The organism is Helicobacter rodentium ATCC 700285 (genome assembly GCF_000687535.1).
Lineage (GTDB): Bacteria > Campylobacterota > Campylobacteria > Campylobacterales > Helicobacteraceae > Helicobacter_D > Helicobacter_D rodentium.
Map to the genome: position 1 here is coordinate 1 of NZ_JHWC01000004.1, position 57,671 is coordinate 57,671.

A 57,671-nucleotide genomic window follows, 5' to 3' on the forward strand; every position below is an offset into this window, starting at 1 on the left:
TAAAATCTCCAAAGCTAACTCCTCAAGTAGCTCCAGCTCCAAATCCTCTCCAAGAACGCATCACTCATCTTGAATCTATCCTCTTTGGCACAGCAACAACAAGAATCCAAAATCATCTTAACTACCAACTAGGACAAATCCTTATCCAAGATTCTAAATCTCTTTTTGGAATCTCTAAACTTCCTTTTAAGATTCTACTTACGATTCTAAAACACAAAAACAAAAAAAATCAAAAACCATTTCTCTTATAAACTAGGAGAAGCCTTCCTTACTTCTATCTCTGCGGGGGGGGGGGATTCTTGCCTTTATACGCAAAGCGCGTAAGTTAAAAGAGGAATATAAGAGATAGAGTTAAGATTCCATTGCAAAATCTAAAGTATGCTACATTATAGATTGCTATGACTTCTTATAGATAGAATCACAAGGACGAAGTGGGTGGCTTATGTTGAAGCAGGTGAGTTTGCATACTAAAGTGTAGCAAAGAAACAAAATTAGATAAATATAAAAAGATTAAGTAATCTTGTAGTAAAATTAATTGAATTTCATTGTTGCTATGCATGAGAAAGGGGTTAATAATGTTGCCATCTTGGAGCAAAGAAATTAGTGTGCATAATGAAAAAATTGATGCTCAACATAAGAAGTTATTTGAAATTGCGGGTCGTGCGTATATGATGACGGAAAAAAAATCTAGCAAAGAGGAAGTGATTGGGGTTTTGCGTGAGTTGCTAGAATACACAAAAGAGCATTTTAAAGATGAGGAGGAATATATGCAATCCATTTCATTTCCTCGTTTGGAAGCTCATAGGGTGAGACATCAAGAAATCATTAAGGATATGGTAAGCGCAGTAATGCAGGTGCAGAACCTCAATGGCTTAAAAGATGAAATTGCAAAAATTGCAAAAAACTGGCTTTTGGAGCATATCATTAAAGAGGATATGCAAATTGAAAAATTCCGTCGCAACACTTGTCCGCTTCCTCAAGCAAAACCAGTAGAATCAAAAAATACAGAAATACCTACGAATTTAGGGGATAGAAAAATTGAATACACCTGCAGTTGCCCCAACAAAGTGCATTATGTGCCAGTAGAAGTGGATCAAAAGATTCGTGCGGGTGGAGTGTTTAATTGCAAGGTTTGCAAACAAGCCATTCAACCAAAACAATAAGGAATACAAGAATGTTAGATAAAGATGAGCTAAATGAATATGTGTTAATGGCAAATGCTTTGCGTTTTCTTTGCGCAGATATGGTGCAAAATGCCAATAGCGGACACCCCGGAGCTCCTATGGGGTTAGCAGATATTGCGGTGGTGCTTGGGCTACATATCAAGTTGAATCCGAAAAATCCACAATGGATTAATCGGGATAGATTAGTCTTCAGCGGAGGACACGCAAGTGCGCTTGTGTATTCTCTACTGCATTTGTGGGGATTTGAAATAACTTTAGAGGATTTAAAAGATTTTCGCAAATTAAATTCTAAAACTCCCGGACACCCAGAATATAAGCATACTCCCGGAGTTGAAATTACGACAGGACCTCTTGGACAGGGAGTTGCTAATGCAGTAGGTTTTGCGATGGCGGGAAAATTAGCGCAAAATATGCTTGGGGAGGAGTTGATTAATCATAAAGTATATTGTCTATGTGGTGATGGCGATTTGGAGGAGGGAATCTCGTATGAAGCTGCTTCGCTTGCTGGGCATCATTGTTTGAATAATTTAATTTTAATTTATGATTCCAACAACATTACGATTGAGGGGGATTGTTGTGTTGCAATGAGTGAAAATGTCAAAGCGCGATTTGAAGCACAAAATTGGGAAGTATTAAGCATAGATGGGCATAATTTTATAGAAATTGATACTGCATTAGAAAAAGCAAAAAATGCGACTAAACCTGTGTTGATTATTGCAAGGACACAAATTGCCAAAGGTTCTCAAAGTCTTTGTGGTTCGCATAAAGCACACGGAGCACCTCTAGGGGTAGAGGAAATTTGCATATCCAAGGAATCTTTAGGGTTTAATCCAAAAGAGCAGTTTTTTATTCCGCCTTCTTCTAGGATTCGTTTTAAAAATACTGCTGAATCGGGAGAGTTAGCAAATCTTGAGTGGAATAAGGCATTTGCAAAGAGTAGCAAAAAGTCTCTTTTGGAGGAAATGTTAAAGCCAGATTTTAGCAAAATTATTTATCCTAGCTTTGAAGAACAAAAAAAGCAGGGCAAAACAATCGCAACACGCGCAAGTAATGGAATGATTCTTAATGCGATCGCACAAGCTTTACCCGGATTTGTTGGCGGAAGTGCAGATTTAGCACCATCTAATAATACAGAATTAAAAGGTAAGGGTGATTTTCCAAGGGGAAATAATTTTCATTTTGGAATCCGAGAACACGCAATGGGAGCAATCAGTAACGCAATTTCTAACTATGGTTTATTTTTGCCATTTTGTGCAACTTTTTTTGTTTTTAGCGATTATTTAGCACCAAGCGTAAGGGTGGCGAGTTTAATGCAAAGCAAGGTTTTTTATATTTGGACGCACGATTCTATTGGTGTTGGAGAAGATGGGGCGACACATGAGCCTATTGAGCAGTTAAGTCATTTTCGTTCTATGCCAAATCTAAATGTATTCCGTCCTTGCGATGCCTTTGAAAATATTGCTTGTTGGCAAGTGGCTTTTGCAATAGAGGGTCCTTGTGCCTTTGTTTTGAGTCGTCAAAATTTACCAATTTTGGAGAGTGTCAGTCAAGAAAATGTTAGCAAAGGAGCATATTTAAAATGCTCCTCTAAGCTAGACGCACAGAATCCAAAGATTACACTTTTAGCAAGTGGTAGCGAAGTGGAGTTAGCATTGAAAAGTGCGGATAAATTGGAGGAAGAGGAGATTGCTACACAAGTTGTGAGCGCACCAAGTTATGATTTATTTCTAAAAACAAGCAAGGAATATCAAGATTCTTTGTTGAAAGGCAAAGTGATAGCCATTGAGGCAAGTCGTGCTTTGGAATGGTTTGTTTTTGCTAATGAGGTGATTGGAATGTCTGGCTTTGGCGCAAGTGGCAAAGGAGAGGAGTTATTTAAGCATTTTGGCTTTAGTGTGGAAAATGTTGTTCGCATTGCGAAGTATCGTTTGGGGTAGAGAAGGTTGGGGAGTCTTCATCTTTTTTCAAATACCCGTGCAATGAAGCATTTTTTTGCGCAAAATTATACTGATAATTTTTTGCCTACTACAAAGAGTATTGCGGAGTTTTTGGATTTTGTTTTAAGGGTGGATAAAAAGCGGAAGATTCCGCCTTTTTTGCGCAATTTTTATCTATATCAAGCTATCCAAGAAAATTATCAAGATACACAAAAGTTGGGTAGTTTTGCTAAGAATTTCACACAATTTTTACTCAATTCCACTTTTTTTCTAAAATTTTATGATGAGTTAGTCGCAGAATGCGTATCTATAGATTCTTTGGAAAAGCTGGATATTTATGCCTTTTATGATGACCATTTAAGTGTTTTAAAGAGGGTTTTTGGAAGCTATCAGAAAAACTTAAATGAGAATCGTTTTTTTGATAAATATTTCTTAGAGGATTATAAAATCACTTTTGAATTATTAAGTGAATTTAGTGGGATTATTCTTCATTTAGAGGGATTCTTAAGCCGATTTGAAATGCGGGTATTTCGTGAGATTTCTAAACATTTGCCCATTACTTTTAGGATTACTTTGGATTCCTTTAATCGGGAATATTATGAAAAACTTTTTTGTCTATCTTTAGGGTTGGGCTTTTATGAAATCGTGCTATTTTGTGATGAATTTAGTTTGGATAATACAAAATTTCCTCTTATTCAAGAGAGGCAATCGCAGATTCAAGTGTTAGAGTTTAGAGATAAAATAGCAGAAGTAGGGGGAATTTTTGCTCAAATTGATTCTTGGTTGAGGCAGGGGGTGATGCCAGAACAAATTTGTATCATTTTGCCTAATGAAGAGTTTGCTAAATATTTACAACTTTTTGATAAAATGCGTAATTTCAACTACGCAATGGGAAATACTTTAAAAGATTCTACATTATATCGGAATCTCAAGGAATCTTTAAAGAATCAAATAAAGAAAAATTCGGCTTTGGATAAGAATGATGAGGAAGTTTATTCTTTGGTGTCTATTCCGAAATTTGAGAATTTTGATTCTTTTAAAGAATTTTTGCGAACATTAGAGGTAAATTCTAAGGAATTACAAGAGGTTCATACAAAGTTTTTAGAGGCTTTAGAGCAGTTTGATTTTGCGTTACAATACTTAACGCCCTTAAATACGCAGGAGAAAATTTTAGCCTTTTTGGAGATGATAGAGGAAGTTCAGCTTGATGACATTGGCGGTGGGCGCATTAATGTAATGGGAATTTTAGAGACACGTGGTGTTTGCCTTGATTATGTCATTATTCCAGAGTTTAATGCTGAAAATGTGCCAAATTTCAATCATAAAGATTTATTTTTAAATACTGCGATTCGGGAAAAAGTAGGTTTGCCTACCCCCAAGAATCGTGAGGATTTGCAAAAGCATTATTATGCGCAAATTTTACAAAAAAGTCGCGAAGTGTGGATTATGTGTGTGAATAATGAAGAAACCAAGCCTTCGCGTTTTTTGCTAGAGGATTCTATCTTTAAAAACATATCTACTTTGAAAGCAAGTTTGCAATATAGTGAATATTTTTTAAGCGGCAAGGCATTAGCTTATCAAGAGCGTGAAATCATCGCTCCTTTACGAGCAAGTTCTTTTAGTGCAACGAGTTTGCAATGCCTTTTGAGTTGTAAGCGCAAATATTATTATCGTTATGTCTTGGGATTTCAAGGCGCAGAAACAAGCAAAGTCAATATCGGTAGCAAAATCCACCAAATATTAAATGAAGTGTATAGAGAATCTCAAGAGTATTCAATAGATTCTATGTATAATGAAGTTTGCAAAAAGCTTAGAAAAAGTGATACCGCTCAAGAATCTTTTGAGAGTGCCTTAGCTGAAAAATATTTAAAGAATTTCTTTGAATACGAAAAAGTCCGTTTAGAATCTGGCTGGATTCCTTTTGCTTTTGAGCAAGATTTTTGCTTTGAGTTTGCAGGATTCGCACTTAAAGGGCGTATAGATAGGATAGATAGAAAAGACGATGAGGTTTGCGTATTGGATTATAAATACAAGCGTAATTTAAAGGCGGAATCCAAAAATTATGAAAAAGCCATAGACTTTCAATTGCCTCTTTATGTTTTGGCGATTCAAAAAGGTGCAATAGAGTCATTAGCTAATTCTAAGGAGGTTTTTGCAGGATTTTATGATTTGTATAATGCAAAAATTCTGTGTGAATACGATTTAAAAGCCAAGATAGAAGTTTTGCAAGAAAAGCTAGAGGCGATTAAAGAGGAATCCAAAGAGATGAATTTCACTTTAACACCAAAACGCGATGTGTGCCGATATTGTGATTTTATCTATCTTTGTAACCGCTATTAATTGCGCCTAAAACTCTTATAATAAAGAGTAGGCATAGACTTGCCATTAGAGCTTTGAATACATAGACTGATTGCTTGTGCATACTATCAAAAGCCACATTCGCGATTCCCTCTTCACCTAAACTCTGTGCTTGTAAGATGTAAGGAGTGTAGTAAAGCGTAAAAAGGAAAATCAAAACAATACTGATTAAGCCAAGAAAAGGTGCAATTCTAGCTCCACTTACGCGAAAAGATAAAATTTCATAGAAAAGAATAAAAACTGCTACAAGATTCAAGATGATATTCAATTTTACAAAAATGCTTGTCATTAGGATTCCTGATTGAAAAAGTGTCATTTCCAAACCCGGCACAATAGCAGAAGCGCGAAAAATAGAGGGCGCACTCAAAGCCCCACAAGCAATTAACGCACCAAGCGTAACGCCTAGAAAAAGCAGATAGAAGGCTAAAAAATAGGGTTGCAATCTAAAAAATCCTTGCATAAAAATCCTTTAATTTTTGTTGAATTATAACCAAAAGATTTTTAATTTGCCCAAGAATTTTTTATGGATTTGCAAAGATGTCCAAATGGGATTCGTAGAGGTTTTCTTGCATTTGAACCTCAAAGAATCCAAGCAAAGTGCTAAAAAGATTGTCGTGGGAATACTCTTTGGAATGCCTTTGTTTTGCAAGGTTGTTTAGTTTTTCATTATTGCTCCAAAAGATAAAAGGAATGTGTGTTTGTTCCTTAGGTGCTATAAAATAGGGCATTCCGTGCAGGTAGATTCCATTTTCGCCCAAGCTTTCCCCGTGGTCTGAAAGATACAAAAGGGCGACTTTGTGCGAGGATTGGAGGTTGTTTAATGTGTGAATGAGGCTTTGCAACAGAAAATCTGTGTAAAGAAGCGTGTTGTCATAGGTATTGAATATGGAATCTTGGGAGCATTGCGAGAGGTTGTTTGTCTTGCAAGTGGGGAGGAATCTCTCAAACTCCTTTGGGTATCTTTTGAAATAAGAAGGTCCGTGAGAACCTTGCAAATGAAGAATTAGTAGGAGATTTGGATTTTGGTTTTTTAGCATTTCTTTTGCCTTGTCTATTAACAATCCATCGTAATTTTCTGCAAAAAGATAACGCTCTTGCAATCTATCACACACGCCTTTGCAGCCGCCTGAATTGTTGCTAAGCCAAGTGATATAAACTCCTGCTTTTTGGAGAATATCCAAGATATTTTCTGTAAATTCGTTTGTTTTAAACTGGGTTCGCTTAGAATAAGAAAACATACAAGGCAAGGAAATTGCCGTGGAAGTTCCACAGGCATAGAAGTTTGGAAAAAACACGAGATTTGGAATTGACTGCGTGTAGAGGTTTGTAGGATTCTTTAGGTAACCTCCAAAAGAGTAGTTTTGCGCCCTTGCAGTTTCGCCCACTACGAGAATAAGCAGTTTTTTATCCTTTGGATTCTTTAAACTCGCGCTTGTGGTTAGAATCCTAAAATCTTTGTGAGTAAAATACCGCCCTTTGATGAGTTTTACGAGGCTGTAACCTTGATAAAAAGGTGTGTTGAAAAATCGTATTTGCTGATGAGTGCGTAAAAATGGAATAAGCCAAGCGTTTGAGAGTGAGAAGATTATTGCTGCGATTGTAAGAGAGGTTAGAAATGTGGTAAGTTGTAACATTAGCTGCTTTTTTGGATTCTTAAACTCAATTTGGATTTTATAAATACAAGAAAGAGGAAGCACTATCACAATAAAAACAAAGAGCAAAAATTTAAAAGACAAAAGTTCTTGAATTTTTTTTGTGTCTGTTTGCAGGACATTTTCCAGCATTGAAGTATCAATAATTACTCCAAAATTGTGTATAAAATACACGCAAAAGGCAGTGGGTAGGATTAAAAGAGTGAGGAGGATTTTTCCGAGATAAGGTAGAAAAAGAAGTGCGAAACTCGCAACCAAAAGAAAAAAATAAAGAAAAGAAAAGAGGAGAAAGTTTTGGAGATTTTCTCCTGCGTTAAAAACATAGGAAAAGAGAGGGAAATTCAAACAAGTAATGAAAAGACTTGCGAGAATCACAAAGGAAAGCTACGAGATTTTTAAGGGTTGCTTGGGATTTAAAAAAGAGAAAAAGTGAGAAAATGCGCTATGAAATGTTATCCTTGTCGGGGGGGGGGAGGATTTTTGTAAAGCATTTTTGGTCCTTAATGTTTATCTTAAAGGCGGAATTATAATACATTTTGCCAACAAAATCCAAAAGGGATTTTCTTTTTTGAAAATCTAGGTTATAATAATTAAAATTAGGAGTAAAAATGAATCAAGAAAAGAGCATAAAATGTCCAAATTGCGGAGAACGAATTGATGTGCAAGAGATTGTATATCATCAAATTGAGCAAAAAATTTATCAAGAAAATTTAGAATCCAAAAAGCAATTTGAAACAGAAATTGCACAAAAAAGAAAAGAATACCAACAAGCCTTTGAGGCATTACAAGTAGAGAAAGAATCCTTGCAAGAAAAAGTTCAACAAGCTACCAAAGAATCCCTAAAGCAAGAGAAGCAAAAACTTCAAGAATCTTTAAAGAAAGAAATGTTGCAAGAATATCAAGAATCCTTAAATGCGTTGCAAAAGGAATTAGAGGAAAAATCCAATCAAGTCAAGGATTTAAATTTAAGTAAAATAGAAATTGAGAAGTTAAAAAGAGAAAAAGAGGAGATAGAATCCACAATCAAAGCCCAAGCCCAAGAGCGTTTGAGCCAAGAAATGGCAGCTTTTAAAGAAAAAATCTCTAAGGAAATGGAATCGCAAAATGAGCTAAGATTCCGCGAAAAGGAACAGCAGTTAGAGGGGCTTAAAAAACAGCTCCAAGAAGCGCAGCGAAAAGCAGAGCTTGGTTCGCAGCAACTACAAGGAGAGGTTCAAGAGTTAGCAATAGAGGAATATTTGCAGACACAATTTCCTTTAGATGATATTACAGAGATTAAAAAAGGAGCTTATGGAGGGGATTGTGTGCAGGTTGTGCATACAAGAGAGATTCCAAATTGTGGCAAGATTTATTATGAAAGTAAGCGCACAAAAGATTTTCAACACGCTTGGATTGAAAAATTTAAAGCCGATATGCGCAAGAAAAATGTAGATATAGGGGTGATTGTGAGTGAAACAATGCCAAAGGAGCTAGAGCGAATGGGATTATTGGAGGGGGTGTGGATTTGCACTTTTGAGGAGTTTAAGGCTCTTTGTGTAGTGCTAAGGGAGGGTGTTATAAGAGTGAAAATTGTGCAAAAATCCCAAGAAAATAAGCAGGATAAAATGAGCTTACTTTATCAATATCTCACAAGTTCCGAATTTAAAATGCAAATTGAGGCGATTGTGGAGGGATTTACGCAAATGCAAAGTGATTTGGAATCCGAAAAACGCGCAATGCAAAAGTTGTGGAAACAACGCGAGAAACAAATCCAAAAAGTGCTTGAAAATACGATTGATTTTTATGGCTCTGTCAAAGGAATTGCAGGAAATGCGATAGGAAATGTCAGAGTGTTAGAGATTCCTTTTAAAGAGGAGGATTGAGATTCCAATTAATTGGGCTTTTGCTAAGTTGCGTCAAAATCGCATTGGTTTTTGAAAAATGCCGACAGCCTAAAAATCCGCTCCGCGCTAAGGGTGAGGGGTGTGCGGCTTCAAGGATAAAGTGTTTGGTGGGGTCAATCAAAGTCTTTTTGGCTTTTGCATAATTTCCCCAAAGTAAAAAGATGATTCCATTGCATTGTGTGCTAATGGTTGCAATCACAGCATCGGTAAATTGTTGCCAACCAAAATGTTGGTGAGAGGTGGGCTTACCTGCTTCCACGCTTAAAATGCTGTTTAAAAGCAGCACTCCCTCTTTAGCCCACGCGGTTAAATCCCCACTTTTTGCCTGTGGAATCCCTAAATCCGCTTCCAATTCCTTGTAAATGTTTTGCAGTGAGGGCGGAATCCTAACGCCTTGTGGCACGGAGAAAGATAGCCCCATTGCTTGATTGGGTTGATGATAAGGGTCTTGTCCTAGAAGCACGACTTTTAGTTGATGAAAAGGCGTGAGATTAAAGGCGTTAAAAGTGAGTTTAGCGGGAGGATAAATCACCGCACCGCTTGTTTTTGCTTCCAAATAATGTGCCTTAATCTCTGCAAAATAAGGCGATAGAAATTCATTTTTCAAGACTTCTTTCCAACCTTGTTCTATTTGGATATTTTCAAGTTTAATCTGCGATTCCAATGGATTCCCTTTAGTCTAGCTTCTGCGATTATCGCGCATAATGACATTAAAACGTTGCAATAAAATAGGATTGCTTGAGATGTCAAAATTCCCAACAATACGCGCAACATCGCGTTCATCTAGCACGCTTAATGCCTCTTTAAGCACCATAGCAAAAGCCAATTCATCTTCACTTAAAATCACATCTCCAATTTTTTTGGTATATTGTTTAATGAGGGCTTTTTCCTCTTTCTCCCTATTGCGGTCTTCAAGCAATACGCGTTCAATGTGGGATAAGACTTGGAATTTTTTAGCTTTTAAAACCGGTCGTGTATAGGCTTTCGTTAATGCCATAATGCGCTCAATAATATCGTTTTTCTCTTCCTCGTTCTCATAAAATTCTTCATAATTTTCATACATAGAATCGGGAAAATAATCGCGAATAATGTCGTATTTGGTGAGGGCAATTTTACTTAAACGTTCTTGATTGTTTTGAGCATTCATATTTGCAATACTTTCGCGTAGAAAATTGACATCCTCTCGCCTATCTCCATAGAATTTAAGTTGCTCAAATCGTTCTTCAGCTGGATAAAATTCACATAATTTTTCAATTCTATCCAAAAGGGTTTCTTGGTAAGCGCGATAAGCTACCTCTGTAATTTGCGTCATTTGTTTGTATTGTTTATCGCTAGATTGAGATAAAACAAGCTCTATTGTTTCATTTAAATCATATTTTTCAAAAATTTTTTCTATCGCATCATAAAGAATCGCAAAATTGATTTCTTCTACTGAAATGGCGTGATAGACTAATTCCATTGCGCTTTTAATGTAGTTTGTATCATCTTCTGCAATGATTTCGTGTTCTTTATCTGCTTGCAATGCGTTCATATAATCCATTATCCTATCTTTGCTAGTTTTCTTGAATAGTTTAGCTAAGTCTGACATCGTCATACTTTCTAATTTTTCTTTTGAGTGTCCATATTGGCTTAATTGCCAAATAATTTCGCGTCTATTCATTGGGCTACCTTATTTTTGGATTGTTGAATCCGCATTTTGAATGCTTTGCCACACTTTTAAGGCTTGGATATGTTCTTTAGTGTCGTGGCAGCGGATAATACTCGCACCATTTTTTAGGGATTCTAAATGAATGGCTAGAGTCCCGCTTAACCTCTCCTCTGTACTACAAGGCGTGATTTTATCAATGAGGCTTTTGCGACTTGCTCCCACCAAAAGCGGATAACCAAAATGTAAAAAATGCCCCAAATGCTTAAGGAGCGTTAAGTTGTGTGCCAAAGTTTTGCCAAATCCGATTCCAACATCAAGAATGATTTTTTGAATCCCACATTCCTTTAATGCCGCAATGCGGCTTTCAAAAAAGCTATCCACCTCTAAAAAAAGATTCTCATAATATGGATTGATTTGCATTTCTTTTGGATTGCCTTGCATATGCATTACCACACATTCGCAATCATAGCCTCGCACGGCTTCAAGCATAGCAGTATTGCGGAATCCTGTAATATCATTAATAATTTGAAAGCCATTATCTAGGCATTCTCTTGCGATATTTGGTGTGTAGGTGTCAATGCTTAGTGTGATTTTCTCATAGATTTTTTCTTGTCTAATAAATTCTAAAATGCCTTTTAAACGCGCCCGTTCCTCTTCCTCGCTCACCCACGCACTTCCCGGTCGTGTGCTTGCTGCGCCAATGTCTATAATCTCCACTCCCTCTTTAATCATTTCTAGGATTCTTGTGTTCGCCTCCTTGCCGCTTTTCCTAGAATCGCCATAAAAACTATCGGGAGTTGTGTTGATAATACCCATAATTTTGGGCGTTAATGTATGAAAATGCAAATGCGATTCTAAAGTCTGCGCAACTTGTTTTAGCCCAAAGGGTTGCATTTTTAGTTTTTTTAGCAATGCCTTGCTTTGGGAGCGCGTTAGCATTAAGATTCCATTGTAAAACTCTTTTTTATAAAGAATCGCGTCCCTTGGTAAGGCAAAATCTGCGCCAACCGCTAAGGCTTCTTGTTTTAAAATATTTGCCGCGGGGGCTTTTAAATCTTGGATTAAAAAGTGAAAGATTCTATCTTTATTGCGTAGAATCGCATACCCTAAAGCATCGCAGTTTAAACGCTTTAGTTCCAATTCTGAATTTTCTAAGTATTGCACGAAAGCCATTTGAATCCTTTAGGGAGTTTAGAAATTTTGGTTTGCAAATTGTTGCCTTTTCTTGCGTAAGATAAGCAAGAGCAAAACCAAAAGGATATTGTGAGGTTTTTCGCGTTGTTTTTCCCATTTAAGTGCGCTTTCAAAAGTCATTGTTTCTTTTAAGTCAAAATGCAATCCACTTTTAAGAGCATCTAAATATAAGCTTTGAATCTCTATTTTTAGATTTGTATCGTTTATTTCCTTTTGCTTTTCCTTTAGAAATGAATAGATTTTTTCCAAATTTAATGTGCGAATATCTAAGGTAAAATGAGGCAATTTTTGTTTTGTTGTATGATTTAAAATGGGCAATCTTGAGCGAATTGTGGGCAGAAGGAGAGATTTCATTTTGGCATATAAAACAAATACTACACCACTTGGAGGTTCTTCTAATATCTTTAAAAGTGCATTTTGTGCATAAATATTAAAAGAATTTGCCGCAATTAAAATTGTTTTTACTCCCTCATTTGCAATGTAGCTTTCATCAATAATTGCGCGTGAAATGTCTATATTTAACTCTTCTGCACAAAATAATTTATAATTTTGAGGATTTTGAAGATCATAACATCTGTTTGCTTCTTCAATAGGATTGTTCACAAGCAAAATATGTCCAATTTGAGATTTTGTCTGTGGGGTGGCTTGGGTAAAATCTACACTAGAATTTTGCATAAAAGTCCCAATTTAACCCAAATTTACGCGCCCAAACATCGCAGCTTCTAAGGTTAGATTAAAGATTCTATACATTTGCATTAATTTAATATCCACTAAGGAATCCGTAGATTGCAAGGTGAAGCTATTTTGTAATTGTGTATCAAAAATCCATAAAAAACAATCCTCGTGGCTTAACGCAAGTTTTGCCCTTGTAGTATCATTATGACCCACATACCAAAAAAAATATTTTTGAGAAAAGATATTATCTAAATAGTCATTAATGAGGGCAATATCGGTTTCGTTTTTGCGTGTCTTGTCTAGTTGTGGAAAGAAAGAATGAATGCTTACTATTGGCACATAGGGGCGATTGCTGGAGCGGTTTATAGACTGCATAACATAGTGCATAAACCATTCTCTATCGTTATCTGTGATTAAGATGAGACTATCGCCATTAAAGATTCTTTGTAAGGCACGTTTTGCTAATGGAATCCACTCAAATTTACGCTCCTCAAGCCAAGTAGGGTGGCTTGCATCATAACGCAAAGCCTGTAATGTCCAACTAGATAAATCTTGCATAAAATGATCGCTATTTTTCTAGTTCGTATGTGCTATGCAAAGTGCGAATCGCTAGTTCAGCGTATTTTAGGCGGATTATCATAGAAATTTTAATTTCACTTGTACTAATCATCATAATGTTGATATTATCCTCTGCAAGGGCTTGGAAAGCTTTTGCCGCAACACCACTATGGGATTTCATACCTACGCCTACAATAGAAACTTTTGCAATATCACTATCGTAATCAATGCTTTCTACATTGCTTTCAAATGCTTTTAGAACGCGTTTTGTGTTCTCTAGCTCTACTTCTGGAATCGTGAAGTCTAAATCTGTCTTGCCATCGCGCCCGATTGTCTGCACAATCATATCTACATTAATGTTTGCCTCACTCAATGCACCAAAAATTTCTGCTGCGATTCCGGGTCTGTCCTCTACATTGCAAATACTTACTCTTGCTTGGTTTTTATCTAATGCGATTCCGCTTACGATTGGGTGTTCCATAATTTCTTCTTCCTTTGTGATTAATGTTCCTTCGTTGTGATTGAAGCTATTTCTTGTAACTAAATTAACGTTGAGTTTTTTTGCCATTTCAACCGAGCGATTGAGCAGCACTTTTGCGCCCATAGAAGCGAGTTCTAGCATTTCATCATAGCTAACTTTATCAATTTTTTTAGCCTTAGGTTCAATGCGCGGGTCGGTTGTATAAACGCCATCTACATCGGTGTAGATTTCACACAAATCGGCTTGCAATGCCCCTGCAAGTGCTACCGCAGATAAATCGCTTCCACCGCGTCCAAGTGTTGTAACCTCTCCCTTCTCTGTAACGCCTTGAAATCCTGCAACCACGACAATATAATCTTTTGCAAGTAAATCATTTAATCGCGTTGTGTCAATGGATTCTATTCTTGCTTTTGTGTGCGAAGAATCTGTAATCATTCCAGCCCCTCTACCACTTAGAGAGATTGCCTTGTAGCCTAGCTCTTCTAGCGCAATAGCAAGTAATGCGCTTGTAACGCGCTCTCCAGCACTTAGCACCATATCCACTTCACGCGTATTGGGAAGCCTTGAGAAAAACTTTGTATAGCCTAGTAGCTTATCTGTCTCCCCGCTCATCGCAGATACAACGACTACCAAGCCATTACCTGCTTTTTTGGATTCAATTACGCGTTTTGCAACATTTTGGATTCTTTCACAATCTCCAACACTTGTTCCGCCATATTTTTGAACAATCAACATTATAAATAACCCTTTCTTTTAAAATATTCCAAAACCTGTTTATACACAGGACGTTTAAAATAAGTGATATGATTAAACAAATCTCCTAGTTGGACAAATTTATATGCGTCAAATTCCGGTTTTTCTGTATCAATGTCAATTTTTCCTTGTTTTTGTAGTCGCACCAAAAAGTATTTTTGGATTTGTCCATCATAGGGATACATTTTTTCAACAACCTGTGGTGGAAAATCATAACTAATCCATTCAGGGTATTCCGCAACAATATCAACCTTATCCGTTCCTATCTCTTCTTTTAATTCGCGAAACAATGCTTCTTTTGGGCTTTCAGATTTATCAATTCCGCCTTGAGGGAATTGCCACGCATTTTTAATATCTGTGCGACTCGCGATAAAAAGCTCACACACTAGCGGATATTTAGGGGAAAGGATAATAGCAGCGACATTGGGTCTATAAGTTTTGGTTTCTTTTTTCACTCGCCACTCCTTTTAAAAATCATCTCGGGAATAATAATTTAAAAGTTTTTAAATGTAGTTGATATTAAGTTCTTTTTTTATAAAATTATCGCAATTTTTTAATTTTGGCTAAAATTTATGATAACTTTTGAATGATGATTACGAAGATAATCTTAAAAAAGTAAAAAGACAAAATTAATCCTTTAAATAAAAAATCCCAAGAGGGAAATTTATCTATATCAAAAGAAAGAGTAATGCAAAAGATTCAGCAACGACAAGAGGAGATTTTAAAAATTGCGAGTGAGTTGTTTTTAAAATATGGTTATAAAAAGACAAGTTTGCAAATGATTATTGAGAGGACAGGAGGTTCGTTTGCAACAATTTATAAGTTTTTTAATAATAAAGAGGATTTGTTCCAAAAAGTTATAGAATCCAACCATAAAAATTTTATTGAGACACTAAAAGAAATTTTTGTTCAAAATGTGGATTCCCATTTGAATGTGGAAAAGTATTTCTATAATATCGGCTTGTGTTTGATTGAGGAAATGTTAAAAAAAAATAATATTGCTCTTATGCGATTAACCATAATAGAAGCTCATAAAAGTCCGAATCTCATAAAAGCTTTTCATCAATCCGCAGCCGATGTTAATTATTTTTTTTCTAAGGGAATTGAATATTATAATGACAAATACCATTTAGATATCAAAAAGAATGAGATTGAAGAATATGCTAGATTGTTGGTTCGGTTGATTGTTGAGCCTTATTTTCTCTATCCCTTGCTAGACCCCGACTATAAACCACCCAAAAAACAAGAAATTAAATCTAGCCTAAAGAGTGCCATTGAGATTTTTATGCTGTATCTTAAAAACAACAAGGAGACGAAATGACAATAGATGTTGCTTTATTGAATCGCCTAACAAAACTAGGTGGAATCACATTAGAAGAAGAGAAATTAGAGGAGACAAAGAGCCATTTAAGCGAGATTGTGGATTTTGTAGAAAATATTAATAAACTAGACTTAGATGGGATTCCTGCTTCTTTTAATCCGCTAGATTCTAAATTGCCTATGCGCGAAGATATTATAGAATCCAAACCGCAAATCGCAAAAGATGTTCTTAAAAATGCCCCAAGCGCAGAGGATAATTTCTTTATCGTGCCAAAGATTATTGAGTAATAAAGGCTGTGTAAAGCACCACTGAATTTAGCAGCGGTTTTTATTGTTCCACTAGAATCTGCATTTTGGAATCTTTTAGCTCAACATAAAGTTCTTTTTTGCCGTGGAAATTGTAGCTTGGTGCTTTATAGTCTTCAAAAAATGAGATTCTAAATAAATTTTTATTTGCTTCATTGGGATAGGGCGAGATATTGATTTTAGAAAACGCAATGTGTTTGGATTCTTTTTTTGCAAAGATTCTTTGCTTGTTTTGTGCAAAGTCATTATATCTCATTCCATCAAAGCGGATAAAATCAGGGCTGTAAAATTCTAAATATTTTTCCACATTATTGACTTTCCAAGCTTCTTTCCAAGTATAGAGACTTGCTAGGAGTATGCTTAAGTCCGCTTTGCTTACTTCTTTGGGTGTGTTTTCATAGGTGATAAGCAGAGAATCTCTGTAATGAATAATGGAATCCACAAAAGAGAGTTGATTGTTTTCTATTGCAATGCAACCACGTGTATTTAACTCTTCGCGGTTGCCATTGAGAGGCATTCCGTGAATCCAAATGCCGTATCCCGTGCGTTTTTGAAGTCTATCAAATAGATTAGGGTAGCTTGTGCTAAATGCGAGGGGTCCATAATATTGGTCTAAATTTGTCAAACGCGCATTAAGCGTATAAACGCCAATCGGTGTGGCTAAATCCCCTTCTTTTTCTTTGTGTCCCCCTTTGGAGCCTACCAAACTTTTGGTGTTTAGTTTTTCCTCCCACTTGTTTTTCTCTAACACATAGAGTTTTAATGTGGGTGAATTTTTACTAGCAACAAACAAATATTGCAAATCTTCATAGTAGCCAAAACGCGTATCTTGTGATTTCAAAGCCTCTTCCCAATATGCACGATTTTGAATCACGGATTCTATCTTGCGTTCTAATGCTTTGATTCCGCCCTCATTATAGAGCTTTACCCATTCAAAATCACTTGCTTGAGCCACCGAAATTGCTAAAAATAATCCAAAGATTTTACAAACTTTCATAAAGATTCCCGTAATTTTATAATTAATCCTCAAAATTATACCCCATTTTTTTAAGATTTTCACGCTCTTTACACCAACTTGGAACGACTTTTACAAAAATTTCCAAAAAAACCTTTTGTTGTATGAAAGATTCTAGTTTTAAACGCGCTTTTTGTCCGATGCGTTTAAGTGTCGCACCGCCTTTGCCAATTACCATACCTTTTTGGCTTTCTTTATGCACAATAATTGTAGCTTTGATGTGATGAAGGTGTGGCTTTTCTTTATAGAGTGTGATTTGTACATCGCTTTCATAAGGCAATTCATCGCTAAGATTGTCAAATACAACCTCTCTAATCATTTCTTTTGCGATTTCTTTTGTTGTATTTGGGCTTAATATTTCGGGGTCATAGTAATAAGGATTTATGGGCATAAGATTTGCAACTACTTCTGCTACTCGCTTTAAACTACCCAAATCTTTAATGGAAATAGGAATGAGGGCTTGATATTCTTTTTGATATTTTTCATAAGTTTTAATTGCTTCAAAAAGTGCTTCTTTGGAGACGGAATCTATTTTGGTTAGCAATAGAATATGGGGTTTTTTTGCGTGTTTTAAAAAATCCTCGTAGTAGCTGATTTTATCTGTAACGGGGGCTAAAAACAATAAAATATCGCAATCGCTCATTGCTCGCATTGCTTCTTTGAGCATATATTGATTGAGTAGCTTTTCTTGGTTGTGGATTCCGGGTGTATCTACAAAAACAATTTGGGTTGCACCCTCCATAAAAATTAAGTGCATTCGTTTGCGTGTAGCATTTGCTTTATGAGAAACAAGTGCTAACTTTTCTCCCAAAATCGCATTTAAAAAGCTACTTTTGCCGGCATTTGGTCGTCCAAGCACTGCTACAAATCCAGCCCTTGTGGAATCGGATTTATAGGGTGGTTGTTGTGTGTTTGAGGAGTGATTTTTGAGTTTTTCCAATGGTAGATTCCAAAAACCTATAAAATATAACGCGCAACATCAGAATCTGCCACAAGGGATTCTAGTTTTTCTGTTACAAGCGATTCGGTAATTTCTACTTCCTGTCCTTTGTAGTTTTCTGCTTCAAAGCTAATTTCCTCTATCACTTGTTCTACCACCGTGTGTAGGCGTCTTGCCCCAATATCCTCTGTTTTTTCGTTTGCTACTTGGGAATAATGCGCTAAAGCCCGAATTGCAGAATCGTTGAATTTCAAAGTTACGCCCTCTACACCCAAGAGTGCTTCATATTGTCGTAAGATGGAATTTTTTGTTTGAGTTAGAATCTTGTAAAGTGCTTCTTCGTCTAAACTATCTAATTCTACGCGTAATGGAAATCGTCCTTGTAATTCAGCAATCAAATCGCTTGGTTTGCTTAGACTAAAAGCACCTGCTGCAATGAATAAAATATGGTCTGTTTTAATGCTGCCATATTTGGTATTTACAACACTGCCTTCTACAATCGGCAGTAAGTCGCGTTGCACACCCTCTTTGCTTGGGTCTTGACGACTTTGCCCATTGCCACTTACTGCAACTTTATCAATCTCATCAATAAAGATAATTCCGCTATTTTCCGCACGTTTAAGCCCTTCGTGCTTGATAGCCTCCAAATCAAGCAAGGCTTCACTCGCCTCAACTTTAAGCAATTCTTTTGCCTCTTGAATCGTTACTTCTTTTTTGGGATTCTCTTTGGGGGAGGCGATAAAGACTTTTGCGATTGTTTCTTGCACTTTTGCAAACTCTGCTGGCATATTGCTATCTTCAATCTCAAAGGCTCTTTTAGGGATTTCAATTTCAATTTTTAGATGGTCCATTTCCCCATTTTGCACTTTGGTGCGCATTTTATTGCTTGCATTTTCGTATTCTTCAATTTTTTGCTCACTTGCTCCTTTGGGGAGAGGAGGGATTAGCTTTTCAATGATTTTATCCAATACATATTTTTCAATATCTTTTGTGTTTTTGTGGCGGTGTTCCTCTTTAACTAGATTAATGGAAGCAACCACCAAATCACGCACCATAGATTCTACATCACGTCCAACAAAACCCACTTCTGTATATTTACTAGCCTCTACTTTAATAAAGGGCAATCCCATCATTTTTGCCATTCTTCTTGCGATTTCTGTTTTACCAACCCCTGTAGAGCCTATCATAAGAATGTTTTTTGGCATAATTTCCTCTTGAATCTCTTTAGGAAGTTGTAGTCGGCGGTAACGATTCCTAAGTGCGATACTCACGATTTTTTTAGCTTCTTTTTGTCCGATAATGTATTCGTCTAAATATTCTACTATGGCTTTGGGTGTCATTGCTGTTACATTTTTCACGATAATTCCTAGAGTTCTAAAATTTTAATATTTGTATTGGTATAAATACAAAGCTCACCTGCAATTTTAAGGGATTCTAATACAATCTCCTTTGGCGTTAAAGCATTGGTGAATCTATCTAATGCGCGTGCGGCACTTAAGGCATAGTTTCCACCGCTACCAATGGCTGCGATTTTGCCATCTTCTGGTTCCACAACATCTCCTGTGCCACTTAAGATAAAAATATGTTCTTTATCTAGCACAATCATCATTGCTTCTAAGCGTCTTAAATATTTATCCTTACGCCATTCTTTGGAAAATTCCATTACAGATTTGAGTAAATCACCCTTTTTATTCTCTAAGATTCGCTCAAACATATCAAAAAGCGTAAAAGCATCTGCAGTGCTTCCGGCAAAACCACTTAGAATCTTGCCTCCATAGAGAGTGCGAATCTTTGTCGCATTTCCTTTTAAAACGCAATTTCCAAAAGTTACTTGCCCATCACCGCCAATCACTGCCCCCTTGTCGCTTTTATAAGCTAGAATCGTTGTTGCCTCAAACATTATTGCGCCTCTACATCAACTTTTAAAGTTGCGTGGATTCCGTGTCCAAGCTTAATTTCTACTTCATAAATTCCTGTGGATTTAATGGGGCTTTTTAGTTCAATCGTTTTTTTGTCTATTTCAATGCGATGCTCTTTTGCAAGTGCTTCTGCAATATCCTCCTTGGTGATTGCACCATAAAGTGAGCCATTTGCCCCTACTTTTTGAATGATTTTTACTACAATTTCAGAGATTTTTTTTGCAGTCATTTCCATTAAAGATTTTTCCTCTGCTGCCATTTCCGCCGCTTTTTTTTGTGTCGCTTTGTAGCGATTAATCACTTCATTTGTGGCAAAATCTGCCAATCCTTTGCCAACTAAAAAATTTCTTCCATAACCATCTTTGACTTCACAAATATCACCTTTTTTACCTAAACCTTTAACATCTTGCAATAATAAAACTTTCATTTCATTCCTTTTGGCATTGTATTGTATGGGTAGTATTGTAGCAGATTTTTGCTAAGTTTTAAATGCTCCAACTTTATGACAGACAAAACTTGTTTTTAAGCAAGGGTTTTGGTTAGAATGTCTGCTTATCCATATATAAAGGATAAATAAAAATAAACACCAAGGAAAAGCAATGTATGACATTAATAAGATAAGAGTTTGTATATTTTTTTCTTTATTATTATTGTTTTTTTAAATAAGTTGGAGTTGCAGTATGACAAAAAATTATTTTATTGATGGGGTAAAAGATTCGTCTATTTTTGGCGTTTCTTTTATTTTTCTCTATCTTTCCATTGGCGCAAATGCGTTTGAAAACAACTTAAGTTTTTTTGAGAGTCTCTCCACGACACTTTTTGTTTTTTCAACGCCCTTGCAATTTTTGCTTGTGCAGAGTTATTATGATGGCTATGTTTTGATTCCTTTGATTTTGGCGATGAATGCGCGATTTTTGCTAATGTCTGCCACACTTGCTCCCTATTTAAAGCGCACAAATCTTTTTTGGCTCTCACTTTCTAGCATTTTAATTTGTCCCTCTGTGTTTAGTGGCTGTGTTTCTAAGTTTAAACAAATGAGTGAGTCGCCTTTTGCTTATTTTTTAGGGCTTGGTTTGCCAATATGGATTGTTTCGCTCATTTGCACAGGTATAGGGTATAGCACAGGAGCGGCTCTTAGTTCGCCCGAGCTTAAACAAATTATCTCTCTTGTGCTACCTCTGCAATTTACGGGACTTGCGGCGAAGCATTATCCAAACATTAAAGAGGTGGGAAGCTATTTTTGGGGCTTCATTCTCGCACCCTTGATGATAGCTTTTAGCCCAAAATTTTATCTGCTGATTCTACCTTTTGTGATAGGGTTTGCAATGTTGGTCTATGATGAAGCGCAGAGAAAACGCGCAACAAGGGGGTAAAGATGAGTTTGTTTTGGATTTTGCTAATCTTTTCGGCAGTTAGTATTTTTATTTGCAGAATCACACCGTTTTTCTTTGCAAATCACTCCATACTTGGCAATCAAGATGGCAGATTTTATCGCTTTTTAACTTACAGCACACAGGCAATGCTTGGGGCGATTGTGTATGCGACTGCATTTTTTACGCGTGATATTACGCAGCTATTGAGTGAGTTTGCACTCATTGATGCTGTGAAAGTTGCTTTGTTGCTGCTTGTGTTTTTTGGCACACTTTGGACAAATCGCCTTTTAAGTGCGTTTTTGTTAGCGTTAGTGATTTTTGTAGGCTTTGTGCTTGGGGTTTCTTAAGTATCTAGTGTGTTCTTTAAGTGCGCATAAATGGATTCTACAAACGGAATCTTTAAAACAATCCAACTGCAACCTTGTCATTGCGAGGAATGAACAAAGTGAATGCCGAAGCAATCCATAATCTAGCATAAAGAAAAACTTTACAATAGAAGCTTTACAAATGAGATTTCGCATTATGGATTGCCACGACTTCTTACGAAGTCTCGCAATGACGAAACCAAAGCATCTGCTACTCCGTCATTGCGAGGCAAAGCCGAAGCAATCCATAATCAAGCACACAGAAATCTTAACGATGGAATCCAAAAAGGCGAGATTCCACATTGTAGATTGCCACGAATCGCGTTGCGATTCTCGCAATGACGCGGAGGGTTTTGCGATCGTTCCTCACAAGGACACAACCTGTCGCAACCTTGTGGTATAATTTTATTCCAAACAAGTGTTAATTCATATTCTATATAAGGCTTATTAATGACGAAAAATTATTCTATCGTTTTGCTAGGTGGTAGTAATTCTGTAATGGTAAATGGTTTGCAAAAAGGTTTGAGAGGAGAGAATGTAAAGCTGACAAATTTGGCTTTAGGTTCTTCTATTTCTCTGCAAAATCTTTATGAATTAAAAAGGGAGAGAAACCAAGAATCCTTACAAGAAGCGGATTTAATCATTACAGAAAGCAATATCAATGAGATTGCAAATCATCACGGATATAGTTTTGTTCCTCTTTCAACCATTCTTGCTAGTATCCATTGGCTCTATGAGGAATTGTATCGCTTAAAGAAAAAGGTACTCATTTTGCTTTTGCCCTATAATCCAAGCCTCTATGGGTATGCAACAGCAATTGACAATGCCCATAGGTCTTGCGCAAATCAATATGGCTTTAATTGTATAGATATGCAAGGACATTATGTTAAAGAAAATATGTTTGGATTCTATGGGGGTTTTGGAGCGCACCAAATGGCGAGATTAATGAGCTTTTTTGGGCAAAAGATTGTTCAAAACCTTAATGAATTTAAAGCCCCCAAAGAAAAAATCCCTTGCAACACGAGTCCAGAATTTAGAATCTTAACACCTAGAGAAATGCAGACTTCTGCGGGGGGGGGGGCATTTGACCTTATTAATTTGCAAAATTCTGCATTTTGTGAGGAGGCTTATCCCTTACGAAAAGGCATAAGGCTTCAATTCCCCAAAAATTGTGCGGGTTGGACGCTACTTGGAATCCACGCGTGGAATAGCGAGAAACCCAAAAATCAATGCAGTATTTATAATGCTTATTCTAGCATTCGCGTGATGACGCAAAATCATCAAATTTCTAAAAGTAGTTCGTCGATTCGTTTGTTTAACACTCTTAATACCCAGTTGCTTTTAGATGATAAAAGTTGTTGTGCATTTGATGAGACAAATTGCTACACAGAAAAAAGTGAGGCTGTGATTTTAACTCCTCATTCTTATACGATTCCTTATTTTAATTTGATTGATTTTTTCTTAGCTAAAGGTGGCAAGTGGGATTATGAGATTCCATTTAATCACGCAAATATCATTGTAGAATCAGAATATAATTTTGATTTTCTTGTTCCTGATGTGAAAGCTATCAAAGAAATGATTGAGGAATATTGCTTGAAAATGCAATTGACAAAGTCTCCACCTCCTAAAGAAGTCATCAAAGAAAAAGTCATTGTTAAAGAAAAATCAACCCCTAGCATTTACCTCGTAGCTAAAGATAGAATCCACAACCACCTAGCTTACAAACTAGGTTCTGCAATGATATTAAACTCTAAAAGCTTTTTAGGATATATAAGAATGCCTTATGTCTTATCTTATATTAAAGAAGCACATAAAAAAGAGATTGCAGACTATGAAGCAAAAGTTGCAAAGAATCCTAAATTAAAACTTCCTAAATTAGAATCCTATGCAGATTACAAAGAAGCTTTAAAAGAAAAAGAATGCTTTACTTATAAATTAGGACTTGCTTTAATGGAAGCAGATAAAACTTGGTATAAAGGAGGATATTTGAGATTCTTTTTTCAAGAGATACCCAAACTAAGGAGAGTATTAAAAGAGAAAAGAAAATGAGATTCCATTGTGTGCAACATTATAGATTTGCGCTAAAGTGGGTGAATTTGCTTACGCAAATGCACGCCAAGAAGTCTTACGATTTCTCGCAATGACGAAAAACCAAAGCATCTGCTACTCCGTCATTGCGAGGCAAAGCCGAAGCAATCCATAATCAAGCACACAGAAATCTTAACGATGGAATCCAAAAAGGCGAGATTCCACATTGTAGATTGCCACGACTTCTTACGAAGTCTCGCAATGACGAGATAGCAAATTTTCTGTCATTGCAAACGCAGTGAAACAATCCATAATCTTGCAAGTCAAAGATTCTACCACTTTTGTCATTGCGAGGCAAAGCCGAAGCAATCCATAATCAAGCACACAGAAATCTTAACGATGGAATCCAAAAAGGCGAGATTCCACATTATAGATTGCCACGAATCGCGTTGCGATTCTCGCAATGACGCAATCCAAAGGGCAAACAACTAAATATCAAACAAATCTTGTGTTTGTTTGCTGCTTTCAAGGAGGCTACTAAAATGCAAGATTCTACAAGTATTTTCTAAAAGCGCAAAAAGTTTAGAAAGAGCTTGTAAATCACGATGATAGGCATAAACCCCATAACCACGAATCACCATAATTTTTTTATCGTTTTCCTTGAAATATCTATTAATCTCCACATCGGCGCGTTCATACCAATTATCAAAATCCTTAGGATCATATATATTTAGTGTGCCTAGCATTTTATATCCAAAATAATCTTTAGGTACAATTTTATTATGCGTTAGCGTATAGGAAGTGGTAAAGGGTGGCATTCCATAGGCAATATATTTTGCATTAGGGATATTTTGATAAATTAAAGAATGGATAAAAGCGTCCATACTTGCATCATTCCACCGATAATCCCTTTTATGGTAGAGCATAATAAACGATTCCTCATCTAAATCATCAAATATTGCATCTTTTTTATTAATCAAAAAATGCCCTTCTTCTAGTTTTGTAGAAATTGAGCCGTGAAAGATTCCAAAGAAATTTTTGCGAAACATTGATAAAGAAATAGTTTTTAGATTTTTAAAAATCTCTGGATCAATACTATAATCCATATTATTCCTTTGTGATTCTTAATTACTTGCAAATAACGCATTCACTTGCGTGATAAAGTCTAGCGGATCCACTTGTGCGCCCCTAACTAGAATCCCAAAATGCAAATGCGGTCCGCTCACGCGTCCTGTTGCTCCACTTAGCGCAATCAAATCTCCCTTTTCAATTATATCGCCAACTTTCACTCTGATTTCACTGCAATGGTAATACATACTAAAGATTCCCTCTCCGTGGTCTAGCACCACAGAACCACCCGCTAAAAAGCGATTCTTTGCGATGACGACTTTACCGCGATTACTTGCGCGAATCTCTGTGCCAATTTGCGCACGAAAATCCGTCCCACTATGGTAGCTTTTCACCTCTTCATTAAAGACGCGCGCATTCCCGTATGTGCTAGTGATTTTACTATCCATTGGCAAAATAAATGCGGAATCCCAAAGCCGCTTTTGACTATAATTGCTATAAATCTTGTTTGCCTCCTCCCGTTCTTTTTTGATTCTTTCTTGATTCTTGGGGTTTGGTTTAGCTTTGCTTGGGCTAACTTGGATTTTTTCGCGTTTATAGTTTCCTTGCACAACCTCTACACTCGCGCCATTTTCTAATACAATAGAATTGGGTTTTGTATGGTAAGGAATCGATAGAATCGCGATTTTCTTACCTGCTTCGCTTGGGTGCGGAATCCAAGCATAAGTTTTTTTATTAATGACAATGGGTTTTGGATTCGTAAGCTGCGTAGATAAAATGATTGTTTTTCCATTTTCTACTTGAAACTTTGGCGAATCCACATTTCCAAGAGCATTTAAACTCCAAAAGAACATTATAAAAAATACAAAAATACTTTGCATAGCTTTACGCATTTGCGATTCCTTTAAAACTTTGAATTGTTAAAAGTGAAGCATAACAGAGTTTTACTTAAAAGTTAAATTTTGCTATAAAAATACCCATTTTTGACAAAATTTAATCGTAATTTTTAAGAAAGTTTAGTTTATTTTAGTAATTTAACTTGACAATATAAGACTAAAGTTATATAATTTCGCTTGAAATTTGAAAGAATAATTGCTAAAATTCAATTTTTAAGTTATTTAACATCAAAATTTAAGGAGCGAAAGTGCAAGAAGAGCAAAATAAAAATCAAGCTTTTGACGATTCGCAAGAGATGAGCGCATTACAAGAGGAAACGACAGAGGAAGAAACAGAATCCAAAGAAGCATTGCAAGCACAGATTGCAGAGTTAAAAGAACAATATGTGCGTGCTTATGCGGATTTTGAGAATACCAAAAAGCGTTTAATCCGCGATAAGGATCAAGCCTTAGAATATGCGTATGAGAAAATCGCTAAAGATTTGCTTCCAAGTCTTGATACGCTTGAGATTGCATTAAAAAGCATTCAAGATTCTAAAGTTAAAGGCGAGAACCAAGAGGAGATTTTAGACAAAATCCAAGAGGGCATTGCACTCACTTTGGATAATTTGCTAAAAACTCTAGCAAAACACGGGATTGAACCCATTTTAACCGAAGGTGGGTTTGACCCAAATTTTCACGATGCGATTATGCAAGTACAAAGCGAAGAGCACGAATCGGGTGAAATCGTTGCAGAAATGCAAAAAGGCTATAAATACAAAGAAAGGGTTTTGCGTCCCTCTATGGTTAGCATTGCCAAATAGGAATCGCAAAAGAATTTAATTTAAGAAAGGATAAAAAATGGGAAAAGTATTAGGAATTGATTTAGGAACAACAAACTCTGCAATGGCAGTATTTGAGGGTAATGAGGCAAAAATTATTGCAAACAAAGAGGGCAAAAACACAACCCCTTCTATTGTTGCATTTACCGATAAAGGCGAGGTTTTAGTCGGAGACCCTGCAAAGCGTCAGGCAATCACGAATCCAGAAAAAACGATTTATTCCATTAAAAGAATTATGGGATTAATGTTTAACGAGGACAAGGCGCAAGAAGCCAAAAAAAGACTTCCTTATAAAGTGGTGGATAGAAATGGTGCGTGTGCGATTGAGATTGCAGGTAAAGTTTATACACCACAAGAAATTTCAGCAAAAATTTTGATGAAATTAAAAGCAGACGCAGAAAGTTATTTGGGCGAGGAAGTTACAGAGGCTGTTATTACCGTTCCAGCGTATTTCAATGACGCACAAAGAAAGGCGACAAAAGAAGCAGGAACGATCGCGGGATTAAATGTTTTAAGGATTATTAACGAGCCAACAAGTGCGGCATTAGCGTATGGTTTGGATAAAAAGCATTCCGAAAATATTGTTGTTTATGACTTGGGCGGTGGAACCTTTGATGTAACCGTGCTTGAAACCGGCGATAATGTTGTAGAAGTAAAAGCCACAGGCGGAGACGCATTTTTGGGCGGTGATGACTTTGATAATGCCATCATTGATTGGGCAGCAGCAGAGTTTGAAAGCGAAAATGGAATCAATCTTAAAAATGATGTAATGGCACTCCAAAGATTAAAAGAAGCAGCAGAAAATGCGAAAAAAGAGTTAAGTAGTGCGCAAGAGACAGAAATTAACTTACCTTTCATTACTGCAGATTCTAGCGGTCCAAAACACTTAGTGAAAAAGCTTACCCGCGCGAAATTTGAAAGCCTCATTGAGCAATACATTAATCAAACCATTGATAAAATCGCAAGTGTTATTAAAGACGCAGATTTAGGTAAAAATGAGATTAATGAAGTTGTAATGGTGGGTGGTTCTACAAGGATTCCAAAGGTGCAAGAGCGCGTGAAAGACTTTATTGGGAAAGAATTGAACAAATCTGTGAATCCTGATGAAGTGGTTTCAATGGGTGCAGCGATTCAAGGCGGTGTCTTAAAGGGCGATGTGAAAGATGTGTTATTGCTTGATGTTACTCCACTCTCTTTGGGAATTGAAACACTAGGTGGCGTGATGACAAGAATCATTGAGCGCGGAACTACGATTCCAACAAAGAAAAATCAAGTTTTCTCTACCGCAGAGGACAATCAACCAGCGGTTACGATTCAGGTTTTACAAGGTGAGCGTGAGTTAGCGCGGGATAACAAAATGCTAGGAAACTTTGAGCTAAGCGGAATCCCAGCGGCTCCTCGTGGTGTGCCACAAATTGAAGTTACTTTTGACATTGACGCAAACGGAATCCTAACCGTAAGTGCAAAAGATAAGGCGACAGGCAAGGAACAAGAGATTAAAATCACAGGTTCTAGCGGATTGTCCGATTCTGAAATTGACAAAATGGTCAAAGACGCCGAGCTAAACAAAGAAGAGGATAAAAAGAAAAAAGAAATCATTGAAGTGCGCAACCAAGCCGATAGCCTCGTGTATCAAAGCCAAAAAAGCCTAGATGAGATGAAAGATAAAATTGACGCGAGTGAGGCGGAGAAAATCCAAAGCGCAATCACTGCATTGCAAGAGACATTAAAGAATGAAAATGCGACAAAAGAGGAGATTGAGGCAAAAGTAAAAGCTTTGACAGAAGCGAGTCATAAACTTGCAGAAGCAATGTATAAAAAAGATGAAAACGCACAGGGTGGTGGCGCACAAAACAAAAAAGACGATGATGTCATTGATGCAGAAGTAGAATAATTTAAAACAATAAAGATTGCGCCCTTTGGGGGCGTAATTGCTTTTATCCCGCTTACCATTTCGTCATTGCGAGATTCTGCGTTGGCGGAATCGTGGCAGTCTATAACCTTAAAAGATTCTATTGTAAAGATTTCTTTATGCGTAATTATGGATTGCTTCACTTCGTTCGCAATGACAAGTTTGGTAGCTTTGCGTCATTGCGAGGAATGAGCAAAGCAAATGACGAAGCAATCCACACTTAAAGCAGTCTTTAGATTTTCCATTTTGTTATTGCAAACGCTAGTATTGCAATCTATAATCTTGCATACTTTATGCTTTGCTACTTGCGTCATTGCGAGAAAATTTGAAAAATTTTCGTGGCAATCTATAATGTAGCATACTTTAAATTTTGCAATGGAATCTTTAAAAGTCTGAAGTTGAAAGTGATAGGCGAGATTCTATGTTATGGATTGCTTCGGCTTCACCTCGCAATGACAGCGGAGATAATACGTACAATAAAAAGCATACTACTCTGCGTCATTGCGGGATTCTGCGTTAGTGGAATCGTGGTGTGCGTTGCGTAAGCAACTCACCCGCTTTAGCGCAAATCTATAACTTAAATCACTTAAAAGATTCCATTGTGAAATATTTTTCAACCTCCCAAAATTCTTAAGAAAATGTAAAATTAAAATTTTAATTATGGAAATGCGTCATTAATATGCTACAATTCAGACTTTACTAGCTTTTTAAAGGATAATTATGCTTAGCGTTCCTATTGTGGATTTATCCCTTCTAAAGGGTGATGAGGCGCAAAGAGAGAAATTGTTTGAAGATTTGCGTTATGCCGCCCATACCATTGGATTCTTTTATCTTGTGGGACACGATGTGGATTGGAATCTATGTCAAAAACTCTTTGCATTAAGCAAAAAATTCTTTGCCTTGCCCCTAGAGGAAAAGTTAAAAATTAGCATTGACAATTCGCCGCATTTTAGAGGATATACGCAGGTGGGCGGGGAATATACGCTTGGTTCAAAAGATTGGAGAGAGGAGGTTGATCTAGGCTTTGAGGGAGAGGCTAGGGATTCTAATTTACCCGCGTATATGCGCCTACATGGACCAAACCAGTGGCTTCCCTCACAAAAAGAACTCCAAGAAACATTCTATTTGTGGCAGGAGCAAACAACCAAGATGGGCTTAACACTCTTAAAGGCTTTTTCTTTGGCACTCTATGGCAAGGAAGATGTTTTTGATGCACTTTTTAAAGAGGATATTTATCAGCACATTAAGTTAATCCATTATCCCGGAATCGCGCAAGAAGGAGAGGGGTATAGTCAAGCCACACAGGGCGTTGGAGCGCATAAAGACGATGGATTTTTAACGCTTTTGATGATTGATGAAGTGGGTGGATTGCAAGTGCAGTTGGATTCTAAAGAATGGATTGATGTGGGGCATAAAGACAAGGCGTTTGTGATTAATATCGGGGAGTTTTTGGAGTTAGCGACTAATGGTTATTTAAAAGCAACAATGCACCGCGTGAAGTCTCCCCTCAAAGGACAGGATAGAATCTCTATTCCAATGTTTTTAGGGGCGCAATTAGACAAAAGGATTCCGATATTCAAGCTTCCAAAGCATTTACAAGAGGAAATGCGCGGCATTGAAAACGACCCGACAAATCCACTAATTCCAGAGATTGGTTGGAATTACCTGAAGCACAGATTGCGCTCTCACAAAGAGGTTGCAAAAAGATTTTATAGCGACATTTACAACCCAAGCAATCCCGCAAATCCCATAAAAATCTCTGCCTTGCAATAGCCTCAAGGTTGCCTTGCAAATAAAATTCTATAGCAAAGAATAGAATTGCTATTAAGTTTTTGCCCATTTTTACGATATTATTGCATAGCAAATTCCAAGAGGAGGAATCAAGATGGCAGTTTCTTTTCAAAATAATCTTTTTAACAATCTTTTTGGCACGAATGCGTTTAACAACCTCAAGCCTCAAATAAAACACGAGGAAAAGCCTAAAACCGATGAAAAGGCAGAAAACGGGGATAAAGTCGCCTCTACGGATAAAAGCAATCGCGATTCTACCGCGATGAACCCAATAGAATCGCTACAATCTAGCATTGCAAGTAAGCTTATGCAGGCTTTAACAAGCTTTAGCACACAAAGAATGGCAAACCAATCTAATCTCTCCCAAGTCTTTGAAAATATCGCAAACAAGGCAAATAGCGCAAACGACATTGTCCAAAAGACGAGAGAGGAAATGGGAATGGACAAGGTGGAATCCCAAGACAAACCCAAAGGCACGATTGGCGAAATGGTAAGTGGTTCTTTTGTCGCTTATGAGAGTATTACCTACTCGCTAAGTTATGATAGTGCAAGTGGGCAGTTTTCCCATAGTTTATCGTATTCTGCGGGATTTGTGGCGAATTTCAACACCGCATTAACAGACAAAAACGGCAATCAAATCACAACACAAAGCAAACTAGCACTCGGAGAAAACTTCACAAATCAAATCACAGGCGGACTAGAATCCCTCACGGAGGATTTGAAAAAGCTTTTTGAAGGGCAAACTTTTGAAATTGACTTTGATGGAGATTTTAGCGACTTTGGCGAGGAATTGCAAAATAGCCTTAACGATATGCTATTCTTGTTTGAAAGCAAGGACGATTCTATTTCTAAAGCCCTACAAAATCCGCAAAATAATGCTTTGACAAGTAACAAAGAATCACAGCTTAATTCTATGGCAGAAATCTTTGAGAGTCTTAAAAATGCCCTACAATCTAGCCTTGAAATGTTTGTGGGGATTCCTAAAAACGAGCAAACCCCTCCCGCCCTTGCAGATTGGATTAAAAACCAAAATAATCTAACTATCACCGCAACTTACGAGCAATACAATGCGCAGTGGGTAGGCAGACAGCTAGACGATTCTAGTTTATTCTTTGGCTCTTTGAATGCGATGAATGCTTCGTTTAAGTGGGAGGCGTAGGGGTTTCTTGTATTTAGGACTTTTCATTATACTTGGATTCTTCAATGGAATCTTTACAGGCGAGACTTGATGTTATGGATTTGCGCAGTGGTGCGTATTGTGAATGTAACCAATCCATATTAGAGAAAGTTTAAGCGGAATGTTTAGTCTCCATAGCCCTAAAAGGGCTTTCGCGGGAGATAATAATGAAATCTAAACAGGAAATACACGGATTGTAGGGTCTAAGGATTCTTGCAATACAGATTCAATCGCAAAGAGTGTGCCTGTTGCTCCACTTGCGCAACCACTACAAGCACCCAAATAACGTATATAAACATCTGTGTAGCCATCACTTGCGTTTTTTAAGTCAATAATCTCCATATTTCCGCCGTCCATCATTAACATCGGGCGGATTTTTTCATCAATCACGCTTTCAATCGCCTTGCTTTTTTGAATAATCGTCATATTTGCGAAGTCCAAATTTCCCTGTGATTCTAAATCCGCTTTGTTTTTGAGGGCTTCCTCCTCCATTTCTGCACGTACATCACGCAAAATATCCACTAAATAATATTCTCTCTCCTCGTGTCCTCCGGGCTTAATGCAGCTTTTACAAAAAGCACCTGCTTTGGTGTATTCTGTGATTTCCTCAATGGTTTTAAGATTGTTAAGTTTAATCACTTCTTTGAGTGTGCCAAGACTAACCCTCGCGCACTCGCACACGATGATTTCATCTTCAAAATCCTCTGGATTCTTGCCTAAATAAAGCGCGGCTGCTTTTTTAATCACATCATAAGCCATTACGGAGCAGTGCATTTTTTGTCCCGGAACTGCTGGAGTGTCTGGCTCATCACGCAAGGCTTTTTCTACATCAATGTTTGTGATTTTTACTGCTTCTTGCACCTTTTTGCCAAGGCAGAGTTCCACCATCATATCGCTACTTGCAATCGCGGTTCCACAGCCAAAACTCTTAAATTTCGCATCTACAATCGTATCATTGCTATCAATGAGCCAATAAAGGCGCACCGCATCACCACAAGCCTCCGCACCATAATCTGCCACAATGAGTTTCAATCCTCTTTTGTCTGCTTCTTCTTGAGTGATGACGCCTAAATGAGTTGGGTTGTCCATTCTTTCGCTAACTTTTTTACTATATGCGTCCCACAACGCACCACCTAATAATTCATTTTTTGCCATATTTCTTTCCTTTTAATAACTGCTTGAAATAGAGCGCAAACGCGCAATAGATTTTTTAAAAATTTCAATCGTATAATCAATTTCCTCTTGTGTTGTGAAGCGACTAAGTGAGATTCTAATCGCGGTATGTGCTAATTCTTTATCCGCACCAATCGCGCTCATTACAGGATTTGCTTCTAAATCCTCACTCGCACACGCACTTCCGGTAGAACAAGCGATTCCATATTTATTTAAATCCCATAGCATTGCTTCGCCCTCAACACCGCGAATGCTAACTAGAGTTGTATTTGGCACACGCAAAGAACGATGACCCACTGCAAAAACATCTGGAATCTCAAGCAGTGCGTCCTCTAATCTATCGCGCAAATGACGCACATTGTTGCGTTCAAAGTCTAAATGCAAACTTGCTTGTCGCATTGCCTCTCCCAAGGCGACAATGTAAGGCACATTGAGTGTTCCGCTGCGTCTGCCACCCATATGTTCTCCGCCGTGGAATAGGGGAGTGAGCTTCACGCCTTTGCGGATATAAAGCCCTCCGATTCCTTTAGGGGCGTGGAATTTATGTCCGCTAAAGCTTAGAAAATCTACCTGCGCTTTTTGCACATCTACAGGGATTTTACCGATTGCTTGCACGGCGTCTGTGTGGAATAGGATTCCGTGTTTTTTGCAAATTGCTCCAATCTCCTCAATGGGGAAGATGATTCCGGTTTCATTGTTTGCCCACATTATGCTAACCAATGCAGTTTTGTCTGTAATGGCGACTTCCAAGTCTTTTGGGCTCAAAGTGCCATTTTCGCCCACAGGCAGATAGGTTACTTCTACGCCCAAGCTTTCCAAGAACCGACAGGTAGCAAGAATCGCTGGGTGTTCTACTTGCGTTGTGATGATATGATTCTTTTCGCCAAAGCGCAAAATGTCAAAATAAACGCCCTTTAATACCCAATTATTGCTTTCTGTTGCGCAAGAAGTAATGATAATATCGTCCTCATCGTGCGCATTAATCCCCTCATAGAGATGATTGAAAGCCTCGCGGATTGCCGTGTGTGTCTCTGTCCCAAAGCTATGCAGTGAGTTTGGATTGCCATATTTTTCACAAAAATAAGGTTCCATTAATTCCTTTGCTCTTGGGTCTAGCATTGTGGTTGCATTATTGTCTAAATACACCCTTTTGTTGGAATGATTCATAATCGTCCTTTCTTAATAAAAACTAAATAATACTTGTTTATGTAAAATGCGTTTAGCTTTTACTCTAAAAAAGCTTAAATATTTTTAAAATCCAAAATAAATCTTTATTATGAGTGGTGAATTTGCAAGGCGCGTTCCAAATCCTCTTTGGTGTCAATGCCAAATGATTGGGATTCTACCTTTGCCATTACAATCGTTTGAGATGCTTCAATGGCGCGTAATTGCTCTAGCTTTTCTATGGATTCTAGGTTGGATTTTGGTAATTTACAAAACTTCTGCAAACTTCCTCCGCTAAAGGCGTAAATTCCTAAATGTCCTAAGTATTGCACGGATTCTGTATTTTCTCTATTATAAGGAATCACGGAGCGCGAAAAGTAAATGGCTTCATTTTTGGAGTTTAGCACGACTTTAACAAGATTTGGGTCTTGTGCTTGTTCCTTTGTAATAGGCTTTGCACAACTTCCCATAAAGGGAATCGCACCACGCTTTTTTCTCTCGCTTTCCATTAAATGCTTCAAGCTCAAAATCACCTCTTGCTCCAAAAAAGGCTCATCACCTTGTAGATTAATGATGATTTCATTTTTATGAAGATTGAGGATTCTTGCGCACTCTGCGATTCTGTCTGTGCCACTTTCGTGCGTGTTGCTTGTAAGGATTGAGCGCACATTATAACGCATACAAACTTCTGCGATAATGGGTTCATCACAAGCCACGACTACATCGTCAATTTCTTTTGCAAGTTCTGCAGTGCGCACAATCATCGGGATTCCGTGAATTTGTGCTAAAACTTTATTGGGAAAACGCGTGGATTTTAATCTTGCTGGAATGATGATCATTGAAAACTCCTTGTTTTTAAGTTAAAGAAGCAAACAAACCAAATCTCCCACACTTTTGGTCTCTGCGATATGAAAAATAGGCGGAGGAGCAACAAGTGCAATGAGGAGAAAATGTATAATTTGTAATATTTGCTTCTTGAAATTGCTTTAAAATAATGGCGGTTAAGTCTAAAAATATTTTACCTTGTTGTAAGATTTTACCTGTTTCAAAGAAACAATCAGAAAAGATCTCTTCTCCTACTTCATAACAGCACGCACGAATAGAAGGTCCTACATAGGCAAACAAATCAGATGTATTGGTGTTAAATTTTTCTTGCATTTGTTTTAGCGCGTTTGGGATTATGCCTTTTTGTAGTCCTACTCTTCCTCCGTGCAGTAATGCTAAGACATTGTGTTTGGGGTCAAAAAGTAGAATCGGATTGCAATCTGCTACCATAATCAGCCCAATAATATTTTTTTGTGCAATGAGGATTCCATCTCCATTTCCTAGCAATCCTCCTTGATTGGCTTGTAAAACTTCTTGACTATGTATTTGATTCAAATAAGCAAGAGAGGAGAGGGGGAGGGGCGCAATACACAAAGAGCGATTCTGTTCTATGGTTACTTTAGAATCTCCTCCGGCGTGAAATGCAATATTTAAGGGAGCGCAGCTTAAAAAAGCCTTGATTCCATCAGGTGTAGAAATGTGTTCAATCAAAGGAGAAGCAGAATCTATCATAAGCTTTTTTCGTAAGTTTCATAATCTTGCATAATTTGCCAAACGCCTTTGGAAATATCCAAGAGAGGGTTGGGAGAGAGGTGGATTTGCATACGCAATTCTTTTTCTAAAAAGTCTTTCAGCCCCGGAATGAGAGCTAGTCCTCCTGTAAGGGTTGCACCATCTTCAATAAGGTCAGGAGCAATTTGAGGTGGTGCATTGTGGATCGCTTCAATAATTACACTCTTGATTTTATAAAGATTGTTTAAAATGACATCTTTAAATTCTTCTAAATCCAATTCGCATTCTATGGGCATACCATTTGCAAGATTTTTCGCGCCAATGTGCATTGTGGGATTTTTGTCAAAGACATTCACTTTGCGCTTTAAGCTTTCTGCCATTTCTTTGCTGATTCCGATATTTTTGTTATGACGGCAATATTCCATTAGGGCGTAATCCATAAAATCCCCCGCTTCCTTTGTGAAAGCACTCGTAATAAGTCCATTAAGGGAAATAATGCTGACTTCTACTAATCCACCTCCTGCGTCAATAATCATTTTTGCACGCGCGGTAGATATGTCTAAACCTGCCCCTACACTTGCGCTAAAGGGGTCTTCTATTAGCAAAACCTCTTTGGCTCCAGCAAGCATTGTTGCTTCATAAAGAGAGTGTCTTTCAACTTGTGTAAGATTTTGAGGAATACTAATACCAACACGCGGTGCAAGTGAGCCTGTTTTGCCCTTTTGTAAAATTGCATTCATAAAAATCTTAGTTGTTTCAAAGTCGCTAATTGCTCCATTTAAAAGTGGATTAATGACTTCAATTTCACTTGGTGTGCGCCCTAGCATTTTCTTAGCAGAATCCCCAATAGTAATAATACGGCGAGATGCAAACTTATTTTCAAGTGCAATACAAGTTGCTTCACAAAATAAAGTTTCCTCAAGGTTGTTGCGCACAATAGTATTTACCGTGCCTAAATCAATTGCAATATCGTTCCGTTCAAAAATTCCCATATAAAGCTCCGATGATTCACAATACATAAAAATTATAAATTTTTTATATTATATACTAAAGCCAATCATTTTGTATATGCTTTTTGATATAATGTGCAAAAATTTAAAATTTTTTGTTAATAAAGGTAAAAGAATGGCATTGGTTGCGTGTTATGTTTTATTTTTTAGTATTCCTAAGCTTGTTTTATCACTTTTACAGATAAACTTTCTTAAACAAGAAAGAGTTAAAAGCCCCTATATTTTGGAATCCAATGCTTTTTTGAAAGCAGCAGATTATGCGATTGTGCGCGAGAGAATTTCGGTAGCAAATATTCTTGTGGATATGTTGCTAATTAGTTTTTGGATTCTTTTTGGATTGTCTGCTTTGGATTCCGTGTTAGAGCTTTCACCCCTTGTAAAATCTGTTGCCTTTGTGCTTTGTTTTCTTGTAGTTGGCGCATTGGCTAATTTGCCCTTTGAGGCTTATCAAACCTTAGTGGTGGATAAAAAGTTTGGTTTTGCAAAAGGCGGAGTAAAACTTTTTATCTTGGATAGCCTAAAGTCTTTTGGGCTTTTACTTGTGGTGGGTGGAATTTTGATTTTAATTTTTAGTTGGATTATTTTAGAAGTGCAGTTTTGGGAAATGTATGTTTTTATTTTTGGCGTAGTTTTAATTGTGGGGGTTAATTTTTTGTATCCTATCTTGATTGCGCCGATGTTTAATAAATTTACTCCTCTTGAAAATGTGGAATTAAACGATAAAATTGATGCTCTTTTAAAATGTGTGGGATTCCAAAGCAAGGGTGTATTTGTAATGGACGCCTCCAAACGCGATGGAAGACTGAATGCTTATTTTGCAGGATTGGGACGCGCAAAACGCGTGATTTTGTTTGATACTTTGTTAAATAAGATTCCGCATTCCTCCATTCTTGCTGTTTTGGGACACGAATTAGGGCATTTCAAGCATTATGATATTTATAAAATGATGGTTTTGGTGCTTGGATTTTTTGGTGCATTGTTATTTGTGGTGGCAAATTTACCCGAATCTTTGTTTTTGAGTGCAAATGTAGAAAGAAATGTGCATACACTCATCGTTTTTTTGTTGCTTTTAAGTGCGCCGATTGGATTTTACTTTATGCTTCTTGTGAATTGGCAGAGTTGTCAAAATGAATTTGCCGCAGATAAATTTGGTGCGAGTTTAACTAGTGCGGAATCTCTAGCGAACGCTTTATTGGTGCTTGTGAAAGAAAATAATTCCTTTCCTCTAGCGCACCCTTTGTATATGCGATTCTTTTATAGCCACCCGCCTTTAATGGCGCGTTTAATGGCGTTAGGTTGTGAAAATCTAGCAAATTGTGCAAACAAGTCCCAAGAAGTTTAGTCAATGGAATCTCTATGGAGCATTAAAAAAGCCTTAGAATATGGCGTAATACAGCTAAAAAAAAGCGGTATTCCGCGACCCATATTAGAATCTGAAATTCTACTTGGATTTGTTTTGGGAAAGTCAAGGATTGCTTTGCAATGCGATTTTGAAAAGACTATGGATTACTTTTGGTTAGAATCTTTTAAGCGATTAATTCAACGTAGAAGTTTGTATGAACCCATTGAGTATTTGATTGAGAAAGTAAGTTTTTATGGAGAGGAATTATATGTATCTTATGGAGCATTGATTCCAAGACCAGAAACAGAGATTTTAGTGCAAAAAGCAATGGATTTGATTCAAGAGAAGTCTTGTGCAAAGATTGCAGAAATTGGGGTGGGTAGCGGTGCGATTAGCGTAATGTTGTCGCATTTATTGAGAAATTCTCAATTAGAATTTCACGCAAGTGATATTTCTCCAGAAGCTCTCTTTAATGCTTATGTAAATAAAGTGAAGTTTCAAGCTAACAATCTTACATTGCACAAAAGTGCCTATTTGGATTTTAATGAAAGTTTGAAAATTTCTTTTGACTTGCTTCTTTCTAATCCTCCCTATATTAAAGAAGGAGAGATTCTGCCTCCCTCACTCAAGTTTGAGCCACAAAATGCACTTTTTGGAGGTAAAAGAGGAGATGAGATTCTACTTAAAGTTATCCAACTTGGTTTTCAGCTAGGGATTCCATTTTTAATTTGTGAAATGGGATATAATCAAAGGGAGAGTGTAGAATCTTATTTGCAAACTTTGCCACACAAGTCGCTAGAGTTTTATCAAGATTTAGCGGGGTTGGATAGGGGTTTTGTAGTAGAATTTTGAGAGATTCTTTATTAAAAAACTTTATCATTTTTGCAAATTATAATCTTGCTTATGCTAAAATCTGCTATTTCTAAATCATTAATTATATAAGGTTGATAAATGCTACGATTTGCACCCTCGCCAACAGGTGATATGCACACAGGAAATTTACGCGCAGCAATATTTAATTATATTTTGGCTAAGCAAAAAAATGAAAAATTTTTACTTCGTATTGAAGATACAGATACTGCACGCAATATTGAAGGTAAAGATAAAGAGATAATGTTTTTATTGAATCTTTTTGGAATCACTTGGGATAATCTTGTGTATCAGAGTGATAATTTTCCACGTCATCGTCAATTGGCGGAATATTTAATTAGCAAGGGTGATGCGTTTTATTGCTATTGTACGAAAGAGTTTTTAGAGCAAAAACGGGAGGAGGCAAAAGAGAGACGCGAGGCTTTCCGTTATGATGATAGCTGGGCAGAGTTAGAAAAGGCGAGTAATCCTAAGCCAGTGGTGCGTTTGCGTGGTTCTAAAGAGGAAATAAAATTTGTAGATTGCATTAAAGGTGAGATTCAATTTGCCCCAAACGAAGTGGATAGTTTCGTAATATTAAAAGAAGACGGAATCCCTACTTATAACTTTGCTTGTGCGGTAGATGATATGCTTTATGATGTGGATTTCATTGTGCGCGGTGAAGACCATGTGAGTAATACTCCAAAGCAAATGTTGATTCATAAAGATTTAAATTACAATAAAGAAATGAAGTTTGCCCATTTGCCGATTCTCTTAAATGATGAGGGAAAAAAAATGAGCAAACGCGATAACGCTTCTAGTGTCCAATGGTTGCTAGATTCCGGATTTTTGCCTCAAGCAATCGTTAATTACCTTATCTTAATGGGCAACAAAACACCTTGTGAAGTTTTTACATTGCAAGATTCTTTGGAATGGTTTGATATTTGCAAAATTGCTAAAGCTCCAGCACATTTTGATATGGATAAACTAAAATTCCTCAATCGTGAGCATTTTAAACGCATTAATGAGCAAGATTTAGCAGTTCTTTTAGGGTATAAAGACGCTTCTATTGGCGCGTTGGCAAAAATTTATTTACAAGAAGCAAGCACATTGAATGAAATCAGAGAAAAAATTGATAAAATTTTTGCTAATAAAACATTGCTCTTAAATCAAATTCAAGAATCCGCACAGAGTGAAATTCAAAGTAATGAAATTTTGGAATTTAAAGCAGAAATCATTGATTTACAAAAGGTTATTTTAGGAATGTTAGAATCTCAAGATTGGGCAAAAAGCGAATTTAATACCTTTAAAGAAAGCGCAATGCAAATAAGTGCTTTAAAAGGCAAAAAATTCTTTAAGCCTTTGCGATTTTTGCTCACAGGATTTGTGAATGGTCCAGAGTTAAGCGATTTGTTCCCTATCTTGCGCTTATTTTTAAAAGATATTGTAAGGAGTTGAAATGGTTTTAAGCACATTGATTGAAGCCCTTGCGCAAATTTTAAGTATGGTAATAAATATTTATATTTGGATTGTCATTATTGCAGCCTTAATTACTTGGGTGCGTCCTGACCCTTATAACCCAATTGTGCAAATTCTTTATAAATTGACAGAACCACTTTATGCAAAGATTCGCAAAGTAATTCCTACATTAATTGGTGGTATTGATATTGCTCCGATTATCGTGATTTTGGCATTGCAATTTATAAATTTATTTATTGTTAAACTACTTTTGAGATTAGCAAATAGTTTATAGCTCCATTTTACAAGGAAGATTATGAAGAATTTTATTATTTTATTGATTTTTGTTAGCAGTATGCTTTTTGGGCAAAATACGCAAGAACACAAGCAAAATCCCAAGCAAAATTCGCTCAATCAGACACAAAAAAATACTTCAAACAAAAAAGAATCCAAACAGGCAAAGACAAAGGAAAATGCAAATATTCCATTGAGTCAAAAAATCACTTTGGATTATCTTAAAAGCCAACCCGCAGGAGTTTCAAGAGATTTTTATATTTGGCTGTTTTTGCAACAAGACATTAGCCCAAAAGAGGCAAAAGAAGCCTATGAACTTGCAATACGCAAGAATGCAAAACTTTTTGGATTATACTTTAAAAAAGGCAGTAATAAAACCCTCTCTCGCAAAACTATTTGTGAGCGTATGAGTTTAGATAAATTGTTAAAAGAGGATACTAAATGTATAGCTTTGGCATTAACAACAAAAAAAGCTGAATCGTTAGATAAAAAGGTGCTAAAAAGGCTTTCAGAAAATGTGCAACCACACAATCAAAAACTTGCTAAAAATTTGAGTATTTTAGCCTCCAAGGATCCATTTTCTCGCCTCATTACGCAAGATGCAAAAACCTTCGGAGATTTTTATTTTGCTATTTCACAAAATTATCGTAACCGCTTAAATTTTGCTATTTCCAAAGAGGCTTTGGTGAGGCTGTTAAAAGAGAACAATGGAACTTTTAATCGTGCATTGAAAAGTATGATTATGAATACCTATTTAGAGAAGTTTAATCGTTCGCTTACCAATTTGAATCCAGAGGAAGTTTTAAAGACATTGGACGCAGAAATTGCATTTTATTTGGGGGTCAATGCAATGAGGTATCAAAAAGACAAACAAGCCCTTGCATATTTTGTCTATTCAAAAGATAAAGCAAAGCACGCTTTTAACAAAAATAGAGCAAATTTTTGGGCATATTTAGCAAGTAACGATAAACAATATTTACAAACTTTAAGTGATTCTAAAATGGTAGATGTTTATGTGCTTGCAAGTCTTGAAATATTACAAGCCCAGCCGAAGTTTAATCTAGTATATGATATTCCAACACAACAAAAAAATGCAAATTGGGATTTCAAAAATCCTTTTGAATGGGAACGTATCCGCGATTCATTTAAGAAAATTAGTGGCAAAGAGGCACATGTGCGCAAACAGCAATTACTTGCAAAAGTAGATAGTGATGAGACAAAAGCGCATTATATTTGGCTTGCGCGAGAAAGAAATACGGAATACTTTTTAACCCCCTATAAAGAAGTGTTTTCTCGCTTCCCTCAAGATAAACAAGCTTTGCTTTATGCACTTGCAAGACAAGAGAGTTTGTTTATTCCAACAGCGATTTCAACTTCCTATGCTTTAGGGCTTATGCAACTTATGCCATTTAATGTGAAAGCTATAGCCAAAGAATTAAAAGAGGAAGACAAAGTGGGATATTTTGATATGTTTGACCCTGCGGTGAATGTGCCTTATGCAGAGTATTTTACGCGCCCACTTGTGCGAGAATTTAATCATCCGCTTTTTGTCGCTTACGCCTACAATGGAGGTCCGGGATTTACGCGTAGATTGCTCGGAAAAAATCATTTGTTTAAGAAAAATAATCCATTAGATCCTTGGTATAGTATGGAGATGATTCCTTATGAGGAATCACGCGTGTATGGAAAGAAAGTATTGGCTAATTATTTTATTTATCAAAATAAATTTGGAAATGAAGTGAAAATGTTGGATTTATTGCAACAAAGTTTAGTATATTGAGGTTATATTGGAGGATTTTTTTTATTTTTAAGTATAACCTTAGCAAATTAGATTATAATTTAAGGGTGCATTGATATTAATGAAAGGAGTTAAATATGGATGTAACAAGTGTAAATAGTTATTCAAGCTATTCTAATTATGGTTCTCAAGTAAATTCAGGATCTCAAAATTCTGCTCAAGCTCAGCAAACTCAAGATACAAGTTCTCAAAATTTGCAAGCTCAAACTCAACAAGCTGCTTCAAGCGGTTCTGCTTGTCCAGTATGTGGCTTTAGTATGATGGCGTAACGCGCCATCGCATTTTCTCTCTATTCTTTTAAATTTTAAAAATAAATTTTAGTTTTTTTCGTTATAGTTTTAAATTCTTAAATCCATATATTTTCAAGGATAAACAAATGAATGCAATCGGTCAAAATGTTGGAGTTTATAGCGGTTTTAATGTCTTGGATAATGGGCAAAGTGGAATCAATGCAAATATACAAAGTGCAAAGGAGGCTTCCGTTTCTATTTCACAAGGTTTTTTAGAAACTTCTAATGTGGATTTAACACAAAGTGCGGTGGAGCAAATGACAGCACAAAATGGCGTAGCAGCGAATGCGCAAAGTGTTAAAACCGCGGATTCTATGTTTCAGACCTTATTGGATATTCAAGCGTAAAATTACAATTTAAGGGCAATCAATGGTAGATTATGGGATTGAATATTGGGGAAAAGATGATTTTATTATTGAGGACGGGCAGGTAAAAGTTAATTATAAGTCCAAACCAGCATTAATTAATATTGTCAAACAAGTGAGAGAAGAAGGTTATCGTGGTCCTTTGCTCATACGTTTTCCGCATTTGATGAAAAAGCAGGTAGAAAAGATTTTTACAAGTTTTGAAAATTCTATCAAAGAATACCATTATGAAGGTAAATTTAAAGCAGTTTTTCCAATCAAAGTGAATCACTACCCCAATTTTATCTTGCCGCTTATGGAGAATACAGCACATCGTTGCTATGGGTTAGAGGCGGGTAGTAAATCCGAGTTAATTATTGCAATGGCTTACACGAACGATAATGCCCCTATCACGGTGAATGGTTTTAAAGATAAGGAGATGATTTCTCTTGGGTTTATTGCCGCAAAAATGGGGCACGATATTACCTTGACAATTGAGGGGCTCAATGAGCTTGAGACAATCATTGAGGTTGCCAAGACACTTGGAAAACCTTATCCAAAGATTGGACTTAGAATCCGATTGCATAGCACAGGAATTGGAATTTGGGCGAAAAGCGGAGGGATTAATTCCAAATTTGGACTAACTGCAAGTGAGCTTATAGAAGCAATTTGCTTGTTGAGAAAAAACGATTTACTGAATAAATTTACAATGATTCATTTTCATATCGGTAGTCAAATTAGTGATATTTCTCCACTTAAAAAAGCCTTGAGGGAAGCGGGGAATATTTATGCTGAACTCCGAAAAATGGGCGCAAAGAATCTAAATAATGTTAATATTGGTGGAGGGCTTGCCGTAGAATATGCACAGCACGAAAATCAACAAAATCGCAATTATACACTAACAGAATTTAGCGGAGATGTTGTTTTTACATTAAAGGAAATTGCTAAGAATAAAAAAGAGCCTGAACCAAATATCTTTATAGAATCTGGACGCTATGTTTCTGCAAGTCACGCTGTGTTGATTGCTCCTGTGTTAGAGTTATTTTCTCAAGATTATGACGAAAAAGCCTTGCATTTAAAAGATAAGAATCCTCCTTTAATAGAAGAGCTGTTTGATTTGTATAATACAATCAATGAACGTTATGCCATAGAGTATTTGCATGATAGCTTAGAGCATATGGAATCTTTGCTTACGCTTTTTGATTTGGGTTATATTGATTTGCAAGATCGCAGCAATACAGAAGTGCTTGTGCATTTGATTATTAAAAAGGTGATTAAGATTTTAAAGCACAAAAACCACAGCGATATTATTCGTATCCAAGAGCAAGTGCAAGAGAGATATTTGCTAAATTGTAGCTTTTTTCAAAGTTTGCCAGATTATTGGGGTTTGGAGCAAAAGTTTCCTGTGATTCCATTGGATAGATTGAATCGCAGACCAACGCGTTCTGCAAGTCTATGGGATATTACTTGTGATAGCGATGGAGAGGTAGCATTTGATAAAAACTCCCCTTTGTTTTTACATGATATTGATGTGAATCAAGAGGAATATTTTGTGGGATTCTTTTTGGTTGGTGCATACCAAGAAGTGCTTGGAATGCGACATAATCTATTTACGCACCCCACAGAGTTTAGTGTAGTGTTTGATGAGGAAGAGGGTGGATATACGATTGAAAATCTATTGGAATCGCAAACGATTTTAGATGTATTAGATGATTTAGATTATGATACAAAAGAGATTGAGCGGTGCTTGAAGCAACGTTTGGAGGATAGTAAGGAGATTCCAGAGGATAGTAAAAAGGAAATTTTAGGACAACTTTATGTAATGCTTAGTGAAAATGGCTATTTAAGGACTGTGTTTAAAAGCGAAGGAGAGAAATCTTGAATTATGCCACAACACTTTTTGGCACTATCAAAGAAGACTTTGCGGTAATTTTGGAAAAAGACCCAGCCATTAATTCTAAGGTTGAATTATTCTTTAATTATCCCGGATTGATTGCGCTTGTGCATTATAGAATCGCGCATAAACTTTATAATATAGGTTTTAAAGGATTTGCTAGAATTTTTATGGGAATTACGCAATGGCTTACCAATGTGGATATTCACCCTGCGTGTAAAATTGGACATCGTGTCTTTATTGACCACGGACACGGGGTTGTGATTGGTGAGACAGCAGAAGTTGGTAATGAAGTTGTGATTTATCAAGGGGTTAGTTTAGGGGGAGTGAGTTTGGAGCGTACCAAAAGACACCCTACGATTGAAGATTATGTGATTATTGGGGCAGGTGCTAAAGTGTTGGGAAATATTATTGTGGGGGCGCATTCAAAAATTGGCGCAAATTCTGTTGTGATTCGTCCAGTGCCTCCGAACTCCACCGCTGTTGGTATTCCTGCAAAGAATATTATCAAGGGAATGAGCGATGATTTAAATAAGATTCCAGATATTCAATACCAGCTTTTTAATTATTTGCAAAAACGTTTGGAATTATTGGAGGCTGTTGCTCCAAAAAATATGGAATATGTGGAATCGCGCAAAAAGCTAGAAGCCTTGTATCAAGAATTTTTAAAAGTGAAATTTTAATTCAACTTTTAAAAATTTATAAAATTTATATATAATTTCAACATTTCAAAACTAGAGGTGTAAAATAGATAATTTGCTTGTGATTATTTGCGTTTTGGCTATGGCGGTGGCTTCGGGGATTGTTTTAAATAAGCTTAAGATTCCAGCAATTATTGGATATATCGTTACAGGGACGCTTACGGCTTATCTTTTTGGATTCCGCTTAGAGGATTCTGTGGATTTAAACGAAGCTGCAGAACTTGGAATCGTGTTTTTGATGTTTATGATTGGGCTTGATTTTAGTTTCAAGAAAATTACGCAAATGAAGCAAGAAGTATTGCTTTTTGGAGGGTTGCAAATTGGGCTTTCTATTCTTGTGTTCTTTGTGGCTTGTTATTATGTATTGGGTTTTAATTTTAATACCTCTATTATTGTGGCAAGTGCGGTTAGTTTATCCTCTACAGCGATTGTTTTAAAGACGCTTAATGAAACCAATCAGACAAAAACTCCTTATGGAATGGCTGCAGTTGGGATTCTAGTTTTTCAAGATATTGCTGTGATTCCGATTTTATTAATGATTAAATTGCTAAGCAATCAAGATTTAAGTATGGGTGAAATGTTCCTTAGCACAGGGATTTCGGCACTTATTGTGCTGTTGTTATTGATATTGCCCGGAAGATTTTTAGCACGGATTGTTTTGCGTTCTAGTGCTAAAATGAAAACAGATGAAATCTTTGTAGGAACTGTGCTTTTGATTGTGTTGGGTTCTGCTTATCTTAGCAAACATTTTGGTTTCTCACTCTCTCTTGGAGCGTTTTTGGCAGGAATGATTGTCTCTAACTCACCTTTTAAATATCAAGTAGCAAGTGTCTTAGTGTATTTCCGAGATTTGCTTTTAGGGGTATTTTTTATCACGATTGGTATGCAAGTTGATGTGATATTTTTGGCTAAATATTTCCTTGTGGTATTAATCCTTGTAGCTTTAATGCTTTTAATGAAAACTTTGATTATGTTTGCGTTTCTAAGCTTTTTTAGGGGTGTTAAAAATGCAATGCGTATCGCACTTTCTCTCTCGCAGATTGGGGAATTTTCTTTTGCTATCTTTTTACTTGCAAGTCAATACAAAATCTTGAATTTAGAATTAAATGGTGGAATCTTAAATTGGATTTTTGGAGATCAGTTCTTGGCTTCCATTACTCCTGATGAAATTTATCAATTCCTTACTTTGATGGTTATCTTTTCTATGATTGCAACCCCTTTTATTTTAGATAGATTGGATATGTGTGTTCAATTTGCTTTCAAAATTTTTAATGCTTTGTTCAAGTTTGCAAAAATTGATAGCAATGTGGAATCCAATCAAGCATTGCAGGCAAAAGATGGCTATGATGTTGTGGTATGTGGATATGGAACTTTGGGTAAAAAAGTATTAGAATTTTTTAGTGGTTGCGATGTATCAACATTGGTGGTGGATTCCAACTATGAACGCGTGGAAGAGGGGATAAAAAAAGGTTGTCATATTGTCTATGGTAATATCACGGATAAAATGATTTTTAGAGAAATTGAAGTTGAAAAATCCAAAGTGGTTATTTTGTGTGTGGAATCCCCTTTAGCCATTGAAAAAGCGTGTCGCCATATTATGGATATTTCTCATTTTATAAAGATTATTGCTCAAACAAATGAAGAGGCAGTAGAAACAGATTTAAAAGAAATCGGACTTTATGGTGTGGTAAATGGCGATCGTGAAGTGGCAACAATGCTTGCAAATCTTGCATTAGACGCTATTAAAGAATCTGAAGATTTAGAAGCAGATAAATAAAAAATGAAATACGAAATTATGGTATAGATAGTCAATGAAGCCTTATCCTGAAAATTTTGCAAAACTTGTGGAATCCTTAGAAAAACTCCCAAGCATTGGTAGGAAGTCCGCAATGCGTTTGGCGTATTTCTTGGCATTTGAGGACAAATTTAGCGCACTTAGTCTTGCGCATAATATTGAATGTTGTGTGCAGCAATTACTTGTTTGCGAGGAATGTGGCGGAATCTCTAATGATTTAATCTGCAATATTTGTAGCGATAATACACGCAAGAATGGCGAGTTATGTATTGTGGCAAATCCTAGAGAAATTTTTTTATTAGAGGAAAGTGGGGAATTTTTGGGTAAATATTTTGTCATTGAAAACCTTGAAAAATTAGATTTGAAACATTTAGAAGAAGTGATTCAAAAGAATCGTATCCAAGAGATTATTTTTGCATTCAGTCCAACTTTGGGAAATGATAGTGTGATGTTGTATTTAGAGGATAAGTTAGAGCATTTAGGATTGCAATTTACCAAAATTGCACAAGGTGTTCCAACGGGAGTGAGTTTAGAGAATGTGGATCAGCTTTCTATTATTAGGGCTTTACAATCACGTGTAAAAATTTAAAAGTATTTAAAAGGAGAAACTTTTGTCAGAAATTATTGATAATCTCCATTTGTATATTATTGCGATAGGAATAATTTTATTTATCAGTGTCTATGCGAGTAAAATTTCGGAAAAAGTCGGCTTTCCATTGTTGTTGGTATTCTTAATTCTAGGAATGTTGCTTGGAAGTGAAGGGATTGTTGGGATTAAGTTTGACAATGCTCTCTTGGCGCAGGCGGTTGGCTCTGTTTCTCTGATTTTTATCCTTTATAGTGGTGGGTTGGATACTCATTGGGGGCATATTAAGCCAGTCTTAATTAGCGGTGTAATGTTAGCTACACTTGGTGTTTTAATTACCGCTGTAATTCTAGCTTGTTTTATCTATCTAATGTGGGATATAACAATGCTAGAAGCTTTATTGCTTGGCTCTATTGTGTCTTCTACGGACGCGGCTGCTGTGTTTATGATTTTTCGCTCACATAAGATTAGATTAAAAGACAATATTCAACCGCTTTTGGAATTGGAATCTGGAAGCAACGATCCAATGGCAATTTTTCTAACCATTACCATATTGCAGTTGATTGTGATGAGTAATGTTACTTCTGTAACAGAATGGATTGTGCAATTTGTAGCGCAATTTGCGGTTGGAGGTGCGATAGGCTTACTCTGTGGCTATGCTTTTCCGAAAATTTGTGAAAAGATTAACATTTCTCAACCCGGTCTCTACCCACTCATTAGTGTTGCGTGGCTCTTTATGGTTTTTGGGCTTTCTATGATGCTGAAGGGTAATGGTTATTTGAGTATCTATATTGCTGGAATCTTGACAAATAAATTTGCTTTTCCTTATAAATCCCATATTATTGCTTTTCACGATGCGATTGCTTGGATGATGCAGATTCTTGTATTTTTGGTACTTGGGCTACTTGTCTTTCCCTCACAGCTTCCGGCGGTTGCTTTACAGGCTTTAATTTTAGTTTTTGTGTTAATGTTCTTTGCGCGTCCAATGAGTGTATTTATTACTTTGGCAAAGAGCAAATACGATAAGCGCGAAAAAGCATTTATATCGTGGGTTGGTTTGCGTGGAGCAGTTCCTATTATTCTTGCGACTTATCCTTTTGTGTATAACTTAGAGCAATCCCAATTATTTTTCAATGTAGTGTTTTTTATGGTGCTTGTGTCTGTATTGGTGCAGGGTATGACTTTGAATTTTGCTGCAAGACGCTTGGGCATTATTGAGAACGATGAGGATAAAAAAGATTAAACCATCAATCTATCGTGGAAAAATCTTTGATTTTTGTTATTGCAAAACTCCCGCAATTGAGTATATAGAAACTTTTGTGGTGGAATCTTTATTGGTTTGAGATTATAGATTACCACAGCCCTAAAGGGCTTTGCGATGACGAAGTGGGAGACTTTATTTGCTGCATTCATTTCTTTCAACGATGAAGTGATATTTTATTTTTCTTAAATATTAAATTTAATTATAAAATTTAAGTTTATATTTTGTAAAATTCTTTTTGAAGTTCAAAATTTGGAGCAAAAATGAATAAAATCTATAAAGTTGAAATTATTACGCGTTTAGAAAAGTTAAATGTCCTCAAAGACGCTTTAGCGCAAAGAGGAATTAAGGGTATGACGGTGAGTAATGTGATGGGTGCAGGTAATCAAAAAGGAAAAACGGAAGTCTATCGTGGTAATGAAACTACGATTGATTTGCTGCCAAAAATTCGTGTGGAAATCATTACAAAAGAGAGTTTGTTGCAGACAATTATAGAAGTAACAAAAACTACTTTGAAAACGGGCAATGTGGGTGATGGTAAAATTATTATTATACCTCTTAGTAATGTTATTAGGATTCGCACGGGTCAAGAGGGAGAGGACGCAATTTAATCTTAGGTTTGCAAGACTTAAGAGGATTCAATAGGAGAAAACAATGAAAAAAGTATTGCTATTTTTGGGCTTATGCAATTTAGTTTTTGGTGCGGAATCTGAAATTTCTGCTGTGGATACTTTATTTTTAATTGCGTGTTCTGGTTTGGTTTTGCTGATGACACCTGCACTTGGAATGTTTTATGGTGGAATGGTGCATCGTGGTAATGTGTTGAGCACTACAATAAATTGCACAATCCTCTTTGCCTTGCTCTGTGTCCAATGGGTAATTTTGGGCTATACTCTTGCATTTGGCGATGATGTGGGGCAAGTTGTTGGTAATTTGAATCATATTTTCTTAATCAATATTCAAGATTCTATGGTAGGCTTAGTTTCGGAGAATCTTTTTGCGTTTTTTCAAATGTTATTTGCCGTGATTGGGGCGGCAATCATCACAGGTTCTTTTGTGGAAAGAATGCGCTTTGGTGTGTTATTGATTTTTATTCTTTGTTGGAGTACATTAGTTTATGATATTCTAGCGCATTGGGTGTGGGGCGGAGGTTGGCTTATGAAGATTGGCTCATTAGATTTTGCAGGAGGAGGAGTGGTGCATATTGCAGCAGGTGTGGCTGGTCTTGTTGGGTGTTTAATGCTTGGCAAACGAAAATTTAGAAAAGGAATCCTCCCGCACTCTCTCCCTTTGTCTTTCATTGGGGCAATTTTTTTGTGGATTGGTTGGCTTGGTTTTAACACAGGGAGTGCTCTTAGTGTAAATTCTGTTGCTGTAAATGCTTTTTTGGCGACAAATTTTGCGGTTGCTGGTGCGATGATTTCTTGGGTAATCATTGAATGGACAAAATATGGCAAACCTACCTTGCTTGGCAGTATTACAGGAATCGTAGCTGGGTTAGTGGCTATTACTCCATCTGCTGGATTTGTAACGCCTTTTTCGGCTATTGCAATTGGATTTTTGGTTTCACCTATTTGTTTTTTTGCCATTAGCTTTATGAAATCCAAGCTTGGTTATGATGATACATTGGACGCATTTGGATTGCACGGAGTGGGAGGAATCTGGGGAGGAATCGCAACGGGACTTTTTGCTACAAGCTCTGTAAATGAAATTGTGAGCAAGGAAGCAGTAGGGGAGGGATTGTTTTATAGTGGAAATTTTGATTTGTTGTTTGTGCAAATCCTTGCAATTATTGCGTGTTTTGTCCTTTCGGCATTTGTGAGTTTTGTTGTATTGAAAATCATTAGTATGTTTGTGCCATTACGCGTGGAGGAGGCACAAGAAGAAAATGGCTTAGATCAGTCTTTGCACGGAGAAATTGCCTATCGTTAGGGATTCTGTGCTTTGCCATATTATTATTGCGAGACTTCGTAAGAAGTTGTGGCAATCCATAATTCAGCATATAGAAGCCTTTATAATGGAGTCTTTATTGATTGATAAGATTATAGATTGCCACGAAAATTCTTCAAATTTTCTCGCAATGACTAGAAGCGAACCACCTTGTCATTGCGAGAGAGTGAAGCGAACAAAGCAATCTATAATCAAGCAAAAAGTGAATCAAATAATGGAATCCTTAAAGAATGCAAGATTGTAGATTACTATAGCCCTAAAGGCTTTGCATTGATGAAATAGCGGATATTTTATTCCTTGATAGCAAAGGACGCTTTAGAATATTTGCTATGATAGGCGATTTGTGAGCAATCCTGCCTCATAAAGAAAAATAGAACCCTCATAGGAAATATTTTTCAATGCGTCTTTTTTGGCATAGCTTAGATATAAGACTTCTTTTGCGCGTGTAACTGCGACATAAAACAACCTGCGCTCCTCCTCCAAACTACCGCCTTGCTGCATTAATTTCTTGTTTGGGAATCGCCCCTCCATTAAATCCACAATATAGACTTCCGAAAACTCTAAGCCTTTACTAGCGTGGATACTAAGGAGATTCACACCCTCGCCCTCGCTCATCTCACTAGAGCCTAAAACCATTGCATTTAAAAAGCGTCCAATCTCGTCATAATGGCTTGCTAAATCTTTTAAAAGCGACATTTTGCGGTTGATTTTCTCTAGCGATTCTATGCGCCTTTCTTCGCTAATGTTTCCCTCTTTTGTGATAGAACGTTCTCTAGCTAGTTTGTGCGCTACGATTTGAAAGATAGGCAAAGAACTAATTTTTGAAATGAGATAATAGGGCTTATCATACGCATTAAAAAAGCTAAAAAAGCAATACAGCGCATTTAAAAACTCCACACCCTCTTTAGTAAGTTTGGGGTGGCTTAGAATCGCATTATCCTTAAATCCCTCCTCTAAAGGCATTGTGTGGAATCGTGCTATATTGCTAAATTCTACAAAATCATCAAAAAGCCCAAGCTGCGTGTTTTGCACACCTTTTTTAAAGGGTTCTTTAATACTTTTGTCAGGATATAAAATCCCCCGCTTCAAATCCCCGTGTCCTAGGAGCAATAAAGCCTCATAAATATCCTTTGCTAAGGCGTTTCCGATTCCTTTAGCGTGGCTTAGAGTGTGGATAAATGCCATCATATCTTTAGGGTTAAAGAGTAGGGTGCAGAGGTTTAGCATATACACCACTTCTTTGGAATCAAAAAAGCTCACCCCACCTTTGCGGCGCGTTGGAATCCCAATCTCACGCAGACTTGCTTCAATGCCATCGGCACTAGAATTGTTGCGAAAAATTACGGCAATCTCATTATAGGGGCGGTTGGAGAGTTTAATTTTATTTGCGATTCCAGCATATTGCAAGAAAAGCTCCTCATACACAAGCAGTGCAGGATTGCCAAAGTTTTGCTCTTTTACCACTTCTAGTTTTTTGGGATAAATGCGCGGATTCTTTTCAATCACGCGATTTGCAAGGTTTAAAATCGGTTCTGTGGAGCGATAATTTTTGGTTAAGCTAAAGATTCTACCCTCTTTGTAACGCTCTTTAAAACTTCCTATAATGCTAATGTCTGCACCATTAAACGCATAAATACTTTGGTCATAATCGCCCACACAAAAGATAGAGGGGGGATTGAGTGCTTGGAGAATGGAATCTTGCAAGGGATTCGTGTCTTGGTATTCATCAACCAACACTTCTTTATAGGGGGAAGTAGATTGTGCAATAGAGATTTTATAGTTTAACAATAAATCGTTATAATCCACATAGTGATATTGTGCCTTTAAAGCTTTAAATTCTTCCCAAACATCTAAATAAATCTCTGCATATTGCAGTTGTTCTGCGTTTTTGCGCTCTAGCCAAGTTGTGAAATCCTCATTGATGGTTGCATTAAAATACAGAGAGAATAAATCGTATAAATAATTTGCTCCATAAGGAGGGGTTTGGGATAGATTTAAAAAAACGCGTTTATCATACAGGCTTTTAAATAATACCTTAAGCTCTTTGGGCTGCTTTAAGGCAATGGAATCCTTTGCCTTAAGATGCCGATAAGCCACCGCGTGAAAAGTCCCTGCTTCAATGCCTTTAATGATTTTAGAATCAAATTTTTGGGAGAGCCTTGCTAACATTTCTTGCGCGGCTTTATTGGTAAAGGTAAGCAGTAAGATTTCGCTTGGAGTGATTCCGTTGTGTAATAAATAAGAGATTCTACCCACAATCGTAGAAGTCTTGCCTGTCCCTGCGGAAGCAATGATGAGATTATGCCCAGCAGGAGCGCAAGAAGCCTCCCTTTGTTGGTCGTTCAGTTGGGATAGGGGCAACCTAATTATTCTTTGATATAGTTTTTAATGGGTTCTGCTACACCAAAGTGTGGATAATCTTTGATATTTAACACCACTTGCGCAAGTGTATTGTTGTCAAAGTTTAGGATAATGGGTGCTAGGAAATTGATACGCACTTCTGCTTCTTTTTCACGTACAAAGACACAGAAAACCTTTACCTTAGAGTTTGCTTTTATATCTAGTAGAGTTTGGATTGCAGTTGGCACTTCAAAAGAGTATTCACGCACTTTGTAAGGGTTAATAAGCAATAATTCTGCATTTTCGCCCATTGATAAGACTGCTAATGCGCCATCATCTACTTCTGCAAAACTCACTTCGTGAATATTGTCAAACCCTAAAATTGGGGATTTTACTTGAAATTTTTCGTTTTTCATTGGTTGAACTCCTTTTTTGTAATGGCGTATTTTACCATAATTTTTGATTCCAAAATTAAAGAAATTTAAATTTTTTGGTAAAATTCCAAATTCAAAACTCAAACTAGCAAAAACTATTCCAAGTTTTTAAACTAGGCAAGGACTTGTATGCAAGAAAATTTAACCAAAAATCCAACCAATGGGCAAACCACAAAGGAAGCAAATACTTATCAACCCAAAGAGATAGAATCGGCTTATTATAAATTCTGCGAGGAAGCGGGTTATTTTGAAGTAAATGGCAATCAAAAAATTCAAAAAGCAGACAAGAGATTCTGTATTATGCTACCACCTCCTAATGTAACAGGAAGTTTGCATATCGGACACGCACTTAATCATACACTCATTGACATCATCGTGCGCTATAAACGAATGGACGGCTTTAAGACACTTTGGCAGCCCGGATTAGATCACGCAGGAATCGCAACGCAAAATGTTGTAGAAAAGCAACTTCTTGCACAAGGAATCAAGAAAGAGGAATTGGGGCGCGAAAAATTTGTAGAAAAAGTATGGGAGTGGAAAGAAAAAAGCGGTGGAATGATTCTAAACCAAATGCGAAAACTAGGTTCCTCCCCTGCGTGGAGTCGGACGCGCTTTACAATGGATAAGGGTTTGCAAAATGCTGTAAAAGAGGCTTTTGTCAAGCTATATGATGAGGGATTGATTATTCAGGGCAAATATATGGTGAATTGGTGCACCCACGATGGTGCGCTCTCCGATGTGGAGGTGGAATACCAAGAAAACAATGGTAAGCTTTATTATTTGCGTTATTTTCTAAAGGATTCTAAAGACTATGTTGTGGTGGCGACTACGCGCCCAGAAACTTACTTTGGCGATAGTGCGGTAATGGTGAATCCAGAGGATTCTAGGTTTTCTCATCTTGTGGGCAAAAAGGTGATTTTGCCACTTTTGAATCGTGAGATTCCAATCATTGCCGATTCGCACGTGGATATGGAGTTTGGGACAGGTGCGGTTAAGGTAACTCCAGCACACGACACAAACGACTATGAAGTGGGTAAGCGGCATAATTTAGAACAAATTGTCATCTTTGATAAACACGGAATCCTCAATGAAAATGCGGGAGAGTTTGCAGGATTGGAGCGGCTAGAAGCACGAGGGCAAATCATTGAAAAGCTAGAAGCGTTGGGTTTTGTGGAGAAAATTGAGGAGTATAAAAACAAGACAGGGCATTGTTATCGTTGTGGAAATATCGTAGAGCCTTATATTTCCAAGCAGTGGTTTTTAAAAAAAGAAGCGGCACAAAAAGCAATTGAAAAAATCAATGCCGATGTGAGTCATTTCTATCCACCGCAATGGAAAAATAATTATAATGCGTGGATGAGGGAATTGCGGGATTGGTGCATTTCAAGGCAGCTTTGGTGGGGACACCAGATTCCGGTATTTTATTGCGATTCTTGTGGTGGGCAATTTGCAAGTGTGGAATCCCCAAAGGTTTGCAAACACTGCGGAAGTGAGGCAATAAGGCAGGATTGTGATGTGTTAGACACTTGGTTTAGTTCTGCGCTTTGGCCCTTTTCAACACTTGGTTTTGGCAATGGTAAATGGGGCGAGGGCGAGGTATGGCAAACAAACGATTTGGAGGAATTTTACCCCAATTCTTTGCTTATTACAGGCTTTGATATTTTGTTTTTTTGGGTTGCTAGAATGCTGATGATGGGGGAACACTTTCTCTCCAAGCTTCCTTATCCCGATATTTATCTGCACGCACTTGTCCGAGATGAGTTTGGTAATAAAATGAGCAAGTCTAAGGGAAATATTGTAGATCCTTTAGAAAAGATTGAGGAATATAGTGCCGATGTGTTGCGCTTCACTCTTGCGATTCTGTGTGCGCAAGGGCGTGATGTCAAGCTTGTGCCAAACCAGCTAGAAATTTCTAAAAACTTCACAAACAAGCTTTATAATGCGTGTAATTTCTTGCTTTTAAATGCGGAGAAATTTCCAAACCTTAGTGAGCTAAAAGAGATTAAAACGCCACTTGGCAAATATTTAGCGCAACTTCTTAGCAAAAACATTGCCGAAGTGCGTGAGTGTTTGGAATCCTATCGCTTTAACGATGGTGCAAACACGCTTTATCGCTTTTTGTGGGGAGAGTTTTGCGATTGGGGGATTGAGCTTAGCAAGGTGGATAAGGATTCTATTATAGAGCTTGGCGCGATCTTTAAGGAAGCAATGAAGCTACTGCACCCTTATATGCCCTTTATTAGCGATTATTTGTGGCATAAATTAGATGGTAGCACACTAGAGCAAAGTGGTTCTATAATGGTGCGAGAATATCCGAGTTTTAGATATGAAAATGCGGAGAATTTTGCTGTTTTTGAGCTAATTTTGGATTCTATTGTGTCGATTCGCCGCGCAAAAGCCACGATAGATTTAGCAAATCAAAAAATCGCAAAAGCCTATGTCAATGTGAAAATTCCTGATTTTATGCAGAACTTATTTGTGGGTTATGTCTGCAAATTAGCAAAAGTGGAATCGCTAGAGATTGTGGAGGATAAGATTCCAAATTGTATTGTGGATATTGCAGATAAGCTAGAATCCTATTTGCCTACCGATACCATTGATTTAGCCCCTATTATCGCAAGATTGAGCAAACAAGCAGAGAAAGCGCAAAAAGAAATCGCAAAGTTAGAGGGAATGCTAAGCAACGAAAAATTTGTCGCTAATGCTCCTCAAAATGTGCTAGAGACAAACAAACAGGCATTAGAGGAACAAAGACAGAAATTAGCAAAACTTACCCAAGAGCTAGAGGCATTGCAGCAGTAACTTTCTTTGCAATGATGAAAGTACGCTGTGATTCCTTGCAGAATCTTGCGATGACAAGGTAGTATCATTGCTAATTTGCAATATGACTTAGGTTGCTATAAAAAGCTAAAGTTTCCCTGCAAGAGCAAATTTAAGAGTTCTTAACCCCAAAACATTTTTTTAAGCATAATGCTAAGCACAAGGCAATACATTACAAGTAGTGCGTATTTGTGTTTTTTGGCATCTATGATACTAAGTAGCCAAATTCCTATGCGCACACCAATCAGTGAAGCAATACCAACAATCACGCCTTGTCTAAAGTCTGCATAGCCGTGCATTGCTAAGGAAGTAAATCCCGAAACAGAGGAAAAAATGATAAAGAAAAGCGAGAGCGGAATAATCTTTTTGCTACTATACCCTAAATAATAGGCAAGAAGTGGGGATAACATCATTCCTCCCCCGATTCCAAGTGAAATCGCAAAGACGCCTACGACACAGCCACAGCCTATGAGAAATAGTTTTGCACTGATTCCATTGCCTAAGCGACTTTCTCCGCCATAAGCGTTTGCCTTAAACAGCTTCACAAGGGAATAGAGGATAAAGAGTGTAAAGAATCCCTCCAAAATGCTTGAGGGGACACTATCAACTACGATACCGCTAAAGGCTGCGCCAATCAACCCCCCAAGCCCCACATAAAGACTATCTTTAAACTCTAAATTACTTTGTCTGTAATTAATATAAGAGCCATAAACAGAGGAAAAAATCATCTGCATAATGGAGATTCCAATCGCAATTTTTATGTCATTTCCTAGTAAAATCATTAAAGGCACGATAATCGCTCCGCCTCCAATTCCAAAGAATCCCGCTAGGATTCCTGTAAAAATTCCTATGATAAAAAGCGCAAGAACAAATGAAAAGTCTAGGGCGAACCATTCCATACAAAAGCCTTAAAAATTTTGTGCAATTTTGCCAAAAAATAATTGGAAATAAGGTAAAATAGTTAGAATCTCTATGAAACAGATTTGGAAAATACAATGCAAACAAATAAAGAAGAAATTAAAATTACACAATTTGTCAAAGTTGCTGGTTGAGCGGGTAAAGTAGGTCTGGACGACCTCTCACAAATTGCTAGCTCCTTAAGCAACGAAGAAGACGCGAATGTTTTGGTGGATTTTAGAGGCAATGAGGACGCGGGGGTTTATCAGCTCACACCCGATTTAGCCCTCGTGCAGACAGCGGATTTTATCACGCCTGTGGTGAATGACCCCTTTGTCTATGGGCAGATTGCAGCAGCAAATGCGCTTAGCGATGTGTATGCAATGGGTGGAGTTGTGAAATGCGCCCTAAACCTTATGATGTGGGATTCTTGTCGGATTCCACAAGATTATGCACACGC

Annotated in this window: 58 protein-coding genes and 1 pseudogene (1 of these 59 running past the window's edge); 35 read left to right on the forward strand and 24 right to left on the reverse strand. The window is 37.0% G+C overall.

Annotated elements, in window-relative coordinates; translation table 11 throughout:
- From BS85_RS11705 to BS85_RS0103695, 4 genes and pseudogenes are all read left to right on the forward strand, one after another.
- Positions 1-251: pseudogene (locus BS85_RS11705) on the forward strand (hypothetical protein); the annotation flags it as partial.
- A 324-nt stretch (positions 252-575) separates the two neighbouring features.
- The gene (locus tag BS85_RS0103685) at positions 576-1,163 is read left to right on the forward strand and encodes a bacteriohemerythrin (RefSeq protein ID WP_026943612.1); all 588 of its coding nucleotides are present in this window, start codon (positions 576-578) and stop codon (positions 1,161-1,163) included.
- 11 nt (positions 1,164-1,174) lie between these two features.
- Positions 1,175-3,121, forward strand: a complete 1,947-nt coding sequence (gene tkt / locus BS85_RS0103690; RefSeq protein ID WP_026943613.1) for a transketolase — start codon at positions 1,175-1,177, stop codon at positions 3,119-3,121.
- A 42-nt stretch (positions 3,122-3,163) separates the two neighbouring features.
- On the forward strand, positions 3,164-5,461 hold the full coding sequence (locus BS85_RS0103695; protein WP_051604672.1) for a PD-(D/E)XK nuclease family protein: 2,298 nt from the start codon (positions 3,164-3,166) through the stop codon (positions 5,459-5,461).
- Here the strand turns inward: BS85_RS0103695 and BS85_RS0103700 are convergent.
- Entirely contained in the window at positions 5,436-5,939 is a 504-nt protein-coding gene (locus BS85_RS0103700) for a DUF4149 domain-containing protein (protein WP_034551118.1), read from the reverse strand. The genes BS85_RS0103695 and BS85_RS0103700 overlap by 26 nt on opposite strands.
- Positions 5,940-6,000: 61 nt before the next feature.
- On the reverse strand, positions 6,001-7,506 hold the full coding sequence (locus tag BS85_RS0103705; RefSeq protein WP_026943616.1) for a phosphoethanolamine transferase: 1,506 nt from the start codon (positions 7,504-7,506) through the stop codon (positions 6,001-6,003).
- A gap of 233 nt (positions 7,507-7,739) precedes the next feature.
- On the opposite strand from BS85_RS0103705, the gene BS85_RS0103710 reads away from it, so the two are divergent.
- The gene (locus tag BS85_RS0103710; RefSeq protein ID WP_026943617.1) at positions 7,740-8,993 is read left to right on the forward strand and encodes a DUF2130 domain-containing protein; all 1,254 of its coding nucleotides are present in this window, start codon (positions 7,740-7,742) and stop codon (positions 8,991-8,993) included.
- Here BS85_RS0103710 and ung read toward each other — a convergent pair.
- The 7 genes from ung to BS85_RS0103745 are packed head-to-tail and all read right to left on the reverse strand — an operon-like array spanning position 8,977 to position 14,778.
- The gene (ung, locus tag BS85_RS0103715; protein WP_026943618.1) at positions 8,977-9,678 is read right to left on the reverse strand and encodes a uracil-DNA glycosylase; all 702 of its coding nucleotides are present in this window, start codon (positions 9,676-9,678) and stop codon (positions 8,977-8,979) included. The two genes, BS85_RS0103710 and ung, sit on opposite strands and share 17 nt — an antisense overlap.
- A gap of 15 nt (positions 9,679-9,693) precedes the next feature.
- Positions 9,694-10,674, reverse strand: coding sequence for a hypothetical protein (locus BS85_RS0103720; protein WP_026943619.1), 981 nt, complete (start codon positions 10,672-10,674; stop codon positions 9,694-9,696).
- A 9-nt stretch (positions 10,675-10,683) separates the two neighbouring features.
- Positions 10,684-11,835, reverse strand: a complete 1,152-nt coding sequence (gene folP, locus BS85_RS0103725; protein ID WP_034551121.1) for a dihydropteroate synthase — start codon at positions 11,833-11,835, stop codon at positions 10,684-10,686.
- Positions 11,836-11,853: 18 nt separating this feature from the next.
- Positions 11,854-12,531, reverse strand: a complete 678-nt coding sequence (locus BS85_RS0103730; RefSeq protein ID WP_051604673.1) for a DNA polymerase III subunit delta' — start codon at positions 12,529-12,531, stop codon at positions 11,854-11,856.
- Between the two features lie 12 nt (positions 12,532-12,543).
- The gene (locus tag BS85_RS0103735; RefSeq protein ID WP_026943622.1) at positions 12,544-13,089 is read right to left on the reverse strand and encodes a HobA family DNA replication regulator; all 546 of its coding nucleotides are present in this window, start codon (positions 13,087-13,089) and stop codon (positions 12,544-12,546) included.
- A 10-nt stretch (positions 13,090-13,099) separates the two neighbouring features.
- Positions 13,100-14,305: an aspartate kinase gene (locus BS85_RS0103740; RefSeq protein ID WP_026943623.1), complete on the reverse strand. Its 1,206-nt coding sequence runs from the start codon at positions 14,303-14,305 to the stop codon at positions 13,100-13,102.
- On the reverse strand, positions 14,305-14,778 hold the full coding sequence (locus BS85_RS0103745; protein WP_026943624.1) for an RNA pyrophosphohydrolase: 474 nt from the start codon (positions 14,776-14,778) through the stop codon (positions 14,305-14,307). The genes BS85_RS0103740 and BS85_RS0103745 overlap by 1 nt, the downstream gene beginning before the upstream one ends.
- Before the next feature lie 233 nt (positions 14,779-15,011).
- Here BS85_RS0103745 and BS85_RS0103750 point away from each other — a divergent pair, with 233 nt between their 5' ends.
- Positions 15,012-15,644 carry a TetR/AcrR family transcriptional regulator gene (locus BS85_RS0103750; protein ID WP_034551123.1) on the forward strand — a complete coding sequence of 211 codons (633 nt, stop codon included), beginning with the start codon at positions 15,012-15,014 and terminating at the stop codon, positions 15,642-15,644.
- On the forward strand, positions 15,641-15,931 hold the full coding sequence (gene gatC / locus BS85_RS0103755) for an Asp-tRNA(Asn)/Glu-tRNA(Gln) amidotransferase subunit GatC (protein WP_026943626.1): 291 nt from the start codon (positions 15,641-15,643) through the stop codon (positions 15,929-15,931). The genes BS85_RS0103750 and gatC overlap by 4 nt, the downstream gene beginning before the upstream one ends.
- Before the next feature lie 40 nt (positions 15,932-15,971).
- On the opposite strand, the gene BS85_RS0103760 is transcribed toward gatC, so the two are convergent.
- The 5 genes from BS85_RS0103760 to rplI are packed head-to-tail and all read right to left on the reverse strand — an operon-like array spanning position 15,972 to position 20,250.
- Complete coding sequence (locus BS85_RS0103760) at positions 15,972-16,946, reverse strand: L,D-transpeptidase family protein (protein WP_051604685.1); 975 nt, start codon at positions 16,944-16,946, stop codon at positions 15,972-15,974.
- A 22-nt stretch (positions 16,947-16,968) separates the two neighbouring features.
- Positions 16,969-17,904, reverse strand: coding sequence for a GTPase Era (gene era / locus BS85_RS0103765; protein ID WP_051604674.1), 936 nt, complete (start codon positions 17,902-17,904; stop codon positions 16,969-16,971).
- A 17-nt stretch (positions 17,905-17,921) separates the two neighbouring features.
- Positions 17,922-19,244 (reverse strand): ATP-dependent protease ATPase subunit HslU, encoded by a 1,323-nt coding sequence (gene hslU, locus BS85_RS0103770; protein WP_026943629.1) that lies wholly within the window; start codon positions 19,242-19,244, stop codon positions 17,922-17,924.
- A 26-nt stretch (positions 19,245-19,270) separates the two neighbouring features.
- Positions 19,271-19,804 (reverse strand): ATP-dependent protease subunit HslV, encoded by a 534-nt coding sequence (gene hslV / locus BS85_RS0103775; RefSeq protein ID WP_026943630.1) that lies wholly within the window; start codon positions 19,802-19,804, stop codon positions 19,271-19,273.
- The gene (gene rplI, locus BS85_RS0103780; RefSeq protein WP_026943631.1) at positions 19,804-20,250 is read right to left on the reverse strand and encodes a 50S ribosomal protein L9; all 447 of its coding nucleotides are present in this window, start codon (positions 20,248-20,250) and stop codon (positions 19,804-19,806) included. Before rplI ends, hslV begins: the two co-directional genes overlap by 1 nt.
- 253 nt (positions 20,251-20,503) lie before the next feature.
- Between rplI and BS85_RS0103785 the strand changes: the two genes are divergently transcribed.
- The 6 genes from BS85_RS0103785 (at position 20,504) to BS85_RS12050 (ending at position 24,056) form a co-directional block, all read left to right on the forward strand.
- Positions 20,504-21,196: an AzlC family ABC transporter permease gene (locus tag BS85_RS0103785; RefSeq protein WP_026943632.1), complete on the forward strand. Its 693-nt coding sequence runs from the start codon at positions 20,504-20,506 to the stop codon at positions 21,194-21,196.
- 2 nt (positions 21,197-21,198) lie between these two features.
- On the forward strand, positions 21,199-21,543 hold the full coding sequence (locus tag BS85_RS0103790) for a hypothetical protein (protein WP_026943633.1): 345 nt from the start codon (positions 21,199-21,201) through the stop codon (positions 21,541-21,543).
- Between the two features lie 160 nt (positions 21,544-21,703).
- Positions 21,704-21,964: a hypothetical protein gene (locus BS85_RS11285; RefSeq protein ID WP_156938038.1), complete on the forward strand. Its 261-nt coding sequence runs from the start codon at positions 21,704-21,706 to the stop codon at positions 21,962-21,964.
- A gap of 47 nt (positions 21,965-22,011) precedes the next feature.
- Positions 22,012-23,610, forward strand: coding sequence for a hypothetical protein (locus BS85_RS11910; protein ID WP_051604675.1), 1,599 nt, complete (start codon positions 22,012-22,014; stop codon positions 23,608-23,610).
- A 125-nt stretch (positions 23,611-23,735) separates the two neighbouring features.
- A complete protein-coding gene (locus tag BS85_RS11290) occupies positions 23,736-23,891 on the forward strand; it encodes a hypothetical protein (protein WP_156938039.1) in 156 nt (51 codons plus the stop codon).
- A gap of 39 nt (positions 23,892-23,930) precedes the next feature.
- Entirely contained in the window at positions 23,931-24,056 is a 126-nt protein-coding gene (locus BS85_RS12050) for a hypothetical protein (protein WP_281173567.1), read from the forward strand.
- 21 nt (positions 24,057-24,077) lie between these two features.
- On the opposite strand, the gene BS85_RS0103805 is transcribed toward BS85_RS12050, so the two are convergent.
- Both BS85_RS0103805 and pgp3 read right to left on the reverse strand, forming a co-directional pair.
- A complete protein-coding gene (locus BS85_RS0103805; protein ID WP_034551125.1) occupies positions 24,078-24,695 on the reverse strand; it encodes a class II aldolase and adducin N-terminal domain-containing protein in 618 nt (205 codons plus the stop codon).
- Between the two features lie 18 nt (positions 24,696-24,713).
- Positions 24,714-25,550 (reverse strand): peptidoglycan metallopeptidase Pgp3, encoded by an 837-nt coding sequence (gene pgp3, locus BS85_RS0103810; RefSeq protein ID WP_342665507.1) that lies wholly within the window; start codon positions 25,548-25,550, stop codon positions 24,714-24,716.
- Between the two features lie 251 nt (positions 25,551-25,801).
- On the opposite strand from pgp3, the gene grpE reads away from it, so the two are divergent.
- From grpE to BS85_RS0103830, 5 genes are all read left to right on the forward strand, one after another.
- Positions 25,802-26,356 carry a nucleotide exchange factor GrpE gene (gene grpE / locus BS85_RS0103815; protein WP_026943637.1) on the forward strand — a complete coding sequence of 185 codons (555 nt, stop codon included), beginning with the start codon at positions 25,802-25,804 and terminating at the stop codon, positions 26,354-26,356.
- A 37-nt stretch (positions 26,357-26,393) separates the two neighbouring features.
- A complete protein-coding gene (gene dnaK, locus BS85_RS0103820; protein WP_026943638.1) occupies positions 26,394-28,268 on the forward strand; it encodes a molecular chaperone DnaK in 1,875 nt (624 codons plus the stop codon).
- Between the two features lie 356 nt (positions 28,269-28,624).
- Positions 28,625-28,831 carry a hypothetical protein gene (locus BS85_RS11300; RefSeq protein WP_156938040.1) on the forward strand — a complete coding sequence of 69 codons (207 nt, stop codon included), beginning with the start codon at positions 28,625-28,627 and terminating at the stop codon, positions 28,829-28,831.
- 175 nt (positions 28,832-29,006) lie between these two features.
- A complete protein-coding gene (locus BS85_RS0103825; RefSeq protein ID WP_026943639.1) occupies positions 29,007-30,059 on the forward strand; it encodes an isopenicillin N synthase family dioxygenase in 1,053 nt (350 codons plus the stop codon).
- 112 nt (positions 30,060-30,171) lie between these two features.
- On the forward strand, positions 30,172-31,236 hold the full coding sequence (locus tag BS85_RS0103830; RefSeq protein WP_026943640.1) for a hypothetical protein: 1,065 nt from the start codon (positions 30,172-30,174) through the stop codon (positions 31,234-31,236).
- 192 nt (positions 31,237-31,428) lie between these two features.
- On the opposite strand, the gene BS85_RS0103835 is transcribed toward BS85_RS0103830, so the two are convergent.
- From BS85_RS0103835 to BS85_RS0103855, 5 genes are all read right to left on the reverse strand, one after another.
- On the reverse strand, positions 31,429-32,409 hold the full coding sequence (locus BS85_RS0103835; protein ID WP_026943641.1) for an iron-sulfur cluster assembly scaffold protein NifU: 981 nt from the start codon (positions 32,407-32,409) through the stop codon (positions 31,429-31,431).
- Positions 32,410-32,421: 12 nt separating this feature from the next.
- A complete protein-coding gene (locus BS85_RS0103840; protein ID WP_026943642.1) occupies positions 32,422-33,594 on the reverse strand; it encodes a NifS family cysteine desulfurase in 1,173 nt (390 codons plus the stop codon).
- A gap of 107 nt (positions 33,595-33,701) precedes the next feature.
- On the reverse strand, positions 33,702-34,430 hold the full coding sequence (gene kdsB / locus BS85_RS0103845; RefSeq protein ID WP_026943643.1) for a 3-deoxy-manno-octulosonate cytidylyltransferase: 729 nt from the start codon (positions 34,428-34,430) through the stop codon (positions 33,702-33,704).
- Positions 34,431-34,446: 16 nt separating this feature from the next.
- Entirely contained in the window at positions 34,447-35,148 is a 702-nt protein-coding gene (gene pgeF / locus BS85_RS0103850; protein WP_051604676.1) for a peptidoglycan editing factor PgeF, read from the reverse strand.
- Positions 35,145-36,140, reverse strand: a complete 996-nt coding sequence (locus tag BS85_RS0103855) for a rod shape-determining protein (RefSeq protein WP_026943645.1) — start codon at positions 36,138-36,140, stop codon at positions 35,145-35,147. The genes pgeF and BS85_RS0103855 overlap by 4 nt, the downstream gene beginning before the upstream one ends.
- A 133-nt stretch (positions 36,141-36,273) precedes the next feature.
- Here BS85_RS0103855 and BS85_RS0103860 point away from each other — a divergent pair, with 133 nt between their 5' ends.
- The 15 genes from BS85_RS0103860 (at position 36,274) to BS85_RS11305 (ending at position 50,964) form a co-directional block, all read left to right on the forward strand.
- Positions 36,274-37,500, forward strand: a complete 1,227-nt coding sequence (locus tag BS85_RS0103860) for a M48 family metallopeptidase (protein WP_026943646.1) — start codon at positions 36,274-36,276, stop codon at positions 37,498-37,500.
- A gap of 3 nt (positions 37,501-37,503) precedes the next feature.
- A complete protein-coding gene (locus BS85_RS0103865) occupies positions 37,504-38,352 on the forward strand; it encodes a HemK/PrmC family methyltransferase (RefSeq protein ID WP_026943647.1) in 849 nt (282 codons plus the stop codon).
- A 99-nt stretch (positions 38,353-38,451) separates the two neighbouring features.
- Complete coding sequence (gene gltX / locus BS85_RS0103870; RefSeq protein ID WP_026943648.1) at positions 38,452-39,807, forward strand: glutamate--tRNA ligase; 1,356 nt, start codon at positions 38,452-38,454, stop codon at positions 39,805-39,807.
- 1 nt (position 39,808) lies between these two features.
- Positions 39,809-40,102, forward strand: coding sequence for a YggT family protein (locus BS85_RS0103875; RefSeq protein WP_026943649.1), 294 nt, complete (start codon positions 39,809-39,811; stop codon positions 40,100-40,102).
- Between the two features lie 21 nt (positions 40,103-40,123).
- A complete protein-coding gene (locus tag BS85_RS0103880) occupies positions 40,124-41,881 on the forward strand; it encodes a lytic transglycosylase domain-containing protein (protein ID WP_245596280.1) in 1,758 nt (585 codons plus the stop codon).
- Between the two features lie 95 nt (positions 41,882-41,976).
- Positions 41,977-42,168: a hypothetical protein gene (locus BS85_RS0103885; protein ID WP_026943651.1), complete on the forward strand. Its 192-nt coding sequence runs from the start codon at positions 41,977-41,979 to the stop codon at positions 42,166-42,168.
- Positions 42,169-42,275: 107 nt separating this feature from the next.
- On the forward strand, positions 42,276-42,536 hold the full coding sequence (locus tag BS85_RS0103890; protein ID WP_026943652.1) for a flagellar basal body rod C-terminal domain-containing protein: 261 nt from the start codon (positions 42,276-42,278) through the stop codon (positions 42,534-42,536).
- 22 nt (positions 42,537-42,558) lie between these two features.
- On the forward strand, positions 42,559-44,415 hold the full coding sequence (gene speA / locus BS85_RS0103895; protein ID WP_026943653.1) for an arginine decarboxylase: 1,857 nt from the start codon (positions 42,559-42,561) through the stop codon (positions 44,413-44,415).
- The gene (gene cysE / locus BS85_RS0103900) at positions 44,412-45,110 is read left to right on the forward strand and encodes a serine O-acetyltransferase (RefSeq protein ID WP_026943654.1); all 699 of its coding nucleotides are present in this window, start codon (positions 44,412-44,414) and stop codon (positions 45,108-45,110) included. Before speA ends, cysE begins: the two co-directional genes overlap by 4 nt.
- 100 nt (positions 45,111-45,210) lie before the next feature.
- Positions 45,211-46,905, forward strand: coding sequence for a cation:proton antiporter domain-containing protein (locus BS85_RS0103905; RefSeq protein WP_026943655.1), 1,695 nt, complete (start codon positions 45,211-45,213; stop codon positions 46,903-46,905).
- Between the two features lie 34 nt (positions 46,906-46,939).
- Complete coding sequence (gene recR, locus BS85_RS0103910) at positions 46,940-47,512, forward strand: recombination mediator RecR (protein ID WP_026943656.1); 573 nt, start codon at positions 46,940-46,942, stop codon at positions 47,510-47,512.
- 22 nt (positions 47,513-47,534) lie between these two features.
- The gene (locus BS85_RS0103915) at positions 47,535-48,752 is read left to right on the forward strand and encodes a potassium/proton antiporter (RefSeq protein WP_026943657.1); all 1,218 of its coding nucleotides are present in this window, start codon (positions 47,535-47,537) and stop codon (positions 48,750-48,752) included.
- A gap of 281 nt (positions 48,753-49,033) precedes the next feature.
- The gene (locus BS85_RS0103925) at positions 49,034-49,381 is read left to right on the forward strand and encodes a P-II family nitrogen regulator (RefSeq protein ID WP_026943658.1); all 348 of its coding nucleotides are present in this window, start codon (positions 49,034-49,036) and stop codon (positions 49,379-49,381) included.
- 103 nt (positions 49,382-49,484) lie between these two features.
- Positions 49,485-50,702: an ammonium transporter gene (locus BS85_RS0103930; RefSeq protein WP_026943659.1), complete on the forward strand. Its 1,218-nt coding sequence runs from the start codon at positions 49,485-49,487 to the stop codon at positions 50,700-50,702.
- Complete coding sequence (locus tag BS85_RS11305) at positions 50,689-50,964, forward strand: hypothetical protein (protein WP_156938041.1); 276 nt, start codon at positions 50,689-50,691, stop codon at positions 50,962-50,964. The genes BS85_RS0103930 and BS85_RS11305 overlap by 14 nt, the downstream gene beginning before the upstream one ends.
- Positions 50,965-51,047: 83 nt before the next feature.
- On the opposite strand, the gene BS85_RS0103940 is transcribed toward BS85_RS11305, so the two are convergent.
- A complete protein-coding gene (locus BS85_RS0103940) occupies positions 51,048-53,081 on the reverse strand; it encodes an ATP-dependent helicase (RefSeq protein ID WP_026943660.1) in 2,034 nt (677 codons plus the stop codon).
- Between the two features lie 5 nt (positions 53,082-53,086).
- Complete coding sequence (gene fliW / locus BS85_RS0103945; RefSeq protein ID WP_026943661.1) at positions 53,087-53,476, reverse strand: flagellar assembly protein FliW; 390 nt, start codon at positions 53,474-53,476, stop codon at positions 53,087-53,089.
- Between the two features lie 147 nt (positions 53,477-53,623).
- Here fliW and BS85_RS0103950 point away from each other — a divergent pair, with 147 nt between their 5' ends.
- A complete protein-coding gene (locus BS85_RS0103950) occupies positions 53,624-56,296 on the forward strand; it encodes a valine--tRNA ligase (protein WP_051604677.1) in 2,673 nt (890 codons plus the stop codon).
- A 140-nt stretch (positions 56,297-56,436) separates the two neighbouring features.
- Here BS85_RS0103950 and BS85_RS0103955 read toward each other — a convergent pair whose 3' ends face one another.
- Complete coding sequence (locus BS85_RS0103955; RefSeq protein WP_026943663.1) at positions 56,437-57,213, reverse strand: sulfite exporter TauE/SafE family protein; 777 nt, start codon at positions 57,211-57,213, stop codon at positions 56,437-56,439.
- A 168-nt stretch (positions 57,214-57,381) separates the two neighbouring features.
- Between BS85_RS0103955 and selD the strand changes: the two genes are divergently transcribed.
- On the forward strand, positions 57,382-57,671 hold the start of the coding sequence (selD, locus tag BS85_RS10205) for a selenide, water dikinase SelD (RefSeq protein ID WP_051604678.1). Its footprint extends 712 nt past the window's final position; 290 of the gene's 1,002 nt are visible here — the first part of the coding sequence; the start codon lies at positions 57,382-57,384; its stop codon lies off the right edge, out of view.

Bases quoted from the DNA above. Each gene is read 5' to 3' on its own strand.
- hslU (WP_026943629.1), bottom strand. From the start codon at position 19,244: ATGACACCCAAAGCCATAGTAGAATATTTAGACGAATACATTATCGGA.
- BS85_RS0103885 (WP_026943651.1), top strand. From the start codon at position 41,977: ATGGATGTAACAAGTGTAAATAGTTATTCAAGCTATTCTAATTATGGT.
- BS85_RS0103750 (WP_034551123.1), top strand. From the start codon at position 15,012: ATGCAAAAGATTCAGCAACGACAAGAGGAGATTTTAAAAATTGCGAGT.
- BS85_RS0103720 (WP_026943619.1), bottom strand. From the start codon at position 10,674: ATGAATAGACGCGAAATTATTTGGCAATTAAGCCAATATGGACACTCA.
- dnaK (WP_026943638.1), top strand. From the start codon at position 26,394: ATGGGAAAAGTATTAGGAATTGATTTAGGAACAACAAACTCTGCAATG.
- BS85_RS11285 (WP_156938038.1), top strand. From the start codon at position 21,704: ATGAGATTTCGCATTATGGATTGCCACGACTTCTTACGAAGTCTCGCA.
- BS85_RS0103880 (WP_245596280.1), top strand. From the start codon at position 40,124: ATGAAGAATTTTATTATTTTATTGATTTTTGTTAGCAGTATGCTTTTT.
- BS85_RS0103700 (WP_034551118.1), bottom strand. From the start codon at position 5,939: ATGCAAGGATTTTTTAGATTGCAACCCTATTTTTTAGCCTTCTATCTG.
- BS85_RS0103710 (WP_026943617.1), top strand. From the start codon at position 7,740: ATGAATCAAGAAAAGAGCATAAAATGTCCAAATTGCGGAGAACGAATT.
- pgeF (WP_051604676.1), bottom strand. From the start codon at position 35,148: ATGATAGATTCTGCTTCTCCTTTGATTGAACACATTTCTACACCTGAT.
- BS85_RS0103890 (WP_026943652.1), top strand. From the start codon at position 42,276: ATGAATGCAATCGGTCAAAATGTTGGAGTTTATAGCGGTTTTAATGTC.
- BS85_RS0103875 (WP_026943649.1), top strand. From the start codon at position 39,809: ATGGTTTTAAGCACATTGATTGAAGCCCTTGCGCAAATTTTAAGTATG.
- BS85_RS0103865 (WP_026943647.1), top strand. From the start codon at position 37,504: ATGGAATCTCTATGGAGCATTAAAAAAGCCTTAGAATATGGCGTAATA.
- kdsB (WP_026943643.1), bottom strand. From the start codon at position 34,430: ATGATCATCATTCCAGCAAGATTAAAATCCACGCGTTTTCCCAATAAA.
- gatC (WP_026943626.1), top strand. From the start codon at position 15,641: ATGACAATAGATGTTGCTTTATTGAATCGCCTAACAAAACTAGGTGGA.
- BS85_RS0103925 (WP_026943658.1), top strand. From the start codon at position 49,034: ATGAATAAAATCTATAAAGTTGAAATTATTACGCGTTTAGAAAAGTTA.
- BS85_RS11910 (WP_051604675.1), top strand. From the start codon at position 22,012: ATGACGAAAAATTATTCTATCGTTTTGCTAGGTGGTAGTAATTCTGTA.
- BS85_RS0103840 (WP_026943642.1), bottom strand. From the start codon at position 33,594: ATGAATCATTCCAACAAAAGGGTGTATTTAGACAATAATGCAACCACA.
- BS85_RS0103835 (WP_026943641.1), bottom strand. From the start codon at position 32,409: ATGGCAAAAAATGAATTATTAGGTGGTGCGTTGTGGGACGCATATAGT.
- BS85_RS0103830 (WP_026943640.1), top strand. From the start codon at position 30,172: ATGGCAGTTTCTTTTCAAAATAATCTTTTTAACAATCTTTTTGGCACG.
- BS85_RS0103905 (WP_026943655.1), top strand. From the start codon at position 45,211: ATGGCGGTGGCTTCGGGGATTGTTTTAAATAAGCTTAAGATTCCAGCA.
- BS85_RS0103790 (WP_026943633.1), top strand. From the start codon at position 21,199: ATGAGTTTGTTTTGGATTTTGCTAATCTTTTCGGCAGTTAGTATTTTT.
- BS85_RS0103685 (WP_026943612.1), top strand. From the start codon at position 576: ATGTTGCCATCTTGGAGCAAAGAAATTAGTGTGCATAATGAAAAAATT.
- recR (WP_026943656.1), top strand. From the start codon at position 46,940: ATGAAGCCTTATCCTGAAAATTTTGCAAAACTTGTGGAATCCTTAGAA.
- BS85_RS0103855 (WP_026943645.1), bottom strand. From the start codon at position 36,140: ATGGGAATTTTTGAACGGAACGATATTGCAATTGATTTAGGCACGGTA.
- BS85_RS0103760 (WP_051604685.1), bottom strand. From the start codon at position 16,946: ATGAAAGTTTGTAAAATCTTTGGATTATTTTTAGCAATTTCGGTGGCT.
- pgp3 (WP_342665507.1), bottom strand. From the start codon at position 25,550: ATGCGTAAAGCTATGCAAAGTATTTTTGTATTTTTTATAATGTTCTTT.
- BS85_RS0103740 (WP_026943623.1), bottom strand. From the start codon at position 14,305: ATGTTGATTGTTCAAAAATATGGCGGAACAAGTGTTGGAGATTGTGAA.
- BS85_RS0103825 (WP_026943639.1), top strand. From the start codon at position 29,007: ATGCTTAGCGTTCCTATTGTGGATTTATCCCTTCTAAAGGGTGATGAG.
- BS85_RS0103805 (WP_034551125.1), bottom strand. From the start codon at position 24,695: ATGGATTATAGTATTGATCCAGAGATTTTTAAAAATCTAAAAACTATT.
- tkt (WP_026943613.1), top strand. From the start codon at position 1,175: ATGTTAGATAAAGATGAGCTAAATGAATATGTGTTAATGGCAAATGCT.
- BS85_RS0103785 (WP_026943632.1), top strand. From the start codon at position 20,504: ATGACAAAAAATTATTTTATTGATGGGGTAAAAGATTCGTCTATTTTT.
- fliW (WP_026943661.1), bottom strand. From the start codon at position 53,476: ATGAAAAACGAAAAATTTCAAGTAAAATCCCCAATTTTAGGGTTTGAC.
- BS85_RS0103730 (WP_051604673.1), bottom strand. From the start codon at position 12,531: ATGCAAAATTCTAGTGTAGATTTTACCCAAGCCACCCCACAGACAAAA.
- BS85_RS0103950 (WP_051604677.1), top strand. From the start codon at position 53,624: ATGCAAGAAAATTTAACCAAAAATCCAACCAATGGGCAAACCACAAAG.
- rplI (WP_026943631.1), bottom strand. From the start codon at position 20,250: ATGAAAGTTTTATTATTGCAAGATGTTAAAGGTTTAGGTAAAAAAGGT.
- hslV (WP_026943630.1), bottom strand. From the start codon at position 19,804: ATGTTTGAGGCAACAACGATTCTAGCTTATAAAAGCGACAAGGGGGCA.
- BS85_RS0103695 (WP_051604672.1), top strand. From the start codon at position 3,164: ATGAAGCATTTTTTTGCGCAAAATTATACTGATAATTTTTTGCCTACT.
- folP (WP_034551121.1), bottom strand. From the start codon at position 11,835: ATGGCTTTCGTGCAATACTTAGAAAATTCAGAATTGGAACTAAAGCGT.
- BS85_RS0103860 (WP_026943646.1), top strand. From the start codon at position 36,274: ATGGCATTGGTTGCGTGTTATGTTTTATTTTTTAGTATTCCTAAGCTT.
- BS85_RS0103955 (WP_026943663.1), bottom strand. From the start codon at position 57,213: ATGGAATGGTTCGCCCTAGACTTTTCATTTGTTCTTGCGCTTTTTATC.
- gltX (WP_026943648.1), top strand. From the start codon at position 38,452: ATGCTACGATTTGCACCCTCGCCAACAGGTGATATGCACACAGGAAAT.
- speA (WP_026943653.1), top strand. From the start codon at position 42,559: ATGGTAGATTATGGGATTGAATATTGGGGAAAAGATGATTTTATTATT.
- BS85_RS0103735 (WP_026943622.1), bottom strand. From the start codon at position 13,089: ATGCAAGATTTATCTAGTTGGACATTACAGGCTTTGCGTTATGATGCA.